We start from the raw sequence: 54,449 nt of genomic DNA on the forward strand, positions 1-54,449 counted from the left end.
CAAGATGGCCACCGGTGGTGGACACGGTATCGATCGTCTCCGACCGCAGTTCCTCCGCAAGCTGCTTGAGCTGCTCGACCGAGAGGTTGCGCATGTCGTGCGGCCACTGCACCCGGTCAAGCTGGGCATAGCGCCCAAGGGTGGGGATGGTGGAGGACGTGTTGCTCTCGCTCATGTCGATCAGTTCCTGCGCTCGACCACGTAATGCACCAGGTCACGCAGGCGATCCGCCTCTGGCCCGAAGATGTCGATATGGGATTCGGCCTGCTCGGCTACGCGCCGCGCCTCGCGCGCGGCGCCTTCCACGCCCAGCAGGGCGACATAGGTGGACTTGCCCGCCGCCTCGTCCTTGCCTGCGGTCTTGCCGAGTTCCTCGGCGCTGGCGGTGGCGTCGAGCACGTCATCGGCAATCTGGAAGGCGGCGCCAAGGTCACGGCCATAGGCCGAGATGCGCTTGCGCACGTCATCGCTGGCCTGGCCAAGGATGGCCCCGGCCTCGGCGGAATAGCGGATCAGGCAGCCGGTCTTGAGCGCATGCAGGCGGGCGACTTCCTCAAGCGACAGCGCGCGGCCTTCGCCTTCCATGTCGATCATCTGGCCACCCACCATGCCAGCCGCGCCCGAGGCATCGGCCAGCGCGCGCACGAGGTTGATGCGTACTTCGGCTGAGGCATGCGTGAGCGGATTGGCCAGGATGTCGAACGACATGGTCTGCAGCGCGTCACCGGCGAGGATGGCGGTGGCCTCGTCAAACTTGCGGTGAGTGGAGGGCTGGCCCCGGCGCAGGTCGTCATCATCCATGGCGGGCAGGTCGTCATGCACGAGCGAGTAGGCATGCAGCATCTCGACCGAGGCTGCGACACGGTCGGCCGCCTCAGGGCTGGCCTTGAACAGGCTGGCCACTTCGGCCACCAGGTAGCCACGCAGGCGCTTGCCGCCGCCAAGGGTGGCATAGCGCATGGCATCGATCAGGCGGGCCTCGCCGCCTTCCACGCGCGGGAGCAGGCGGTCGATCATCGCCTCGATGGCAGTGGCGCGCGCGGACATGGATGCACGCAGACGGACCATGCGATCCGTTCCGTCTGTTTGGGACGAGGGTGCTGTTGTTTGGCTCATCTGGTGCATCAATCCATTGGTTTCGCTTCCAGCGCGCCATCGGCACGCTGGACAATCGCCTGAACGCGGGCCTCGGCCTCGTCCAGTTTCTTCTGACAGTACTGTCGCAGGGCGGCGCCACGCTCATAGGCGGTAATCGCGTCTTCCAGCCGCAGCTGGCCGACCTCAAGCTGGCGCACGATGGCTTCAAGTTCGGCCAGAGCCTCCTCGAAGGAAAGGTTGGTCAGGTCATCGGTCATGTGGGCGCGGCACTTCCTGAAATAACGGGGCTGGCGGAGGCATTACATCCTTGTAGGCCCTCCTGCCAAGGGGACAACGTGTTTTACGGCATTTTGGAGTCTAGGCCGGGGCCGGTGACGCGGGGGTAGTGGGTGTTGTGTCGGGCCTGCGGCGGATGACGAAGGAGAGCGTGCCGCCTTCCTCGCCAAAAGCGATGAGGGCATGGCCCGTTTCGCGGCAGAAAGCCTGGAAATCCGCAACCGAGGCCCGGTCAGTCGCGATCACGCGCAGCCGCGCGCCCGGGGGCAGCCCGCGCAGCATGCGGTTGGCCTTGAGCACGGGCAGCGGGCAGGTCAGGCCGCGCGCGTCTAGCAGGATTTCACTCATGGGTGGCCATGCCTCCTTGGTGGTTGGCAGCTATGCCCTTGCATCAGGGTTTGATGTTGCGTGCAGGTACGATCATAAAAGCAAATGCGCCACTGATAAAACATGATGAAAGAAAGACTCCGGATGGCCGACTATCGTATTGGAATTGATTTTGGTGGTACCAAGATCGAAATAACCGCCCTCGGCATGGATGGCGCAGAGCTGCTGCGTCGCCGCATTGCCAATCCTGGCAACTATCCTGCGGCCATCGAGGCCATGTGCGACCTTATCCGGGGTGTTGATCATGAACTCGGGGGCACCGGCACGGTTGGAATCGGCATTCCCGGTTCCATCAGCCCCGATACGGGCGTGATCAAGAATGCCAACGCCACGTGGCTCAACAACCAGCCCCTGATCGTTGACATGACGGCAGCGCTCGGGCGCGAGGTGCGCATCGAGAATGATGCGAACTGCTTTGCGCTGTCAGAGGCGATCGATGGCGCGGGGGCAGGGTATCGCAACGTGTTTGGCGTGATCATCGGCACCGGCATGGGGGCGGGCATCGTGGTCGACCAGAAGCTGCTGATCGGCCATAACCACATTGCGGGCGAATGGGGGCATGTGCCGCTGCCGTGGCCGCGCATCGAGGAATTTCCCATGCCCAAATGCTTCTGCGGCAATGAAGGCTGCATGGAGCGCTTTCTCAGCGGCTCGGCGCTTGCACAGGACTGGAAAGGCCCCGGCCATCGCAGCGCCGCCCATATCGAGCAGGAGGCCGAGGCAGGCGACCTGACCGCCATCGGCGCGCTCGACCGCTACATGGACCGCATGGCCCGCGCCTGCGCCATGGCCATCAACTTCATGGACCCCGACATCATCGTGCTTGGTGGGGGCGTGTCGAACCTTGATTCGATCTATGACCGTGTGCCCCGCCTCATGCGGCGCTATGTCATCACTCCCAACTGCACCACGCCGATCGTGCGCAACAAGCATGGCGACAGTTCGGGCGTGCGCGGTGCCGCATGGCTGTGGGATGATCACCACACGGCATGAAGCCCCGGCGGGGGCAGGCTGTTTTAGCCTTCCCCCTCGGCCTCCACATCCGGGGCACGGAAGCCCGTGGCCACCACGTAAAGTTCGCTGGATTCCTTGCGGCTTGCGGGCGGCTTGGCGTGGCGGACCTGGGTAAACAGGCGCTTGAGTTCAGCCAGCATCTGCTTTTCCGACCCGCCCTGGAACACTTTGGCCACGAACGCGCCGCCGGGGGCAAGGATGCGCGTTGCAAAATCCAGTGCCAGTTCGGCAAGGCCGATGATGCGCAGGTGATCGGTCGGCGCATGGCCCGTGGTGTTGGGCGCCATGTCGGACATGACCACGTTGGCCCGCCCGCCGAGCAGTTCCGTCAGGCGGCCGGGCATGTCGGGGTCGTTGAAATCCCCTTCGATGATGGTCGCACCTGGCACCGGGTCAACCGGCAGCAGGTCCACGCCCACCACCTCGGCAGCCCCCCGCTTGACCGCGACCTGTGTCCAGCCGCCCGGTGCCGCGCCAAGATCGACAATGCGCGTGCCGGGCGTGATCAGGTGAAAACGGTCATCGAGTTCGATCAGCTTGAAGGCCGCACGCGAGCGCCAGCCCTGCTTCTGGGCGGCCTGCACGTAGGGGTCGTTGAGCTGGCGCTGCAGCCAGCGGTGCTGCGCGGTGGTGCGCCCGCGGGCCTTCTTTACGGTTACGGTCTTGGTGCGGTTGGACTGGGCAGCCTGCCCGTCGCTGGCGCTGTCACCGCCGGGAGTGAGACTGCTGGTACGGGCCTTGCCCGGAATGCGGGTGGTGGAACGCTGCTTCATGACGGGACGCGGTCAGGGGCTGACCTGGTGCTCCAAACGATTGTACAGGGAAAAGGAAGGCGGCGCGGTGGCTGGGGCCGCCTGTCGCCTGCGGTCGCCAATCATGCGTAAAAGCAGGCCGTCGCGCAATCCCCGGTCGGCCACGGTCACGTCCGGCATGGGCCATGTGGTGACGATGGCCTCGAATATGGCGCAGCCCGGCAGGATGTAGCGCGCGCGCTCCGCCCCGATGATGGGGTTGCGCACCAGCCCCTCGAGCCCGCCCGCGCGCAGGGTGTCGATCATGCTCAGGGCACGGGGCACGGACAGGGCGGAGCCATCAATGCTGGCCCGGTCGTAACGGTCCTGGCCCAGGGCAAGGCTGGCCAGCGTGGTCACGGTGCCGCTGGTGCCCAGCAGCATGACATTCTGGCGCGCGATTTCACGCGCGATGCAGTGCACGTCGTCAAAGCCGCGCAGCACGTCGCTGATTTCGGATACGACGCCGTGATAGCCCCGATCGGTAAAGATATCGGCGCCGTGGCGCTCGGCCAGGGTCATAATGCCCACCGGCAGGCTGACATAGCCCGAAAGGTCATGCCGCCCGGCCTCGCGGTCGATGCGCGCCCAGGCGATCTCGGTCGAGCCACCACCAATATCGAACAGTAGCCCGCGGCTGGTGCCCGCCCGCCCGCCCTGCAGCAGCGAGGTGCAGGCCGCAAGGGCAAGCTCGGCCTCCTCCCGCGCGGAAATGACGGATATGTCGAGCCCGGTCTCGCGCAGCACGCGGCCGATGAACTCCATGCCATTGGCCGCCCGCCTGCATGCCTCGGTGGCAATGGCGCGGTGGCCATGCAGGTCGTACAATCCCATGCGCGCCACGCAGGCTTGCAGGGCGGCGAGCGTGCGCTCCATGGCGGCATCGGCCAGCTGGCCGGAATGGTGCAGCCCTTCGCCAAGGCGCACGGCACGGCTGAAACTGTCGATCACGCGCAGGCCGTGTTCGCCCGCGCGCGCAATGAGCAGGCGGCAGTTATGGGTGCCAAGGTCGATGGCGGCATAAAGCGGCGCGCGCATGAAGCGGCGGTGCGGGGCGGCCGGGTGGGGCGCAATCCCTGCCAGCGGGCGTATCTGTGCACTGTGCGGCTGCTGGACCATGTTCATCCCAAACCCGTTTGACGGCCAAGGTATTACCTATTGTGTTGAGTGTTCTGCGCAAAACGCAAGACAAAAGAGAAAAGTTTATAAAAATGCGCAGCAGGGGGTTGCACGCCCTGAAGCAGGCCGGTATATGCCTGATCACCGCAGCGCATCGCGCCGCTCTCTCCTTGCTGGGGGATAGTTTAGCGGTAGAACTACCGGCTCTGACCCGGTCAGCCCTGGTTCGAATCCAGGTCCCCCAGCCAAATTTTCCCTTAAAAATTGATTGTGGTTTGCAGCCTGTCGTTCGACAAGGCTGTTTTTTTTGTGCTTCCGGCTACCGTTCCACCCACCGGCTGAGTGTGCGGGCGAATAGCGGGCCGGTAAACAGCACGAGCACGAAGCGCACGGTCTGCATGGCCATGACGAAAGGCATGTCAACGCCTGGCGTGGTGGCCGCGATAATGGCCACGGTATCCTCGCCCCCCGGGCTGGTGGCCAGATAGGCGGTGAGCAGCGAGACATGCTTGAAATGGGCCAGGACGAGCGCCATTGCCCCGCAGCCTGCAATCATCAATGTAATGGCGATCAGTATGTAAGGAAACGCGCGGGCGGCATAATGCAGCGTGGCGCGTGTAAACCGCAGGCCGATGCCCCAGCCCAGCACCGCGTAACCGGTAGCGAGAAACCATGGTGGCAGCTCGATCGAGAGCAGGCCCGTATCCTGTAGCCCCGTTGCAAAAATAAGCGGCACCATGAGCGCACCGGCTGAAAGCCGTAACATATGGGCCAGGTACACGCCGGCCACGATGATGCCGATCGTCGCGCCAAAGGCGGGCCAGGATGCGGGCATTGCCCAGAACACGCTTGCCGCCCCGTCAGCCATGACCGGGGTTGTGCTGCGTGCCATGGTGGTTGCTGCTATGGCCACGGCGGCGGCGCGGAAATACTGCATGAAGGCAACAAGCCGCATATCCGCGCCATAGCCCTGCGACATCAGCGTCATGACCGTGGCGGCACCCGGCGAGGCGCCCCACAGGGCCGTGCTGCCGGGCAGGATCTTCCACCGTGCCAGGCAGAAGCCGATCAGGGTGCACAGAACGATCACGCACAGGACCCCACCCAGGAAAAACGGTCCCTCGCCCATGACCTTGTAAAAAATACTGACCTTCAGGCTGCGTGCGATCATGCACCCCACAATGCCCTGCGCCAGCAAAAAGGCGGGGCCGGGAATGGGGAGGTGGGCCTCATTGACCGCCAGCACGACGGCGGCGAACATCGGCCCGATCAGGATGGCGGCAGGCAGGTGCAGCGCATGCAGCGGCACGGTAAGGGCAACTGACAGGGCAAGCAGGCAGCACCACTTCATGCCCATGTTGCCATTCCGGAATGAAAGGCGCGTGGCGGAAGTCTGCCGGGCAGGGGTGGGCGTTATGTCTGGCATGGAATTTCTCGATCGGACGCAGGCGGCATCAATGCCACGTTTCATCCTGCCCGGATACGGTTTCGCGGTGCTGCTGCCGCGAATGGCTGGTCATTCCCCAAGGAATGGCTTTGTGGGTTGACGGGAGTTTCGGGGCGTCGTCACGCGTGATCCGTGTCGGGGCCGGGCGGCATGGTCGTGCCGCCCGGGCCTTCAGGGGTTGTTCAGGCCGTGATGCCCCCATCTGTCGTCAGTGCCGAGCCGGTGATGAAGCTGGCCTGCGGGCTGGCAAGGAACGAGACCACGGTGGCGATATCGCTCACCTGCCCGTATTCCTTGTGGCACATGAAGCTGCGCAGCAGGTCGGCCGCGGGCCCGGTGGCTGGGTTCATGTCGGTATCGATCGGGCCGGGCTGTACCACGTTGATGGTGATGCCGCGCGGGCCGAGGTCACGCGCAGCCCCCCGGGCAAACCCGTTCAGCGCTGCCTTGGAGGCCGAATAGAGCGAAATGCCGGGGAAGGGGGAGCGATCGGCAAAGGCCGAGCCGATCAGGATGATGCGGCCACCCTTGCTCATGTGGCGCGAGGCCTCGATGGCCTCGATCATCACGGCGCGCACGTTCAGGCCCAGCACGGCATCGACCTGCGCGTCGGTCATCTCGCTCACGTCGCCATGGGGGTAGACGCCCGCATTGCACACCAGCGCATCGATGCGGCCCAGGTCGCGCACCACCTGCTGGATCGCGGCACGGTTGCCATTGCCTTCGCCATCACAGCAGATGGCCATGGCGCGGCGGCCCAGGGCGCGGATTTCGGCCACGGTTTCCTCGGCGGCCTTCTCGTTGCGGGCGTAGGAGATGGCAATGTCATACCCGTCTTTTGCCAGCGCCTTGGCAATGCCCGCGCCAATGCCGCGGCTGCCGCCGGTTACGTAGGCTACGCGTTGGGTCATTTTGTTTTCCTCCCGGTTATTAATGGTGCTTTTTCCTCCTACAGCATGGGGCGGGCAGGGGAAAGCACGGCGCGGGCCATCAAGGGGGTTGATCGGGAATGCCAGGTTGTCTATAGCCTGCGTGTTCGCGCGTCCGGGCCTGTAGGGCATGCCCGGCCGCAATGGCGTTGCTGCCTGTAACAGGGCAGGGCGCAGCCTTTAACCTTAAGGAGAAGCAAATGCCCAAGATGAAGACCAAGTCTTCGGTCAAGAAGCGGTTCAAGATCACCGCCACCGGCAAGGTGCTGGCTGGGCCCGGCAACAAGCGCCACGGCCTGATCAACCGCTCGCAGAAGATGAAGCGCACGAACCGTGGTTCGCAGGTGCTGACTGAAATGGATGGCCGCACTGTAAAGCAGTGGGCTCCCTACGGCCTGGCATAAGGAGCACCTGAGATATGGCACGTGTGAAACGCGGCGTAACGACGCTCGCCCGTCACAAGAAGGTTCTGGCAGCTTCCAAGGGCTTCCGGGGTCGTTCCTCCACTAATTACCGCATCGCGCTGGAACGTCTGGAAAAGTCGCTCCAGTACGCCTACCGCGATCGCCGCAACAAGAAGCGTGAGTTCCGCGCCCTGTGGATCCAGCGTATCAACGCTGCGGTGCGCGAGCATGGCCTGACCTACAGCCGCTTCATCAACGGCCTGGACAAGGCTGGCATCGAGATCGACCGCAAGGTCCTCGCCGCCATCGCCTATGACGACGCGGCAACCTTTGCCGAGATCGTGAAGAAGGCGCAGGCCGCTCTGGCCTGATCCCTGTTCCCGCCCGCGTGGCGACAGGTCCACGAAACGGGTCGTCCGCAGGGGCGGCCCGTTTTGTTTTATACGATGCCCGCGCCCTGCCGCCATGGCGGGTGCGGGCGCAAACACGCGCCGGGTCTGGTGGCCAGACTGCTGCCCTTGCCAGCCCGCCCGATTGAGAGCCTGTGCGAGGTGCTATGAGTGACGATCTCGAAACCCTGAGGGAACAGACAGTTCAGGCACTCGCTGCCGCGACCGACCAGCGCGCGTGGGATGCCGTGCGCGTGGGCACGTTGGGCAAGTCGGGCAGGCTGACCGCGCTGCTCAAGGAACTCGGGCGCATGACGCCGGATGAGCGCCGCGCACGTGGCGCGGCACTCAACCGCCTGCGTGATGACCTGACCCGCCTGATCGAGGCGCGTGGCCAGGAACTCGAGGCAGCAGCCCTCAACGCCCGCCTCGCCGCCGAGCGCGTGGACGTAACGCTGCCCGGCGCGCCAGAAGCCTGCGGCCTGCTGCACCCCATCACCCGCACCATCGAGGAAATGGCCGCCATTTTCGGCGCCATGGGTTTCCAGGTTGCCGAAGGCCCGGATATCGAGAGCGACTGGCACAATTTCTCGGCGCTGAACACGCCCGCCCATCACCCCGCCCGGACCGATCAGGACACGTTCTACCTGCCGCCCGAGGCCGAGGGCCAGCCCGAGCGCGTGCTGCGCACCCAGACATCGGGCGTGCAGATCCGCACCATGCTGGGCCAGGAGCCGCCCATCCGCATCATCGCCCCCGGCCGCACCTACCGCGCCGACCATGATGCCACGCATTCGCCCATGTTCCACCAGTGCGAGGGGCTGGTGATCGAGAAGGGAATTACGCTCGGCCACCTCAAGGGCTGCCTGTCGGACTTCCTGCGTGCGTTCTTCCAGATGCCGGACCTGCCGGTGCGCTTTCGTGCCTCCTACTTTCCGTTCACCGAGCCGTCGATGGAAATCGACATCGGCTGGTCGCGCAGGACCGGCCAGATCGGCGCGGGTGATGACTGGCTGGAAGTGCTGGGTGCCGGCATGGTCCACCCCCGCGTGCTGGCCAATTGCGGGCTGGATGCGCGTGAGTGGCAGGGCTTTGCCTTTGGCATGGGCATCGAGCGGCTGACCATGCTGCGCCATGGCATTCCCGATCTGCGCTCGTTCTATGAAAGCGATGTCCGCTGGCTGCGCCACTACGGCAGCAGCCCCCTGTCTCCCGCCCTGCTGCACGAAGGTCTGTGATCGATGAAGTTCTCCCTGTCCTGGCTGCGCGAACACCTTGAGACCACCGCGACGCTGGAAGAGATCACCGCCACCCTGAACACCATCGGCCTTGAGGTGGAAGGTGTGGAAGACCCGGGTGCCGCGCTGGCGTCCTTCCGCACCGCCCGCATCATCGAGGCCGTGCAGCACCCCAATGCCGATCGCCTGCGCGTGTGCCAGGTCGATGCGGGCGAAGGCTTCGAGCGCGTGCAGGTCGTGTGCGGCGCGCCCAATGCGCGGGCGGGGCTGCATGTGATCTTTGCGCCGCCGGGCACGCATATTCCTGCTTCCGGCATCACCATCAAGGCAGGCAAGCTGCGTGGCGAGGCCAGTGGCGGCATGCTGTGCTCGCTGCGTGAACTGGGCCTTGGCGAGGACCATGACGGCATTGCCGAACTGCCCGATGGCACGGCGCCGGGCCAGTCCTACCCGCTCTTTGCCAAACTTGATGATCCCGTGATCGATATCGCCATCACCCCCAACCGGGGCGATGCGCTGGCCGTGCGTGGCGTGGCGCGCGATCTGGCGGCAGCGGGCCTTGGCAAGCTGAAGCCCTGGCTGGTCGAGACCGTGGAGGGGCAGGGCGAGAGCACCATCAACTGGCGCATCACCTACCCCGAGGCCTGCCCGTGGGTGCTCGGGCGCACCATCCGAGGCGTGAAAAACGGCCCCAGCCCGGCATGGCTGCGCCGCAGGCTGGAATCGATCGGCCTGCGCCCGATCTCGGCGCTGGTCGATATCACCAATTTCTTCACCCATGACCTCGGCCGCCCGCTGCATGTGTTCGATGCGGACAGGATCCGTGGCGGTGAACTGACCATCTGCCGGGGCGCGGGCGAGACCTTTACGGCGCTTGATGGCAGCGAACATGTCATGACGCCTGATGACTGCGTGATTGCCGACAGCAGCGGCGTGCTGTCGCTGGCCGGCATCATGGGCGGGGCGGAGAGTGGCGTGAGCGCGGAGACGACCACCGTGTTCGTGGAATGCGCGCTGTTCGACCCCGTGGCCATTGCGCTGTCCGGGCGGCGGCACAACCTGCACTCCGATGCCCGCCAGCGCTTTGAGCGTGGCGTGGACCAGGCCCTGCCGCCCGCAGCCCTTGAGGCCGCGACGCGCATGATCATCGATCTGTGCGGCGGCGTGGCCGATAATGTGGTCTCCGCCGGGGCGGAGCCCACATGGCAGCGGCAGGCGCATCTGGAATTCGCCCGTCTTGAAACCCTTGGCGGCCTGGTGGAAAAGCCGGATCACGCCGTGCACCTGCTTGAGGGGCTGGGTTTCGAAGTGCGCGAATGCGATGCGCGGCACGTGGTGGTGGACGTGCCCTCGTGGCGTAATGACATTGCAACGCCCATGCTGCTCGACCAGCAGCCCGGCCTGCCCGAGGCCCGCGCCAGGGCCGCGGCGGAAGGGGCTGTGGCGATCAACCCCGAAGTGGACCTGATCGAGGAGGTGCTGCGCCTGCGCGGGCTCGATAGCGTGCCCGCCGTGTCGCTGCCGGTGCATAGCGCCGTGCCGCTGCCAGCCCTGACCCCGCGGCAGGCCCGTATTGCCAGCCTGCGCCGCACGCTTGCCGCGCGCGGATTGCTCGAGACGGTCGGCTTCTCCTTCGTGGCGCAGGAACAGGCCGCCCAGTTTGGTGAAACGCCCGCTGATCTGCACCTGCTCAACCCCATTGCCGCTGACCTCGACCAGATGCGCCCGACCCCGCTGGTCAACCTGCTGGCCGCGATCAAGGCCAACGCGGCACGGGGTTATCCTGATATCGGCCTGTTCGAGGTTGGCCCCGGCTTTGATGCCGATGGCCAGAAGCAGGTCGCAGCCGGTATCCGCAGTGGCCATTCGGCCCGCCAGCCCGGCCAGCCAGCCCGGCCGGTCGACCTGTGGCAGGTCAAGGCCGATACACTGGCAGCCCTCGCGGTGATGGGTGCCGCGATGGAAGGGCTGAGCCTGAGCGCCGATGCCCCCGCTTACTACCATCCGGGCCGCTCGGGCGTGATCCGGCAGGGGCCGAAGCTGGTGCTGGGTCATTTCGGGCAGTTGCATCCCGCCCTGCTGGCCGCGCGCGGCATTGACGTGCCGGTATGCGCGTTCACGCTGTACCCCGATGCGGTGCCCGAGCCCAAGCGCAGGCGCAAGGGGCCGCCCGCGCTCTCGGCCTTCCAGCCGCTCAAGCGTGATTTTGCGTTTGTGGTGGATGCGGATGTGCCGGCGGAAAAACTGCTCAGGGCCGTAAAGGGCGCGGAACGCAACCTGATCGTGGCCGTAAGCCTGTTTGATGTGTATGAGGGCGACAAGGTGCCTGCGGGCCACAAGTCGCTTGGCATCGAGATAACCCTGCAGCCGATGGACGGAACCCTGACCGATGCGGAGATCGAGGCTGTGTGTGACCGGGTGGTGGCCGCCGCGCATAAAAGCTGCAATGCTGTCCTGCGGGGCTGAGAGGCGCGGCTGGGGGCTGGGGCTGGCAGCAATGCTGGCCGTGGCCAGCACGCCCGCCCTTGCCACCGACATAACGGGCGCAGGCTCCAGCTTTGGCGCGCCGATCTATGGCGCGTGGGGGGCCGGGGCGGCAAAGGCCACCGATATCCGCCTCAATTACCAGACCATCGGCTCGGGGGCAGGGCAGAACCAGGTCAAGGCCCGCACGGTGGATTTCGGGGCCTCTGACGCGCCCATGACCGCAGCCCAGCTTCAGCAGAACGGGCTGGTCCAGTTCCCCACCGTGCTGGGTGCCATCGTGCCGGTGGTGAACCTGCCCGGCGTGGATGTCAGCCAGCTGCGCCTGACCGGCCCCCTGCTGGCCGATATCTATGGGGGCGAAATCAGCATGTGGAACGACCCGCGCATCGCGGCGGAAAACCCCGGCCTGACCCTGCCCGCCATGCCCGTGGCCCCGGTGCGCCGGGCGGACGGGTCGGGCACGACCTTCGTGTTCACGTCCTACCTTGCCCGCGTCTCGGAGCACTGGGCGCATGAGCAGGGCAGTGGCACCTCGATCGAATGGCCGGTGGGCGAGGGCGCGCGTGGCAATGACGGCATCGCCGCCGCCGTGCGCAATACCGAAGGCAGCATCGGCTACCTTGAATACGCCTATGCGGCAGGCAATCACATGCCCATGGCCCGGCTGCGCAATCATCATGGTGATGTGGTGGCGGCGGATGATGCAAGTTTCCGCCAGGCCGTGACCACCGCCCACTGGTCAACCGATGCCAGTCATTCTGCCGATGTGCTTGATGGCGATGGCACTGGGGCATGGCCCATCATGGCCGCGACCTATGTGCTGGTCCCGACCGACCGCGCTGATACGCCACAGGGCCGGGCAGTGCGGGAATTCTTTACCTGGAGCATGGCGCATGGCAGCGAGGCAGCGGTGACGCTGAATTACGTGCCTCTGCCCGATGATATCCGCGCCAGCATAACGAGCCTGCTTAAGACCCGGTAAGCGGCCAGAAAATTGTAAAGAAGTTTTTGGTGAAGCTTTTTTCAAAAAGCTTCAGACCTGAAACAGGGCAGGGATCACGCATGGGGCGGCAGATATTTTCGCCACTGCCATTTGCGCCTTTTGTCCCGACACGATAAGCCGGTCTGGCATGACCAAGCCTTCCATTCCCCCTGCGCCTGTGGGCGTTTCCCCCTCCGGCCCGACCATATGGATCATGGCGGGGGAAGCCAGTGGCGACGTGCTGGGCAGCCGCCTCATGATCGCGCTGCGCCAGTTGCGGCCTGACCTGCATTTTGCGGGCATCGGGGGGGAGCGCATGCACGCACAGGGGCTGCAATCGCTTTTCCCGCTGCGTGACCTTGCGGTGATGGGCCTGCTCGAGGTGCTGCCGCGCATCCGCCACCTCTCGCGCAGGCTCGATCAGGCCGTGGCGGATATTACCGCGCGCAGACCCGCACTGGTCATTACCATCGACAGCCCCGGCTTTACCCTGCGCCTGCTGCGCCGGATCGCGCCGCTCTCCATTCCCCGCCTGCATTACGTGGCCCCGCAGGTCTGGGCGTGGCGCGAGCACAGGGTGCGCGAATTTCCCGGCCTGTGGGAGCGCATGCTGTGCCTGCTGCCCTTCGAGCCGGAATTCTTCGCACGCCACGGCATCGAGGCGCGTTTTGTTGGTCATCCGGTGGTGCAGTCGGGGGCGGATGAGGGGTCGGCTGCGGCCTTCAGGGCGCGTTACAAAATTGCGCCAGAGGCGCCCATTCTCGTGCTCATGCCCGGCAGCCGCCGCTCGGAGGCGCCGCGCCTGCTGCCGGTCTTTGGTCGCATGCTGGCCCTCGTGCAGCGTAACAGGCCAGATATCGTGGCCGTGGTGCCGGTCTCGCCCGTTATTGCCGATATCGTGCGCGCGGGTGTGGCCCGGTGGCCAGTGCGGCCCCTGATCGTGACCGATGTGTATGACAAGCATGATGCGTTTGCCGCGGCCTCCGCGGCGCTGACCAAATCAGGCACCTCCACGCTGGAGCTGGCCATGGCCAACGTGCCCATGGCCGTGACCTACCGCGTCAATCCGCTGACGGCAGCCATTGCGCGGCGGCTGATCCGCGTGCCGTACGTGGCCATGGTCAACCTGCTGGCGGGCCACCGGCTGGTGCCCGAACTGCTGCAGGAGCGCTGCACGCCCGAACTGCTGGCCGCCACCGTCGAGCGCCTGCTGGCAGACGCCGCCAGCCGCGACCTGCAACGCACCGGGTTTGCCCATATCCGCGCGGCCCTGCATGGCCCGGGCGAAAACCCGGCCCATGCGGCGGCCCGCGAGATTATTGACCTGCTGGGGGCGGGGCAGGCGGCGCGGCCTGGCCCGGTGTTGCAGGGGCAGTAGCAGCAGGCGGGGCGGCGGGTTCGTTTTCCGAGATCAGGGCATGCATTTCGTTGCGCAGCATGAAAAAGCCCATGAGGACCGTGCCCACCACGGTAATGCCGATCCAGACCAGCTTGGTGATCTGTTCGCGTTTTTCTTCGTCGTTTTCCTGCATGATCCGTTCAGCCCTTGCCATAAAGTGTTTCAGCCGCGACCTCCGGCTGCGTGATCTCCACGATCCCTTCGGGGCGCAGCGCGTTATAGAAGCAGCTGCGCCGCCCGGTGTGGCAGGCAACGCCTTTCTGGTCGACCAGCAGCAGCACCGCATCGCGGTCGCAATCCAGCCGGGCATCCACCAGGGTCTGCACCTGGCCCGATGTCTCGCCCTTGCGCCATAAACCGTTGCGGCTGCGCGAGAAGTAGCACACGCGGCCCGTGCGCAGGGTCTCGTCCAGCGCCTCGGCATTCATCCACGCCAGCATCAGTACCTCGCCGCTGTCATGTTGCTGGGCGATGGCGGTTATCAGGCCATCGGCATTGAATTTGACGCGCTCGAGCATGGCGGCGCGCGTGGCCGGCGCAGGCGGTGTGTAAGACATGGATCTTGACCTTGGAACGTGAAAAACGGGGGCGGGCGGGCCGCCTTATTGCGGTTTGGCGGGCAGGCTGAACCACTGCGGCAGATGCACCTGCACTGCATGGCCTGCCGCCACAAGATCGGTGTCGTGCAGATGCTCGCTGCGGATCATGGCCAGTCCCGTGCCATCGCGTGAGGAGCGCATCTCGCCCACCGTCTTTTCCCCAGCCATGACGGGCGTGCCCGGCACGGGCAGGTCGTGGCGGGACGATACGGGCACGAGATGGCGGCGCACCAGCCCCCGGTAGCGCGTGCGCGCGGTCAGTTCCTGGCCCATGTAGCAGCCCTTGGTCCATGAAATGCCATTGAGCTGGTCGAAATTGGCTTCGAGCAGCAGGGTTTTATCGCTTTCACAGTCACGCGGCCCATCGGGCAGGCCTAGCGCCAGGCGATGACGGTCGTACTCCACTTCATCCGTCGTAGGGTGGGGCGTGGGGTGACCCAGCAGGAAGCGCCAGCCCGCCCCGGCCACACGCGGGTCGGGGGCTGCGGGATAGCCTTCGGGCGCGGTGAAGCCTTCGCCCCAGGCCGCATGCACGGCGTAGCCGGTCTCGCCGAGTTCGACCTGCGCGCGCAGGCGGTAGCGCGACAGGCGCTGGCGCAGCATGTCGGCCTGGCTGGCATCGCAGTCAAGCAGCAGGCGCTCGCCCTCGAGATCGGCAAAAACAAAGAAATCCGCCAGCCATTTACCCTGTGCCGACAGGAACGCGGTCCAGGCCGCCCGGCCGGGGACAACCGTGGTCATGTCGTTGGAGACAAGCCCCTGCAGGAAGGAGACGCGGTCAGCACCTGATACGCTGAGCACGCTGCGGGCGGGAAGGTGAGCAATTCTGGCCATGGGTGCAATCTGACCACGCCCGTGCCCGCAGGCAAGGGCAAAGAGAGGTTGGCACGCACGCAAAACCTGACTAGCACCGAAAAAATGCACATCCTGTTCATCACATCCACCCGGCTGGGTGATGCCATTCTCTCCACCGGGCTGCTCGATACGCTGCTAAGGCGTTACCCCGAGGCCGATTTCACCATCGCATGCGGGCCGGTGGCGGCCGGGCTGTTCGCGCACATGCCGCGCCGCGTGCGCACGATCGAGATGGTCAAGCGCCCGCGCAACATGCACTGGGTCGATCTGTGGCGGCAGTGTCGGGGGCGCAAATGGGATCTGTGCGTGGACCTGCGCAGCTCGGTCGTGAGCTATTTCCTGCGCGTGGGCGAGCGGCACGTGATGCAGGGCGGCCGCCGCAGGGGGCCGCGGATCACGCATATCGGCAACCTGCTGGAACTTGATCCCGCACCCCTGCCAGTTACGTGGACCAGTGCCGCCGAGCGCACGGAGGCCGCGCGCATGCTGCCCGATGATGGCACGCGCTGGCTCGCCCTTGGCCCCACCGCCAATTGGGATGGCAAGATCTGGCCGCCCGAGCGGTTTGTTGCAGTATTCAAGGCCCTGCAGGCTGATGATCCGCGCCTGCGGCCGGTCATCCTGTATGGCCCCGGTGAGGCGGAGCGCGCCCGTGCCCTGCCGGTGATCGAACATCTGCCCGATGCGCTGGACACGGGGGGCAGCTTGACGGTGACGCAGGTCGCGGCCCTGCTCGCGCGCTGCACGCTGTTCATTGGCAATGATTCGGGGCTCATGCATCTGGCTGCGGCCAGCCGGATTCCCACGCTGGGCCTGTTTGGCCGCAGCAAGGCAATGGAATACGCGCCCGCAGGCCCGTGGGGGCGGGTGGCCATGGCACCCGGCCCGGTGGGCAATGCACCGATGGAGGGGCTGAGCGTGAAGCAGGTGGTCCTGACCGCGCAGGGGCTCCTGCGCGACTGGAGCCATGCGAAACGGTGAAAAAACCCGATTTTTTGCATTTTCCGCCCGCTTATCGCTGGCGGTGCAAAACAGGCCGGTCTATGTGATCGAACAGGCAGAAATGGGCCGTGGCACTGGCTGGGTGGTTTGCCGTGCCGCGCCGGGCCGGATATGCTGGCCCGGAAATCACCACGCGTAAGGTGCGATGCGCCACGCAAGCGAGCAGGGAACGACACGAACGTGGCTGACGACATCTTCATGGAAGTCGATGAGGAAATCCGTGCCGAACGCATCCGGGCACTGGCGCGGCGCTATCTTGTCGTTGCCGGTGTCGTGGTGGCGGCCGTGTGCATTGGCGCGGGCGGGTGGCAGTATTCCGTCTCTCGCGCACACAAGGCGGATGCCTCCGTCTCGGCCGCCTATTTCACCGCCATGCAGGATGCCGCCCGTGCGCCCGATGCCGCGGGCACCGATGCCGGCCTGACCGCACGGCAGAAAAAGGGCCTGCAGGAACTCGAAGCGCTTGATGCGCAGGCCCGCCCGCCGCTGCGCGTGCTCGAGCGCATGGAGCGCGCGGCCCTGCTGGCCACGGATGGCAAACTGCCTGCCGCCCTGGCCCTGTGGGATGGCGTGAGCCAGGAACACGCGGTTGACCCCACCATTGCCTCCCTGGCCAGCCTGCTGTGGGTACAGCACCAGATTGACGGCGGCGACCCCGCCACCCTGCGGTCGCGCCTTGCGGTCATTGATGGCGCGGGCCAGCCCTGGCGTGGCCAGGCCATCGAGGCCGAGGCCCTGCTTGACCTGAGGGTGGGCAAGCCTGCCGAGGCACGCGCCAAATTCGAGCGCCTTGCCATGGACATGACCATTGCCGATGGCGTGCGCAGCCGCGCCGAGGCCATGCTCCAGACGCTGGGGGGCGACGCTGGTGGCTAGTCCTGACCCTGCATCCCCCACGCCGACCGACAGGAAGACCATGAAATCAGCCCTGAGCCGCCGCCATGTGTTGCTGGGCACGGGGGCGGCACTGCTGGCCGCCTGTTCCGGCGAGCAGAAAAAAGCCCCGTTGCTGATCGGTCACCGTTCTGACGTGCTGCACACCGCCGCAGGCCTGACGGTTGACCCCGAGGAAACGCAGGCCGTGACCATTCCCGCCCCCACGGCGCTGAACGCATGGCCGCAATCGGGCATCACCCCCGACCACGGGGGCCGCGATATCGCCTGGGCGGGGCAGATGCGCCATGAATGGACGCATGATATCGGCGCGGGCAATTCCGAGCCGGAATGGCTGTTCTACGTGGCGCTTGGCGATAGCGGGCGCGGCATCATCCAGGCCACGCCGGTCGTGCAGGATGGCCGGATCTTCGTTGCTGACGCACAGGGCGTGATCCGTGCCTATCGCTGGCCCGGCATGCACAAGCTGTGGGAATACAATCCCAAGCCGCGCAAGATGAAGTCAAACAATCTCGGCGGCGGCATCAGCGTGGACAAGGGCACGCTGTACATCGTCGATGGCATCGGGCAGGCGCTTGCGGTCGATGCGACCAATGGCAAGCTGAAATGGCGCGTCAACATCCAGGCGCCGGGCCGCTCCGCGCCCACCATCGCCGATGGGCGGCTGTTCTTTGGCACGATTGACGAACACCTGTACTGCCTCGATGCGGAAAACGGCAACGTGCTGTGGACCTATGCCGCCACAGCCGCCGATACCGTCATTTACGGCCAGCCCGCGCCCGCCGTGGCCGATGGCGTGGTGCTGGCGGGCTTTGGTTCGGGCGATCTCGTGGCGCTGCGTGCCGAAGGCGGCGAGGTGGTCTGGGCCGATACCCTGGGCAGCACCAATGGCCAGCAGGCGCTGATCGATTTCTCGTGCGTGCATGGCATGCCGGTCATTGCCGATGGCACGGCCTATGCCATCAGCACCGGCGCCGTTCTTGTCGCCATCGACATGCGCTCGGGCCGCAGGCTGTGGGAGCGCGGTATTTCGGGGCAGAACACGCCGCTGGTGATCGGGGACTGGATCTTCCTCATCTCCATGGACCAGCAGGTGGCCTGCCTTGACCGGCTTTCAGGCCATGTGCGCTGGATCACGCAGTTGCGGCAGTATGAGAATTCCGACAAGCAGAAGCGTGGCATCGTGTGGAACGGCCCGATTCTGGCAGGCGGCAAGCTGGTGTTCATATCGAACTTCAAGCAGAACGGCGTTGTCATCATCGACCCCGCGCAGGGGCATATCGACTCCCTGCACGAACTGCCAGCCGAGGTGACGACAGCACCGATCGTGGTCGATAATACGCTGTTGCTCATGGATAATAACGGCTACCTTATAGCCTATACCTAAAAAGAAAGTTGCCGCAGTGAGTTCATCTTTTCCATCCGCGCCAGTGGATGCGCTGCCGGTTGTCGTGATCGCGGGCAGGCCGAATGTCGGCAAGTCGACCATTTTCAACCGGCTGGTTGGCCGCAGGCAGGCGCTCGTGGCCGATACCCCCGGCGTCACCCGCGACCGCAAGGAAGGCCAGGCCACCGTGCGCGGCCGGGCCATTCGCATCATCGACACGGCCGGGCTGGAGGAGGCTGCGCCCGATACGCTGTACGGCCGCATGCGGGCTTCATCTGAATCCGCCGTGGCCGAGGCCGATCTCGTGCTGTTCTGCATTGACGCGCGCAGCGGCATTACGCCTGCCGATGAGCATTTTGCCAACTGGCTGCGCCGCCAGGGCCGCCCGGTGCTGCTGGTTGCCAACAAGGCGGAGGGGCGGCAGGGCGCCGCCGCCGCCATGGAGGCGTTCTCGCTGGGGCTTGGCACGCCGCTGGCCATGTCGGCCGAACATGGGGAGGGCGTGGCCGATCTCATGAGCGAGATCGTGGACCGCCTGCCACCTACCGACCTGCCGCCGGTGAAAAAAGTTACCCGCCGCTCCCGGCGCGAGGATGCGCAGGCCGAGGGCGAGGAAGAGGATGTGCGCCCGCCCGGCCCGCTGCGCCTTGCCATTGTGGGCCGCCCCAATGCGGGCAAGTCCACGCTGCTCAACCGCCTGCTGGGCGAGGAGCGGATGATCACCGGCCCCGAACCGGGGCTGACGCGCGATTCCATTGCCGTCATGCTGCATGACGACGAAGGCCCGATCCAGCTCGTTGACACGGCCGGCCTGCGCCGCAAGGCCCGGATTGACGAGACGCTGGAGAAGATGTCCGTCTCCGCCTCCATCGAGGCGCTGAAGATGGCGGAGGTCGTGATCCTGGTGCTTGATGCAACGCTGGGCGTGCATGAGCAGGACCTGCAGATCGCCCGCCTGATCGAGCGTGAGGGCCGGTGCTGCGTGCTGGCGCTGAACAAGTGGGATGCGGTGGAGGACCGGGCGGCTACCCGGCAGGCCATCAAGGACCGGATCGAGACCTCGCTTGCGCAGATGCGTGGCATTCCCGTCGTGTCGTTCTCGGCCATGACCGGGGCGGGAATCAACCGCCTGCTGCCCACCGTGCGCCGCGCCTATGATGTATGGAACCGCCGCGTGCCCACCGGCGCGCTCAACCGCTGGTTCGAGATGATGGTCGAGCGCCATCCGCCGCCGCTCGTCGATGGCCGCAGGCTCAAGCTGCGCTACATCACGCAAGCCAAGGCGCGCCCGCCCACCTTCATCCTGTTCGGCACCCGCACCGACCAGTTGCCCGAGGATTACCAGCGCTATCTGGTCAACGGCATGCGCGAGACCTTTGACCTGCCCGGCACGCCCATAAGGCTGCTGCTGCGCGCCTCGAGCAATCCGTACGCCAAGGGCTAGAGCCAATCCAGTTTGAATGGACACATTCGAACTGGTGAAGAGGCTCGATAAACAATGAGCTAGAGCAATTCCACTGAGCCAGAGTTCAGTGGAATTGCTCTCGGTTGCCAGATAAAAGTTTTTGGTGAAGCTCGTTTCCAAAAAGCTTCTTATTTAAAAAACATCTCTCGGCAGGGGGTAGCATGGCGGCGGACGGGCATTCAGGGACCCTGTTCATCACCCCTTCCGATGCGCTGCTGGTTATCGACATGCAGGTCGATTTCATGCCCGGCGGCCCGCTGGGCGTGGCGGGGGCGGATGGCATCGTGCCGCTCATCAACCGGCTGTGCGAACTGCCCTTTGGCCTGATTGCCGCAACGCAGGACTGGCACCCGCCAGGTCATGTCTCCTTCGCCATGCAGGGCGGCCCGTGGCCGGTGCATTGCGTGGCGGGCACGAAAGGGGCGGAACTCGTGCCCGATCTGGCGCAGGCCCATATCGGCGTGGTGCTGCGCAAGGGCATGCGCCCCGATATCGACAGCTATTCCGCCTTTGAGGACAATGCCCGCGCCAGCCGCACCGGGCTTGACGGACTGCTGCGGGGCAGGGAAATCACCCGGGTGTTCGTGGCAGGCGTGGCGCTGGATTACTGCGTGGCGGCCACGGCACGTGATGCGGCCATGGCAGGGTTCCCCACGGTGGTCCTGACCGATGCATGTCGCAGCGTGGCGGAGTCTGTCGCTGCGATGGAGGCGGCGTTCGTCAGTGAGGGTATCGGGACTGCCCACGCGGTGGATGTACTGGCCCTGATGAACAGGGGCCTGACGCCCCGGCAGATAGCCAGCGTGCTGGAATCCCTTCTCGACCGGAAATCATTTGTGCAGGCCATCGCTGATAAGCCGCTGGAGATGGACAACAGCCATGACCGCCTCCGCTTCAGGGCATTATCGGAGGCCCTGATGGAACTGGCGGTGATGGATGCCGGGCCGGAATTCGAACTGGACCGCGATGCCATCCGCGCCATCATCAACCGGATCAGATACGTCTGATGACTCCTACCCCACCACCAGCGACAGCAGCAGCGCAAAGACCAGCCCCAGCACGGCAATCAGGGTCTCGATCACCGACCATGTCTTTATGGTCTGGCCCACCGACAGGCCAAGATATTCCTTGATCTGCCAGAAGCCCGCATCATTCAGCGGCCCCAGCGCCACCGAGCCCGCGCCGGTCACGATCACCATCAGTTCGGGCGAGGCGCCATGCGTGTGCACCAGAATCGGCCCCACGATGCCCGCCGCCGTGCTCATGGCCACGGTGGCCGAACCCGTGGCTACCCGCACCACCACCGCCAGCAGCCAGGCCAACACCAGCAGCGGCACATGGGCACCCACCGCAAGGTCGGTAATGGCGGTTGAAACGCCGCTATCGACCAGTTCCTGCCCGAATCCGCCGCCTGCACCCACCAGCAGCATGATCAGCGCCGTGGGAGCCAGGCAGTCATTGGTGAATTTGAGAATCGTCTCGCGGCTGAAGCCACGCGCGGTGCCAAAGACCTGAAAGGACAGCAGGGTCGCCAGCGCCAGCGCAATATCCGTATTGCCGATGAAGTGCAGCGCGTTGTTCAGCGGTGTGTGCGGGCTGGCCACTGCATCCGCCACCGAGCCCACCAGCATCAGCACGACGGGCGAGAGAATGGTCAGGACCGTAATGCCAAAGCCGGGCATGCTGGCCGGCACTTCGTGGTTGACGAACTGCGCCTCCAGCGCGGAAGGCAGCACGGGGCCGATGCGCCCGGCAATGAAGCGGGCATAGACCGGCCCGGCCAAAGCCGCGGCAGGGGTGCCGATCACGATGCCCCACAGGATCGTGCGCCCGATATCGGCATGATAGGCCGTAAGGGCGAGCAGTGTTGCCGGATGCGGCGGGATCATGGCGTGCGTGACGGAAAGGGCTGCCCCCATGGGCAGGGCCACGCGCAGAAGCGGCGTATTGGTGCGCCGCGCCAGCGTAAACGCCAGCGGGATCAGCAGCACGAATCCGACTTCAAAGAAAACCGGCAGCCCCACCAGCAGCCCGATCACCATCATCGCCCAGCTGACACGCTTCTCGCCCGCAAGGCGGGTAATGGTCAGGGCGATGCGGTCGGCCCCCCCTGACTCCGCCAGCATCTTGCCCAGCATGGTGCCCAGCGCGATAACGGTGGCCACATGCCCCAGTACCCGCCCCGCACCGGCCTCGAACGAGGCGATGGCCTTTTGCGGCGGCATGCCCGCGCACAGCGCCAGCGCCAGCGAGACCGCGAACAGCACGATGAACGGATTGATCCGGAAGCGTGCGATCAGCACCACGACGGACACGATGGCGCAGATGGCGAGCGAGAGGGCAAACAGGGATGACATCATGATTTCTGTAACGGATTCATGCCCCATACAGGCCGGGGCGGGGACGGAAAGTCAATGTTTGAAGTGCTTTTTGCGCAATATATGAACAAATAACAATCAATTTACGACTTGATATTACAGGCATGATCGACCCGCCCCCTCTCGGTTGGCCGCCCGCATGCTGCTATCGTGGCCTTTTGCACCACTGGCAGGAGCGTCATCATGATTATCCATTCCGACGAGACGGCAGACATCCCAACGCCTTCAGGCATGATGCGGATGCATGTTTTCCGCCCTGCCATTGCAGGGCGCTTTCCCGGAATCGTGCTGTTTTCCGAAATCTATCAGGTTACGGCCCCCATTCGCAGGCTGGCCGCCATGATGGCGGGGCAGGGTTACGTCGTGGCCGTGCCCGAGGTCTATCATGAATATGAACCGGCGGGCACCGTGCTGGCCTATGACAAACCGGGCACGGATCGCGGCAATTTCCTCAAATTCGAAAAGCCGGTCGCGGGTTACGACCATGATGCCTGCGCGGCACTGGACTGGCTGGCCGCCAACCCGCACTGCACCGAAAGCCTTGCCACCATGGGCGTGTGCCTTGGCGGGCACCTGGCGTTTCGCGCAGCCCTTGACCCGCGGGTGCGCGCGGCGGTGTGTTTCTATGCCACCGATATCCATTCCGCCACGCTGGGGCAGGGCAGGTGCGATGATACGCTGGCCCGCGTGGGCGAGATGCGTGGCGAGGCGCTGATGGTATGGGGGCGGCAGGACCCGCATGTGCCCTTTGAAGGGCGGCAGATGATCCGTGCCGCGATGGAAAAGGCGGGCACATGCTACGAGTGGCATGAGTTCAACGCCCAGCATGCCTTTTTGCGCGATGAGGGGCATCGCTTTGATGCCGCCCTGTTCCTTCAGTGCATGGGCATGGCGCATGACTTCCTGGCCCGCACGCTGCACGTCAGCGCGTAAGCGTTCCCGCCAGAACGGCCAGGGCGATGGCAAGCCCGGTTTCGCGGTTGAAGCGGAACAGCCGCAGGCAGGTGGCGGGGCTGCGCTCGTCCAGCCGCCACACCTGCCAGGCCAGCAGGGCCGCGGGCAGCGCCAGCGCCGGCCAGAATCCCGGCCCCACATGGGCCAGGTAGCCTGCTCCGGCCAGCCCCGCCAGGGTCAGCCCATAGCACGCGCCCACGAACAGCCGCGCATGCCCCGCCATGAGGCGGGAGGTGGAGCGCACGCCAATGCGGGCATCGTCCTCCATGTCCTGAAAGCCGTAGATCGTATCGAAGCCGAGCTGCCACATGATGGTGGCGGCATAGAGCGTGCCCAGAGCCGCATCGATATGGTTGGCCGCCGCCGCATAGCCCAGCGGCGCGCCAAAGCCGAAGGTAAAGCCCATGACAAGCTGCGGCCACCACGTAACCCGCTTGGCCAGCGGGTACAGCCCCACCAGAATGAGCGAGGACGCACCCAGGATCTGTGAAAGCCCGTTGAGGTTCATGAGGATGTTGAAGCCGATGAGCAGCAGGGCTGCGAGGAACAGCGCCGCCTCGCGCATGGACAGGGCGCCCGAGGCCAGCGGCCTGCCTGCCGTGCGCGCCACCTGGCGGTCGATGTCGCGGTCCCACATGTCATTGACCACGCAGCCCGCGCCGCGCATGACCACGCTGCCAATGCCGAACAGCACGACCAGGAAAAGTCGCTGTCTGGCAGGTACATGGTCCGGCAGCATGATGCCCCATACGCCGGGCAGGAACAGGAGCCACGTGCCAATTGGCCGGTCGAGCCGCATCAGCAGGGCATAAGGGCGCAGGCGGGGCGGCAGGCGGCCGATCCAGCCATCCACCCTGATGTCCGTATGGGGTACGGGCTGGTCCACGCTATAACTCCTTGCCGCTTGTGCCTGCCGCCGGTGGGGCCGCGTTTGCCGATGACGGCGCGCCCCATGGCTGCTAATGGCCACACAGATGGGCCGGAAGGCCCCGTGGGGTCAAGACCGGCCCCGGTATCGTGTATCCTGTCCTGCGCTGAAAGGTTATCATCCGGCATGAGGGATTGTCCGCGCCTGTTCATATCACCCGCCCATATCGCCCCCATGGCGGTCGACGTCGTGTTCGATCTGGAACCGGGGCAGGCCCATTACCTGGGCACGGTCATGCGCCAGCAGGCCGGGGCAGTGGTCGAGGTCTTCAATGCGCGTGATGGCGCGTGGCAGGGCGTGATCGACCACCTGCGCCGTGACCGCTGCCGCATCCGCCTGGTGGACCAGACCCGCGCGCCCGCCGCCACGCAGGGGCTGTGCCTCGTCTTCGCGCCCCTCAAGCGTGATGCGACCGAGACGGTCATCCGCATGGGCACGGAACTCGGGGTCACGCGGTTTCGCCCCGTGGTGACCGAGCGCACCAATACCCACCGCATCAATGCCGATCGCCTGAACAGTATCGCCATCGAGGCCGCCGAGCAGTGCGAGCGCCTTGACGTGCCCGCCATCGACCCGCTGGCGCCGCTGACCACGGTGCTGTCGCAATGGCCTGATGATACGTCCCTGTTCGCAGCCCTTGAGCGCAGGCCGCAGGGGGCGCCCGCGTCCGCGCCGCATGCGGGCGATGGCGTGCTGATTGGCCCGGAGGGCGGATTTTCGCCCCGTGAGCACGAGATGCTGTGCAGGCAGGCTTTCGTGCGGCCGCTCTCGCTTGGCGCGCTGGTGCTGCGGGCGGATACGGCGGCGGCGGCGGCGCTGGCTCTTGTCGGGTCGGGCCTCAAGGCCTTATGTGATAAGACTTCGTAACGACAATCCCGCTTCCCTTCGGCCTGTCTCCGGCCCAGCCTTGCCCTGACTGTCATGAGGATATTGCCCCCGCCATGTCGAATCCCGGCGCGCATAATACAAACGTAATCGAATCCCTTGACCAGATGGTCGCCCTGCTTGCGGCGGGCGCGCGCCCGCGGGCGCAGTGGCGGATTGGCACGGAACATGAGAAATTCGGTTTTGTAAAACCCGCCGCCGCAGGCCCCGGCCGGCCGGCATGGTCCGCTCCCCCCTACGCCCCGCGCGGAATCGAGGCCCTGCTGCGCGCGCTTTCAGCCGAAGACGGTGGCACGCAGTGGCAGGACATTATTGACCAGGGCGCGCTGATCGGCCTCAAGGGGCAGGCGGAGGCCAGGGGCAGTTCCATCTCGCTCGAGCCGGGTGGCCAGTTTGAACTCTCCGGCGCCCCGCTCGTCTCGCTGCATGATACGGCAGCCGAGATGGCGCACCATTTTGAATCCATCCGTCCGACCTGCACCGAGTTGGGGCTGGGCTTCGCCCCGCTGGGCTTTCACCCCATGGCCAGGCGCGCCGACATTCCGTGGATGCCCAAGAGCCGCTACGCCATCATGCGTGACTACATGCCGCGCGTGGGCACGCTGGGGCTGGACATGATGCTGCGCACCTGCACCGTGCAGGTGAATCTCGATTTCGGCTCGGAGGCCGACATGGCGCGCAAGATGCGGGTCTCGCTGGCGTTGCAGCCGGTAGCGACCGCGCTGTTCGCCAGCTCGCCGTTCTATGAAGGTCGCCCCAATGGCTTCCTGTCCAACCGTGCCCGTGTCTGGACCGATACCGACAATGCGCGCGCGGGCATGCCGCGCCAGTTCCTTGAAGATGGCTTCAGCTTTGCGGTCTATGTGCAGTGGCTGCTTGATGTGCCGATGTATTTCGTCACACGGGGCGAGCGCATGATCAATGTGGCGGGCCATTCCTTCCGTGACTGGCTTGACGGGCGCTGCCCGCCGGGGCTGGAGGGCGAGCGCCCCACCATTGGCGATTTCGAGGACCACCTGACCACGGCCTTCCCCGATGTGCGGCTCAAGCAGTTCCTTGAAATGCGCGGCGCCGATGCAGGCTCACCCGCCATGATGCTGGCCCAGTCCGCACTGTGGACCGGGCTGCTCTATGATGACGCCACCCTGCATGCCGCCGAAAAGCTGGTGTGCGAACATGGGTGGGACGATTACCTCGCCCTGCGCGCCGCCGTGCCGCGCCTGGGGCTGGATGCGCCGTGGGGGCAGGGCACGCTGCGCCCGCTTGCCGCCCGCATGATCGCCCTTGCCACTGACGGCCTGCGCGCCCGCGCCCTGCGTGATGGCAATGGGCAGGACGAGACCCGTTACCTCGCCCCCCTGCATGAAATTGCCGCGGGCGCCCCCACGCAGGCCGAGGCCTTTCTTGCCGCCTATCATGGCCGCTGGCAGGGCGACGTGACCCATGTCTTTACCGAAGCCGCCGTGGTGTGAGCGGCGGGCAGGGGATATGTTCACCAAGAAACGTAACCGAGAAGCATAATCATTTTCGATCGTTTTACTTGGATATTTCAATTGAGAATTATTTGTAACTTTACAATATTCTTGAGCCATTAAGAGAATTTATGCATAGACTGGGCGATGCGTAAATTCTCTTCCCTGTCCGATCAGGAAATCCTCGCGCTTGCCATCTCCAACGAGGAGGAAGACGGGCGCATCTACTCCGATTTTGCCTATACCCTGCGCGAGAAATACCCCGACACGTCCAAGATCTTTACCGACATGTCGATGGAGGAGGACGAGCACCGCCGCGACCTGATCGACCTGTATGTCAGCCGTTTCGGCCCGCATATCCCGCTGATCCGCAGGACCGATATTGCCGATTTCATGGTGCGCAAGCCCGCCTGGCAGGTGCAGACGCAGGGCATCGAGGCCGTGCGCGCCCATGCACGGCAGATGGAAATGGATGCGGCGCGATTCTACCGCCAGGCCGCCCTGCGCACCACCGATGCGGCAACCCGCAGGCTGCTCGGTGACCTTGCCCATGCCGAGGACCAGCACGAGCAGGCCGCCAACGCCATTACCCTCGACCGCCTGCCCACCAGCAAGCGCGAAAGCGAGGATGAGGATGCCCGCCGCCGCTTTGTGCTCCAGATCATCCAGCCCGGCCTTGTGGGGTTGATGGATGGCTCGGTCTCGACACTTGCGCCGGTCTTTGCCGCGGCCTTCGCCACGCACCAGTCCTGGAATGCCTTCCTCGTCGGCATGGCGGCCTCGGTGGGGGCGGGGATTTCCATGGGATTTGCCGAGGCCCTGTCCGATGATGGCAAGCTTTCAGGCCGGGGCGCGCCATTGCTGCGCGGGCTGGTGTGCGGGCTCATGACCACGGCGGGTGGCATCGGGCATACCCTGCCGTTCCTGATCGATGATTTCTCGGCGGCCATGATTGCCGCGATCATCGTGGTGGTGATCGAACTGTTCGCCATTTCATGGATACGCTGGCGCTATCAGGACACGCCGTTTGGCTCGGCCATCGTGCAGATTGTCATCGGCGGGCTGCTGGTGTTCGTGGCGGGCGTGCTGATTGGCAGCTCGTAGGCTCACGTGCCGGAGGGCTGGCTTGATATTGCGGGGCTGATGGGGCACGACTGTGCACAGAGTGTCTGCACGGATTGCGCCGCATCATGAAATTTCTTCCTGTCATTGCCGCCTGTGGCGTTGCCTGCCTGCTGGGCGGTCCCGTTGCGCCTGTTGCCCATGCGCAGGAGCAGATGGCCGTGGGGGCATCGGACCAGGACCATGCGCTGCTGGAACGGGTCGAGCATCATCTTGATGCGATCAGCCTGCTCAAGGCGCGGTTCCGCCAGACCGCGCCTGATGGCAAGGTCAGCACCGGCACGGCGTGGATCGACCGCACGAATCGCCGCATGCGCTTTCAGTACGACCCGCCCAGCCCGCTGCTGCTCGTGGCCAACCATGACCAGGTGGTGTTCAACGACAGCCAGCTTGACCAGACCACCACCATGCCGATGGAAAAGACCCCGCTTGGCCTGCTGCTGCGCCCGCATCTGCAACTGTCGGGTGATGTGACGGTGACCGGCCTGTCGCATGATGGCAATGAGCTCGACATAACCGTGGTGCGCACCGACACGCCGGGCGATGGCAGCATGACCCTGTTGTTCCATGACAACCCGCTGCGGCTGCGCGGCTGGATCATTCAGGATGCCCAGCAGGAAACCACCCGCGTCGACCTGCTCGATGCCAGCACCGGCGGCCCCATGCCAGCGGATTCGCTGTTCAATACCGATATCGGGGGGCAGTAACGGCCTGCGGGCTTATTTTTTCTCCCGCGCCAGTTCCAGCGCGCGGGCATAGACCGTGCGGCGGGGCAGGCTGGTAATGCCGGCCACAAGTGCTGCCGCATCCTTGACCGAGAGCGTGCGCAGGGCCTCGTGCAGCTGGGTGTCGAGGTCGGTTGCCGTGCTGTCTTCCTGCAGCGGCGGCCCAAGCACCACGGTAATCTCGCCCCGTGCGGGGTGTTCGCCGTAATGGGCGGCGAGTTCGGCGACCGTGCCACGGCGCACTTCCTCAAAGCGCTTGGTCAGTTCGCGGGCAACTGCGGCAGGGCGGTTGCCGCCCATGACATCGGCCAGCGTTGCCAGCATTTCCGCCAGCCGGTGCGGGGCTTCATGCCAGATCAGGGTGGCGGACAGGCCCGCGCATTCGGCGGCGTGGAGTTGCGCCAGCACCTCGCGCCGCGCCGCCTCGCGTGGCGGCAGGAAGCCCGAGAACATGAACGGGTGCGGCGGCAGGCCCGACAGTGTCAGCGCCATCACCGCGGCATTCGGCCCCGGCACGGCCGTCACGTGCCCACCCGCCGCAACCACCGCGCGCACCAGCCTGTAGCCGGGGTCTGACATCAGCGGCGTGCCCGCATCCGAAATCACGGCAATGCGCTGCCCCGCGTCCAGGGCCTCAAGGAGTGCGGGTATCTGCCTGTCCTCGTTGTGGTCATGCAGGGGGCGGGTTCGGGTGCGGATGCCGTATTCACGCAGCAGCCGCGCGCTGGTGCGCGTGTCCTCGCACAGGATCAGGTCGCAGGCCTCCAACGTCTCGACCGCGCGGCGGCTCATGTCGCCAAGGTTGCCTATTGGCGTGGAAACCAGCACAACTTCTCCACCCTGATGCACAACCGGAACGGTTTCATCGGCGTTCCCGGCATGACGGGTGGCGGATTCTCCGCTATGAATATGGCCACGGTTTATATCCGCCGGATGTTCCGGGGCATGTTGAGATTTTGAAGGCGAGGAAGATGAGGCGTCAGACATTCGGAACCCAGATGCAAGGACAGGATGCTGATACTGCCTCTGCGCGCCCTGCATGCAAGCGCTTATTGCTGGCAGGGCTGGCGCTGTCGGTGCTGACCGCGTGTGCGGGCGGGGAGGGCGGTGGCCACCATGCGCCCCATGCCGGGCGCAACGTGGGCGTGCTGCTGCCGCTCAGCGGGGCCAATGCCCGCCTCGGGCAGGAAATGCTGACCGCCACGCGCATGGCCATGAATACGCCCACCGCTCCGCCGCTGGATGTGCATGATACCGCCGCCCCGGGTGGTAACGCCGCTACTGCTGCACAGGCGGCAATCAAGGCAGGCGACGGGCTGATCCTCGGCCCGCTCACCGCCGACGAGACAGCGCAGACGGCACCAGTCGCCACCGCTGCCGGGGTGCCTGTGCTGGCCTTTACCAGCGACATGTCCGTCGCCCAGCCTGGTGTCTGGACCCTTGGCATTGCGCCCGAGCAGCAGGTGCGCCGCATGGTACTCGCCGCCCGCCAGCAGGGGCGGCAGCATTTCGCGGCGTTCCTGCCCGATAACCGGCTGGGCCATGCGCTTGGGCAGGCGCTGCAGCAGGTGTGCGAGGAAAATGGCCTGCAATCGCCACAGATCATGTTCCATGACAGCACGCAGGAGGCGATTACCGCCAACCTGAAAACCCTGTCGGCCTATGACAGTCGCGCCGCCGCCGTGCCACAACCCGACCCCGTGGCCCAGGCGCCTGCGGCCCCCACGCCCGAGGCCGCGCCCGATTCAGCCACTATCGACCCCGCCAACCCCGATGGCGCGCCGCAGGCCCCGGTAACTGAAGCCGCCACGGCGCCCGCTGTCCCGCCAGATTTTCCCGCCCCGCCGTTTGACGCGCTGCTTCTGGGCGATACCGGGCTGCAACTGGGCATGATCATCAACGCGCTGGCCCAGGCACGTGTGGACAATACGCATGTGCAGATCATGGGGCCGGGGCTGTGGTCGGCATTCGCCACCAAGCTGGGCGCGTTGCAGGGTGCGTGGTACGCAGCGCCCGATCCGGCCACGCGGCAGGCGTTCGTGCAGCAGTTCATGGCGGCTTACCACCACATGCCAACCCCGCTGGCCGACCTGACCTATGATGCGGCAGCCCTGGTGAAGGCGCTGGACCAGAACCGCCCCGCCGGAAGTGCCAATGGCTATTCCGTGCAGGCGCTGACTCGCCCCGACGGGTTTGGCGGGGTGGATGGCGCATTCGGTTTTCTGGATAATGGCAAGACGCGGCGCGACCTAGCCGTGTTCCAGATCCTGCCCACCGGTGGCGGCAGGATCGTCATTCCCCCAGCGGGCAGGCTGCGGCGCAGCGCCAACTAGGGAGCAATGCAGGCGGGTGCCTTACCCGCCGCTGGCCTTTCAGGCGGCGGCGGTGGCCCCATGCGCCAGCACCGGGCGGATGGCGTGAAGGGCGGCTTCAAAGCTGCTGTAGGTAGCAAGCTGGCAGTCGCGGATCTGGTCAACAAGCACCCAGCCCATGCCTTCGGGGCGGACCATGTAGGCCGGGCGGGCATTTTCACGCACCCAGACCAGAACATGTTCGATATCAGGCTCGTTATCATCGTTGTGATCGGAGATATCCGCATCACACAGGCCCATGCACGCACCGGCTTCAAGCCAGCGCATCAGGTATTCGCGGTGGCGGGGCAGGAAGCCCTGCCGCAGGGAAATAACATTGGTGGCGGAAGCCTGCTTGCTCATCATGTGCATTCCGTTGGCCCTCTGACTGTCTTGGCGTGACAAGATAGGAACAACGCTATTCCTGCATGGCAGCTTTGCCAAACTGAATTTCAGGCAGAAAGCCGCACAAACAGGCAGAAACAACACCCTGTGGCAAAAAAGCAATATTTTGTAGCATACGCGCCTATTTTTTAGGCTCAATAATAGGCAAATGCTTATTCCATCGGCGGTGAATCCAGAGCCAGCTGCCTGGCTGCTGCCGTATTGTGCCTTCAATCCAGTCATTCACCTGCTGCGTCAGCGCCATCTGGTCTGCCGTGCGGTTGCCGCTATCGGGCAGGTCGATGGGGGGGAGGACATGCATGCGCAGCCGCGCCGGGCCCAGGCGCTCGATATAGCCGGGTATGACGGTGCAGCGCAGCTTGAGCGCCATGGCCGCCATGGCGCCCGCCGTCATGGCGGGCAGACCGAAAAAGCGGGCGGCGACTCCATCATTCATCTTCTGGTCCACCAGCATGCCCAGGTGGCCGCCCTTGAGTATGTGCGCCAGCGCATTGCGCGCGCCGCGTGCTCCCTTGGCAAACAGCGGCACGGGTTCCCCCATCGCCTCCTCACGCAGGTCGCACAGGATGCGGTCGACCAGCGGATTGTTGGGCGCGCGATAAAACGAGGAGAATGGCAGTCCGTACCGCGCCACGGCGGGGGGCAGCATCTCCCAGTTGCCGATATGGCCGGATACGAAAATGGTCGGCCCGCCCTTCGCCGCCTGCGCGATGAGGTGTTCCTCGCCCACCACGTCCCAGCCGGGGGCACCGTCAGCCGGGTTGCGGGGCAGGGTGGCAAGATGCGGGAACTCGCCTGCGTTGCGGCCGATATTGTCCCACATGGCGCGGATGATGGTGCGGCGCATGCTGGAATCGAGTTCGGGCATGGCCATGCGCAGGTTGGAATCGGCTATTTTCGATATAGGCAGAACCGGTCCGATCGTGCGGCACAGCCATCCGCCAAGGTTGGAGGCCCGTACCGGACCAAGGCGGCGGAATAGGGCCACAAGCCCGCGCACCAGTGCTGCTTCAAGGCGCATCTGCCGCGTGGCGTGCCGTGCTTTTACTGCTGTGTCGTGCCCAGCCATAGGTCCAGTATCCGTTCGGGCATGGCGGGGGTGGCCCATGCCAGTTCCAGGCCGACCGTGCGCACCTCTGTTTGGAGGGGGGCATTGAGGCGCACGGCATCCTTTTGTGTTGTAACAAGGCAGGCCCCGGCTTGTGCCGCAAGTCTGTGCAGTCGGGCCTGCTCGGCTGCGGTATAGGCGTGATGATCGGGAAAGGCGAGACAGCGGACAGGGTGAATGCCGCACTGGGCCAGCCCATCGAAAAATTTGGCGGGCCGCCCGATTCCCGCAAAGGCGATGATGGGCCGGTCACGGGGGATGGTCTGCGTGTCGGGTTGCAGGGTTGCTGCAAAACAGGGCAGCCCCTCGGGCAGGCTGGCCGCAACGCCCTGCCGGTCACGGCCCATGATGACCACGCCACCGGCGCGGGCGAGTGCCGGGGCCACCGGCTCACGCAGTGGGCCAGCAGGCAGCACGCGGCCATTGCCAAACCCGACCGCGCCATCAACCACCACCAGCGCCAGGTCCTGATGCAGGGTGGGGTTCTGGAATCCGTCATCCATCAGCAGGCAATCCGCTCCGTCCGCCACGGCGCGGCGCGCCGATACAGCCCGGTCAGCGCCCGCATAACATGGTGCGATATGGGCCAGCAGCAGGGGTTCGTCGCCCACGTCGCGCGCGGTGTGATGGCTGGGGTCAACCCGTATTCCCGCACGCGCCCGGCCGCCATATCCGCGTGAGAGGAAAGCGGGCCTGCGCCCCCGGCTTATGGCGCGCTGTGCCAGATCCATCACCAGCGGCGTCTTGCCCGCGCCACCCACGCCAATATTGCCACAGCACAGTACCGGCACTGGCGCATGCCATGATGCACGGCGCAGGCGGCGTGCCGTGGCGGCCGCATAAATATGGGCGAGGGGGGCGAGCAGGCCCGCCATCAGTCCGGCATCGGCGGGCGGTCGCCACCAGAAGGCGGGCGGCCGCATCAGCGCGGACCCAGTGCAAGCAGGGCTTGGGCTATGTTCCGGGCCAGTGAGGAATCCGGCAGGGCATGCCGCCGGGCGCGCGCGCCTGCCCTGTGGCAGGCTTCGGGGCTCTGGAGCAGGGGGATGAGCCACTGGGCGATATCGGGCGCGGTTTCGACAAACTGCACGCCGTCCTCCATCCGAGCGTAAGCCTGCCGGAAATTGCCGATCCGTGGCCCACTGGCCACGGGGCAGGCGGCACGCGCGGGTTCCAGCGGGTTATGGCCGCCGCCCGCGCAGCCAGGCAGGCTGTTGCCCATCAGCACCGGTGCGCCAAGGGCAAGGAACAGGCCCATCTCGCCCAGCGTGTCACAGATCCATAGTCCGTCCTGCGCGGCAGGGGTCTGCCCCAATGCGCGGCGCGGGGCGCTGGCGCGGGCGGCGATATCCGCGCCGCGTTCAGGGTGGCGGGGGATGAGGATGGTCAGGGCATCGGGCACCACCTGGCGCACAAGGGTGCTGGCGGCGATGATGGTGGCGTCTTCTCCCGCATGGGTGGAGGCCGCGACCCAGACCGGCCGCCCGGCCAGCAGGGATCGCAGTTCCGCCAGTGCCGCCGGGTCATGTGGCAGGGGGGGCGCTGCATCCTTGAGGTCGGCAATCAGGTCGATCCGGGTTGCGCCGCCGTGTTGCAGGCGGGCTGCATCCTCCGCGCTGCGGGCCATGACCCATGCAAAGGTCGAGAGCATGCGGGCCAGAAGGCAGGCGGCCCTGCGCCAGCTGGCCAGGGAGCGGTCGGACATGCGGCCGTTGAGCAGGGCCAGTGGCATATGCCGCGCGTGGCAGGCGGCAATCAGGTTGGGCCAGAGCTCGCTTTCCACCAGCGCGCCCACGTCCGGGCGCCAGTGATCAAGAAACCGCGCCCCCCACCGTGGCACGTCCAGCGGCGCGAATTGCGTAATGACCCGCTCCTGCCCGGCCATGGCAGGCAGGCGGTCATGCAAAATGTCATTTCCCGTGACCGTGCCGGTCGTGACCAGAACGTGCAGCGCCGGACTGGCGCCAAGAAGCTGCTCCACCACCGGGAGGAGGGCAACCGTCTCGCCCACGCTGGCCGCATGCAGCCATACAAGCAACCCCGGAGGGCGCGATCGGCTGGTCAGGCCGCGCCGCTGGGGCAGGCTGGTCAGGCTTTCCCTGCCACGCGCCAGCCTGCGGCGCAGGTTGAGGCGCAGGGCAGGGGCCAGCAGGGTGGACAGGCCATGCCACCCCGCCCCCAGCATGGCGCCGCACAGGCGGCTGCTCATGGCAGGGCGGTGGCTCATGCCTGTACCGGTCGGGAAAAAGGGGTGTGCATGCCCTTGCGGTAACATGCCTTGTGATGGCGGAAAAGGCGGTGCTGGGGCCATGGGCGGGCTGTTTTTTTGTTGAATACCCGCCAATGGGGTTTAATAAGACCCGCACCGGTCCGATATGCCGGTCATGACCCCCATGCAGGAACCGCGCAGCATCATGGCCCCTCCACCTTTCCGGTCCTTTCTTGTTCCGGGGCAACTGGTCCGCCACCCCGACCACCCGGAATGGGGCGATGGCGCCGTGCAGTCGGCCATTGGCGCGCGGGTTACGGTCATGTTTCCCCATGCTGGCAAGGTAATGGTCAATGCCATGGTCGTGCAGCTGACCGTGCTGTCCTAGGGTTTGTGACTGCATGAACCATGCCCCGCTACCCGATTCCTACGGCCGCCTGCTGACCTACCTGCGCGTGTCAGTCACCGACCGGTGCGACATGCGCTGCATCTACTGCATGGCCGAGGACATGACCTTCCTGCCCAAGGCGGAAATCCTGTCGCTGCCCGAACTCGAGCGCCTGTGCACGGCCTTCATCGGCCACGGTGTGCGCAGGCTGCGGGTGACCGGGGGCGAGCCGCTGGTGCGGCGCGATGTCATGTCTTTTTTTAACGAGATGGGCAAATGGCTGCACCGCGATACCGGCCAGCCGGGGCTGGATGAACTCACGCTCACCACCAATGCCAGCAGGCTGGCCGAATTTGCCGATGGCCTGTGGGCAGCGGGCGTGCGCCGCGTCAATGTCAGCCTTGATTCGCTTGATCCCGCCCGCTTTGCCCGCATCACCCGGCGCGGCAACCTCGCCCGCACGCTTGATGGCATCCGTGCTGCAAGGGAGGCGGGGCTTGCGGTGCGCATCAACACCGTGGCCATGGCGGGCGTGAATGAGGATGAATTCGATACCCTGATCGCCTGGTGCGGCGAGATCGGCGCCGATCTGTGCCTGATCGAGACCATGCCCATGGGCGAGACGGGCGAGGACCGCACCGATCATTACCTGCCGCTCTCAACCGTGCGCCGCAGGCTTGAGCGGCGCTGGGCGCTGGAACCACTGGCCTACCGCACCGGCGGCCCGGCGCGTTACGCCCGCATTGGCCAGACCGGCCAGCGCATCGGCTTCATCACGCCCATGACCCATAATTTCTGTGAAAGCTGCAATCGCGTGCGGCTGTCATGCACCGGCAGGCTTTACACCTGCCTGGGCCATGAAGGTTCGACCGACCTGCGCGCGCCCCTGCGCGCGGGCGAGGATGACGTGGCGATGATGGACCATGTCCGCGCCGCCATCCTGCGCAAGCCGAAGGGGCATGATTTCCTGATCGGGCGCGATGCCGATGATCCCGCCCGCGTGCGCCGTCACATGAGTGTCACGGGGGGATGAATGTCAGGGTGGGTCGCGCAGCGCCTCCTCAAGGCTTACGCTGAACTGGCCTGGCCGGAGGGGTCGGGGTTGCGTGGGGGCAGGGGCCCAGCCGGTCATGACCGCGATGTGCAGCGACTGCGCCACACAGCCATCGGCATTACGCGGCAGGCGGCCAAGGGCATCGGCCAGCAGGGCGGGGGATGTCAGGCCCCGCGCGCGCTGGTGCAGGGCATTGGTCTCGCCTGCGTGGCGCAGATCGGCCAGCAGGCCCATGGGGGTTGCGTAACTCAGTTCGATCACATCCGCATCGGCCACCGGCAGGGCAAACCCTGCGCGTTGCAGCAGGGCGGCGCAGTCGCGCAGGCCGGGAAAGGGCGAGACGCGCGGCGAGACGCCACCGCGCTGCGCCATCTCGGCTTCCATCAGGGCGGTACGCAGCCCGCCCAGCGTGGGCAGCACGGGCATGCAGGCCAGGAACAGCCCGTCAGGCGCCAGCACATGACGCACCTGCGCCAGCAGCCCCGGCAGGTCATTGACCCAGTGCAGCGAAAGGCACGCCACCACCAGGTCGAAACTGTGCGGCAAGAAGGGCAGCCATTCCCCATCCATGGCCACGGCGGGGCCGGCATCAAGGGCGGCCATGCGGGGCGAGAGATCGGCCGCAACGGTCTGGATGCCGCGCGCGCGCAGGCGTGGGGTCACGACGCCACGCCCACCGATATCCAGCGCCATGGCGAAGGGGCGCGTGACGTCATCCAGCCGGTCGAGCAGGCGGGTGGCGGCTTCCTCCACAATGGGGCGCACGGCCGCCACGTCACGCGCGGCGCGGTCACGGTGCAGCCTGACGGCATGGCGGTCGAAGATCTGCGGCACATCCGGGCTCATGCCCCTTGGTGTGAACGCATGCCCGCGCCCTGCCAAGCCCACGATCGTGTGAGCTCATGAACCGCGCCCCGTGGTGGCGTCCATGGTGGCGCAGGGTCGCAACGCCGGTGCTTGACCTGCTGTTTCCGCCGCGCTGCCTTGCCTGCGGGGCGGAGGTGGCCCAGGCGGGGCATCTGTGTGGCGCGTGCGTGGGCCGGCTGCACCTGATTACGCCGCCGTTCTGCCGCCGCTGCGCCCTGCCATTCGCTTCACGCGCGGCAGCGGGGCCGGACATGACCTGCACCGCCTGCGAGCACAACCCACCGCCGTGGCGTGAAGCGCGGGCTGCCATGATGTATGATGAGACCGCACGCAGCCTGATCCTGCCGCTGAAATATGCCGACCGCACGGAAAACGTAGCGCTGCTGGCACGTTACATGGCCATGGCGGCCAGCGACATCATGACGGGGGAGAGCCTTTTTATGCCGGTCCCGCTGCATCGCCTGCGGCTGTTTGGCCGCCGCTACAACCAGGCTGCCCTTCTGGCCCGCGCGCTGGCAGGTCTCGCGGGCGCTGCGGCCCTGTGCGACGGGCTTGAGCGCACCCGTGCCACCCGCCCGCTTGAAGGTCTGGGTCGCAGCCAGCGCCAGCACCTCATGCATGGGGCAATTACGGTGCGCCCCGGGGTTGTTCCCGCGCTGGCGGGGCAGCATGTGATCGTGGTGGATGATGTGATGACCACCGGCGCCACGCTTGCCGCCTGCGCGGTGCCCCTGCTTGCGGCAGGTGCCGCGCGGGTTGATGTGCTTGCCGCCGCGCGAGCCAGTGGCCAGCATGCGCCGCAATAGGATAGGATGGTCCAGAACAGATGCATTCGCCCCGGACCATGGGGCGGATCCAACCCGCAAGCCAAGTGAAGGTTCAATGCCCGCAATCGATATCTACACCCAACCCGGCTGCCCCTACTGCATCCGCGCCGTGCGGCTGCTCCAGCACAAGGGTGTCTCCTTCAACGAAATCGATGCCCCCTACGGCACGCCCGAGCGCGCGCAATCCATCAGCCGCTCGGGCGGGCGCACCACGGTGCCGCAGATCTTCATTGACAATACGCCCATTGGCGGCTGCGATGACCTGATGGCGCTCGAGCGCGCGGGCCGGCTCGATGGCCTGCTGGGCAAGGGCTGATATAACGGCATGATCCGGTATCAGTTGCGCTGTGGTGCGGGGCATGAATTTGAAGGGTGGTTTCCCGGCAGCGCCGCGTTCGAGCGGCAGGCCGCGGCCGGGCTGCTGTCCTGCCCGCATTGCGCCTCGCCCGACGTGACGCGCGCCCTCATGGCGCCCGCCGTCCATACGGGCATGCCTGCACGCCAGGCGGAGGCGGCAGCCGTAACGCCTGCCATGCCTGCGCCCACGCCACCCGGCCATGCGCCACAGGCCATGCCTGATACCATGCTCGCCCTGTTACAGAAAATACGCGACACGGTTGAGGCGGAATGTGAAGACGTGGGCGACCGCTTTGCCGAGGAAGCCCTGGGCATGCACCATGGCGAGCGTGAAGCCCGGGGCATTTATGGTAGCATGACGCAAGAGGAGCATGCCGAACTCGATGAGGCGGGCGTGGAAGTTCACGCCATTCCATGGGTCCGGCGCGCTGACAGCTAGAGGGTAGACGCAAGCGCGCCCCGGGGCACAGACCGGGACGCGCGCCATGTCGGGGGAACGATTCAAGATGCACGACACAAAACGGAACATGACGCCGGGCGAGGCGGGCGGCCGCATCCTCCGGGCGTTCACCCTGCCGGCCATGGCCGCGTTATGTGCCATGGCGGTCGGGCTGGCTTCCCCTGTTACCGCCCATGCCGGGGAGCCGGACATTATTGGCCGGTGGATGACCAAGGACCATGACGGCGTGTTCGAGATCAGCCAGTGCGGGCAGGAAGTGTGCGGCAGGCTGGCCGGGCTGCGCTACACCACCGACATGCCGCGCGACAAGCGGGGCGAGCCCGAATGCAACCTTCCCATGCTCAACGGGTTTACCCCCGACCCCGAAACGAAGGGGCACTGGAATGGCCATGTCACCGATCCGGATACCGGGCATGTGTACCATGCCAAGCTGTGGGTCTCGCAATCGGGTGACCTGAAGCTGCGCGGTTTCGTGGCAGTGCCTTTATTTGGTGAAACCGAAACCTGGACCCGCTATACCGGGGATATCGGCCCCGCCTGCAAACTGCCGTAGCAAGCAATAAAAACAGTTCCAACTGACCAGGATCGTCCTTTCTGTCATGAGCACCCCCCTCTCACGCCGCACCTTCGCCACCGCCCTGGCCGCTACCGTGCCCGTACTCTCCCGTCGCGCCGTGGCGCAGACCGCGCCGGGCAACAAGCCCCGCACCATCTGCTACATTGGCGGCTACACCCAGCATGCCCCGCCGGGCGGGGCTGGCAACGGGCAGGGCATATCGGTGTTCGAGATGAACCCCGATACCAGCAGCCTTTCCCCGCTCATGACCTATGTGGATATCGCCAGCCCGTCCTTCATGGCCATGTCCAGTGATTTCAAGCATCTCTACGCCCTGAGCGAGATCGATGATTTCAATGCCAACAAGGAAGGCTGCGTCACCGCGTTCTCGGTCAACCGCTCGAGCGGGGAACTGACCAAGCTCAACGTCATGCGTTCAGGCGGCGCCGTGCCCGCGCATCTGAGCATCCATGCCTCGGGCAAATACGTGCTGGTGGCCAACTACATGGGCGGCACGGTGGGCGTGCTGCCCATCCACCCCGATGGCAGCCTCGGCGACCCGACCGATGTCGTGCACAATACCGGCCCGCGCATGCCCGACCGCGCGGCGGATAATCCGCCGGGCAACTTTGCCATCAGCGACCATTCCATGGCGCATGTGCACATGGTGGCCTCCGACCCCTCGGGCCGCTACGTCCTGGCATGTGATGCCGGGCTGGACCGGGTCTATGTCTGGACGCTCGACCTGCATACCGGCCGCCTCGTGCCTGCCAAGACACCCTTCATCGCCATGACGCCGGGTTCCGCCCCGCGCCATTTCTCCTTCAATGAAAAGGGGACGATGATCTACATCCTGGGCGAGCAGGATTCGAAAGTGGTCGCCGCCACCTTCAACCCGCAGACCGGCGAGATCGTGCCGCAGCAGACCGTCAGCACCGTCACCCCGCATTTCCGCGGCAGTACGCTGGCTGCAGGCATCCTGCTCTCGCCCAATGGCAAATACCTGTATGTATCAAACCGGCTGGGCGATTCGCTGGCCAGCTTCCACGTGAACGATGACGGCACGCTCAACCTGGTGGAAGAAATCTGGATGCATGCCGATTATGGTCGCGCCATGATGTTCGACCCCAGCGGCACCTTCCTGTTCTGCGCCAACCAGCGCAGTGATTCGGTCACGTCCTTCAAGGCCAATGCCCAGACCGGCGTGCTCGACTTTACATGGAACTTCACCCCCGTGGGCAGCCCGACCACGTTCGCGTTCATGAACACGATCTGAGTGGCCTGACCGCAACGGGTGCGCGGCCCTTATCAGTCGCGCACGAGGGCCGCGATGTAGTTCACCGCCATGTCTCGGCTCTCGCGCCAGCCACCCAGCCCGGGCACCATGCCCGCCGCATCGGTCACGCGCAGGCCTGAGCGGGCGGCGTACTGGCCCAGCTCGGCGGGCGTGATGAACTTTTTCCAGTCATGCGTGCCCACGGGCAGCAGGCGCAGCACGTATTCCGCCCCGATCTTGGCCATGGCCATCGAGCGCCACGTGCGGTTCATGGTCGAGACCACCATCGCCCCGCCCGGTTTGAGCAGGCGGCCCAGCATGCCCAGGAAGGCGGCAGGGTCGGTGACGTGCTCGATCACCTCAAGGGCGGAAATTGCATCGAAGCGCGCATGATGGGCCACCAGTTCTTCCGCGCTGCCACAGCGATAGGCCAGCGGGCCTGCGGACTGGGGCAGCGGGTGGTGGCGCAGGTGCAGCCGCCCTGCCGTGATCGCCGCCTGCGAGGCATCAAGCCCGGTCACGTCAAATCCCGCGCGGGCAAAGGCCTCGCTGGCCAGTCCCGCGCCACAGCCGATATCGAGTAGCGTGCGCCGCGTGCCATCTTGTGCCACGGGGGCGGGCAGGTGGCGCATGGCCCAGCCCGTGCGCAGGTCGTTCATGGCATGGAGCGGGCGCATGGGGCCTGCGGGATCCCACCACCGGGCAGCGAGATCGCTGAAATGGGCGATTTCATCCGGGGCGACGGAATCCGCCGACACAACGGTCGAATCGTGATGCTGCATGGGTGCACCGCCTTTCATTTGGCTTTCTCCCGCTGGACGCGGAAGCTGCGGAGATGTATGTGACGCGGCTTGCGCATAACGCAATGCCCCGGATTGGCCAACTGGCCCCCACTCCGGATATGCTGAAGCCCGAGCCATAATGGAGCCATTATTCCGATGTCCCCTACCGTACCGCGGATCGTGATGAAATTCGGCGGCACTTCCGTCGCCGATCTTGACCGGATTCGGGCCGTGGCGGAAAAAGTCCGGAAACAGGTCGAGGCCGGGTGCGAGGTTGCCGTTGTGGTCTCCGCCATGTCTGGCGTGACCAACCGCCTTGTCGGTTACTGCCGCGATCTTTCCGCAACGCACGATGAACGCGAATACGATGCCGTCGTTTCCACCGGCGAGCAGGTGACCAGCGGCCTGCTGGCCATAGCGTTGCAGAAGCTGGGCATCAACGCCCGCTCCTGGCTGGGCTGGCAGATCCCGCTGCGCACCGATAACGCCCACGGCAAGGCCCGCATCGAATCAATCGATGGCGCGGCCCTGATTTCCAGCATGCGCGCGGGCCAGGTACCGGTCGTGGCGGGTTTCCAGGGCATCGGGGAAGACGGGCGCATCACCACGCTGGGCCGTGGTGGTTCCGACACCTCGGCCGTGGCGCTGGCTGCGGCGCTGAAGGCGGATCGCTGCGACATCTACACGGATGTGGACGGAATCTATACAACCGATCCCCGTATTGTTACCAAGGCACGCAAGCTGGACCGCATCACCTACGAGGAGATGCTGGAACTGGCATCGGTCGGCGCCAAGGTGCTCCAGACCCGGAGCGTGGAACTGGCCATGAAGGAGCGCGTGCGCGTGCAGGTGCTCTCCAGCTTCAATGACGGGCCAGCACCATCGGAAGGGCATCTGCCCGGTTCATTAGTCGTGGATGAGGACGAAATCGTGGAACAGGAACAGGTCGCCGGAATTGCCTACTCCCGGGACGAGGCGAAGGTTTCCGTCCGCCAGCTTCCCGACCGGCCGGGCATCGCCGCCGCCGTGTTCGGCCCGCTGGCCGACGCCAACGTGAACGTGGACATGATCGTGCAGAGCACCGGCGATGATGGCATGACCAACATGACCTTCACCGTGGGCAAGACCGATCTCGCCCGCGCCATTTCGGTGCTGGAAAGCACCCACGCCACCACCCAGTACGCCGAACTGCAGACCGATGACAGCGTGGTCAAGATCAGCGTCGTGGGTGTTGGCATGCGCTCGCATGCCGGTGTGGCCAGCACCATGTTCCGCACCCTGGCCGAGCGCAACATCAACGTGCAGGTCATCTCGACCAGCGAGATCAAGGTCTCGGTGCTGATCGCCTCCGAATATACCGAGCTGGCCGTGCGCGCGCTCCACACCGCCTATGGGCTGGATGCAGCGTGAGCACCACCATGGCCGCCACCCCTGATGCCCCGTCCGCCCTGACCGACCCCGCGCGCCGCAGGGAGGCCCGTGCCCGCCTCGACCACCTGTGGGGTCGTGGCACGCGCTTCCTGGGCAGCGAATACGCGTTGCTGGCAGGTGCCATGTCGTGGGTGAGCGAGCGCAACCTTGTCTCGGCCATTTCCAACGCGGGCGGCTTTGGCGTGCTGGCCTGCGGCGCGATGGAACCCGAGCGCCTGGCCGAGGAAATCGCGGCGACACAGGCGCTGACCAAGCAGCCCTTTGGCGTGAACCTGATCACCATGCACCCCCGGCTTGATGACCTGGTGCAGGTGTGCATCCGCGCGGGCATTACGCATGTGGTGCTGGCGGGCGGCATCCCGTCCGGGCCGGTCATCCGTGCCATCAAGGACGGGGGTGCGAAGGTCATTGCGTTCGCGCCCGCCTTTGTGCTGGCCAAGCGGCTGGTGCGGCTGGGCGTCGATGCGCTGGTGATCGAGGGATCGGAAGCAGGCGGGCATGTCGGCCCCGTGTCGCTGACGGTGCTGGCGCAGGAAATCCTGCCCCATATCCATGACGTGCCGGTGTTCGTGGCAGGTGGGCTGGGGCGGGGGGATGCGATCCTGTCCTACCTTGAGCAGGGCGCATCGGGCGCACAGCTTGGCACGCGCTTTGCTGCCTCACGCGAGAGCATCGCGCATGAAAACTTCAAGAAGGCCTTCATCCGCGCCAACGCGCGTGATGCCGTGACATCCGTGCAGCTTGACGAGCGCTTTCCGGTCATTCCGGTGCGTGGGCTGAACAATGCAGGCACAAGGCGCTTCATGCAGCACCAGGCGGAAACGCTGCGCCGCTTTCAGGGTGGTGAACTGACCAAGGAAGCCGCCCAGCTTGATATCGAGCATTTCTGGGCGGGCGCCCTGCGCCGTGCCGTGATCGATGGCGATGTGGAGAATGGATCGGTCATGGCCGGGCAGTCCGTGGGCATGATCACCGCCGAGCAGCCGGTCAGCGAAATTATCAATCAGCTGGTCGATCAGGCCATCGATGCCCTGATCCGTCAGGAAGAGAGGGCCCGCTACGGATGACCGACGGCAAGCGCATTTTCCGTGGCAAGGCAACGCCGGGCGCGCCTGCGCCAGCACCGGGCACCACTCCCATCGCCTCGGTCGGTGACATGCTGCGCGCGCGCCGCGAGGAGCTGGGCTGGAACCTGCCCGATGTCGCGGCATGGCTGCGCATCCGCCTGCCTTACCTGCAGGCCCTGGAGGAGGGGCGCCCCGGCGAACTTCCCGGCTCGGCCTATGCCATCGGCTTCCTGCGCAGCTACGCCAATGCGCTGGGGCTGGAAGGCGAACAGCTTGCCGAACGCTTCAAGATCGAGAGCCGGGGGGCCTTTACCCGCAAGGCCGAACTGTCCTTTCCCGTGCCGCTGCCTGACCGGGGGCTGCCAACCGGCGTGCTCCTGCTGTGCGGCCTCGTCATTCTGGTGGGGGCCTATGCGGGGTGGTACAAGCTTACCGGCTCGCAGGGCATTCATGACCTTCCGGCCAAGCTGACCCTGCCGGGCGTGTCATCGGGCACGACCGCGTCGCCGCAGGTGGCCTCGGTGCTACCACCCACGGATGAGCGGCCCGCGCCCCAGCCCCTGCCACCGCAGGAGCGCGAGGCGCTGACCGGAACGCCTGCCACGCTGCCGCCCGCGGCAGTGCTTCCGCCCATGCCGGCACCTGCCGCACCTGCGCAGCCGCTCGAGAAAATGGGCGAGGACCGCAACGTGCTGGCCCAGCAGGCCCCGGCCACGCCAGCCCCCGTTTCGGCTGGCGACAGCGTGACCCTGAACGCATCGGCCACGACCTGGGTGCAGGTGCGCAGGCATGGTGGCCCCGTGCTGTATGACCACGTGCTCCAGCCCGGCGAGACATGGCAGACACCGCAGGGCCAGACCAGCCTGGAACTGACCGTGGGCAATGCGGGCGGCCTGACGCTTGCCGCAGGCGGGGTCACGACCCAGCCGCTGGGCCGCAACGGGGAAGTGCGGCACAATATCCCGCTCACCCCGGCGGCCGTGGCTGATGGCTCGGTGCTGCATGCCGCGCCTGCGGCAAATATTCACCCGCCAATGCCTTCATCCATGCAGCCAGGCGGCACAACCGCCACAGGGAGCGGCAATAATCTCTCTCCGCCCCTCCCGCAGCACATCAATCCGGAGTAAAAGGGTCTCCTACGGCATGGTCCACAATGTGGCCGCCATGCCGGGAACCGGCATGTAACAGACCATCGGGCCGTGCCACGCCCCGCCACGGCGGGCCGGAGCACATACCGCCGCCTTAATGTGGAGGGCACAGAAATGAGCAGCTATCGTCCCTATCAGCACATCGAACGCCGCAAGTCGCGGCAGATCCATGTCGGCAGCGTGCCGGTCGGTGGTGATGCCCCGGTTTCGGTGCAGACCATGACCAACACCCTGACCACCGATGCCGAGGCCACGATCGCGCAGATCCGCCGCGCCGAGCTTGCGGGCGTGGATATCGTGCGCGTGTCCTGCCCCGATGAGGAGAGCACGAAGGCACTGGCCGAGATCGTGCGCGAAGTGAACGTGCCGATCGTGGCCGACATCCACTTCCACTACAAGCGCGCCATCGAGGCCGCCCAGGCCGGCGCCGCGTGCCTGCGCATCAACCCCGGCAACATCGGCAGCGCCGAGCGCGTGCGCGAGGTGGTGAAGGCGGCGAAGGACCACAACTGTTCCATCCGCATCGGCGTCAATGCTGGTTCGCTTGAGAAGCACTTGCTGGAAAAATACGGCGAGCCAAACCCCGAGGCCCTGGTGGAAAGCGCGCTCGAACACGCCAAGATCCTTGAGGATCATGACTTCCACGAGTTCAAGATCAGCGTGAAGGCGTCGGACGTGTTCATGGCGGTCGCGGCTTACCAGCAGCTTGCCGATGTATGCGACCATCCGCTGCATATCGGCATTACCGAGGCGGGCAGCAAGCGCGCGGGCACGGTCAAGTCCTCCATCGGGCTGGGCAACCTTCTGTGGGCGGGCGTGGGTGACACGATGCGCGTCTCGCTCTCGGCGGAGCCGGAAGAGGAAGTGCTGGTCGGCTGGGATATCCTGAAGTCGCTGGGCCTGCGCCATCGTGGCGTGAAGATCATTTCCTGCCCGTCCTGCGCGCGGCAGGGCTTCAACGTGATCGAGACCGTGCAGACGCTGGAAGACCGCCTGGCCCATATCAAGACCCCCATGACGCTGTCGATCATCGGCTGCGTGGTCAATGGCCCCGGCGAGGCGCTGATGACCGATATCGGCGTGACCGGCGGCGGTTCGGGCCGCCACATGGTCTATTCCGCCGGCAAGCAGGACCACACCATGCCTGCGGGCGACATGATCGAGCATATCGTGGAGCTGGTGGAGAAGAAGGTGGCCGTGCTGGAAAAGGCGGATGCCAACAACACCCCCGCCGAGGAAATGGCCCGCGAGGCCAGCATGTCCACCACGGACTGAGTCAAACGCCGCATGCCCGGCCAAGGGGCACGCGGCCTGACCGGTGGCCTGCGTGCGGGCCATCGGACTGAATACAGGAATATCGCGTAGTGAGCAGCTTACAGCCCGTTCGTGGCACCCATGACCTGATTGGTGAGGAACGCAGGCGGTTCAACCATGTAGTGGAAACCGCGCGCCGCATTGTCGGCCTGTACGGGTTTGACGAGTGGTCGACCCCCGTGTTCGAGGATACGCGGGTCTTTTCGCGCTCGCTGGGCGATACGTCCGATGTTGTCTCGAAAGAGATGTACACATTCGAGGACCGTGGCGGTGAATCCCTGACCCTGCGGCCCGAGGGCACGGCAGCCATCTGCCGCGCCCTGGTCACCAACGGGCTGACCCAGTCGCTGCCGCAGAAGGTGTTTTACGCCGGGCCGATGTTCCGCTACGAGCGCCCGCAGAAGGGACGCTACCGCCAGTTCCACCAGATCGGTGCCGAACTGCTGGGTTCCGCCGAGCCGCTGGCCGATGCCGAGGTCATTGCCATGGGCCGCGACGTGCTGCACGCGCTTGGCATTGGCGATGAAGTGGTGCTGGAGCTCAACACGCTGGGCGACAGCGACAGCCGTGATGCCTGGCGGACGGCGCTGATCGCCTATTTCAGCGAACGGCGCGCCGAACTCTCCGCCGACAGCCAGGCCCGGCTGGAGCGTAACCCGCTGCGCATTCTCGATAGCAAGGCTCCGCAGGACCGTGCGCTGGTGGCGGATTCCCCTACCATTGCCCAGTTCCTTACGCCCGAGGCCCAGGCTTTCTGGGATGGCCTGCGCAGCACGCTGGATACGATGGGCGTGCGCTTTAGGGAAAATCCGCGCATTGTGCGGGGTCTGGATTATTACGGGCATACCGCCTTCGAGTTCGTGACCGAGCGCCTTGGCGCGCAGGGCACCGTGCTGGCGGGGGGGCGCTACGATGGCCTCGTGGCCGAAATGGGTGGCCCCGCCACGCCAGCCATTGGCTGGGCGGGCGGGATCGAGCGCCTGTCCATGCTGCTTGAGGATGTTCCGTCCGAGCCGCGCCCGGTGGCTGTCGTGCCGATGGGGGCGGATGCGCAGGCCGTATCCCTGACCGTGCTGCAGGGCCTGCGGGCTGCTGGCATCCGGGCCGAAACGTCCTATCGTGGCAACATGAAGCGCCGCATGGAACGCGCCAACCGCATGAAGGCGTCGCATGTCGTGGTGATCGGCAGCGACGAGATTGCACGCGGCGTAGCCCAGCTCAAGAACCTCGATAGCGGGCAGCAGACCGAGGTACCCCTCGATGGCGTGGCCGCCGCCCTGCAGGCCGGAACCGCCGCAGGGGGCTGAGCGTGTCAAAATTCGACGAACGCCTGGACCGGATCGTTGGCCGGTGCGAGGAATTGCAGGCTCTTCTGGCCCAGGGCCTGTCGGGCAGCGACTTCACGCAGGCCTCACGCGAGTATGCCGAGCTTGAGCCGATTGTCTCGCGCGTAAACGCGCTGCGCGGGGCGGAAGAAGCCGAGCGCGATGCCAGCCAGATGCTCGCTGACCCCGAGATGCGCGAACTCGCCCAGGCCGAACTTGACGAACTGCGCACGCAGATCCCGGGCCTGCGCCATGATATCCGCCTGGCCATGCTGCCGCGTGACGAGGCGGATGAACGCAGCGCCATCCTTGAAATCCGCCCCGCCGCGGGCGGCGACGAGGCCGGGCTGTTCGCTGCCGAACTGTTTGGCGCCTACCAGCGCTATGCCGACCAGCGCGGCTGGCGCTTCGAGATTCTGGAATATGACCAGTCCGAACTCGGTGGCCTGCGCGAGGGCATTGCCAGCATTACCGGGCGTGGCGTATTCGCCCGGCTGAAATATGAATCCGGCGTGCACCGCGTGCAGCGCGTGCCGGCGACCGAGAGCCAGGGTCGCATCCATACCTCCACCGTCACCGTGGCCGTGCTGCCCGAGGCGGAAGAAGTGGATGTCGAGGTCAATGAAGGTGACCTGCGCATTGATGTCTACCGGGCATCCGGGGCAGGGGGGCAGCACGTCAACAAGACCGAGAGCGCCGTGCGCATCACCCATCTGCCCACCAATATCGTGGTGGCGATGCAGGAAGAGAAGAGCCAGCACAAGAATCGCGCCAAGGCCATGAAGATCCTGCGCGCGCGCCTGTATGAGCGCAATCGCGCCGCCGCCCACGAAACCCGCGCCGCCGACCGCCGCGCCCAGGTGGGCACGGGCGACCGCTCCGAGCGCATCCGTACCTACAATTTTCCGCAAGGTCGCGTGACCGACCACCGCATCGGCCTCACGCTTTACAAGATCGACCGCGTGATGGCGGGTGAACTCGATGAATTCGTCGATGCCCTGACGCAGGAAGAACAGGCCGCCCTGCTTGCAGCGGATGAGGGCTGAGGGAAGCCCCGTTCAGGACGTAGGTGCGGCGCACAGGCTGCTATGGCCGGGATGGCGTTCGACGCTTTCGGGCTCATCTTCATCGACAAGATAGAATTCGGTGAAATTGCGCGAGGCAATGGCCTCAAAATGGTGGCCATCGGGATGATACAGCACGCCTTCGCCGCTGACCTGATGGATCTCGATCTTGCCACCGGGGCGGCGGATGTAAATTTCCCCGCACAGGGCGTAGCTGTGGTTGAGGCGCCCCATCGCGGTATCGACATGGACCGTCTGGCTGGTATGGTTCGCGTCAAGCTGAAAGGTGGCGACGAGCTGCTCATCGACATAAAACCGCTCGGCCTCCGAAATCTCCCCCATGCCGTAGTCGTCCCTGACATCGAACGACCCGGCAAGGGCAGGGGAAGCGCCAGCGCACAGCATGGCGGCCAGGAGCATGCGCGCAAGGCGCGATGAAAGGGCAGGCAGGTACATGATGCCCCAGTATGACGGAAAGCAGCTGTGATGAAAGATGCCATGACACCAGCGCCCACAAATTTGCGCCAGCTGTTGCGTGATGCGACGCAGCAATTGCAGGCCGCAGGCATCGAGGCCCCCCAGCGCGAGGCCCGCCTGCTTGCGTCCCACGCGGCCGGGACCGACCTTGCCGGCCTGCTCCGCATCGACAGGCTGACAGATGCTGCCCAGGCACAATTCGCCCAGGTGCTGGCCCGCCGCCTGCGTTACGAGCCCATGGCCTATATTACCGGGCAGGCCGGGTTCTGGTCGCTCGACCTTGCAGTGTCACCCGCAACCCTTATCCCCCGTGCCGACACCGAAACCCTTGTCGAGGCCGTGCTCGACCACCTGCCTGACCGCAACGCCCCGCTGCGCGTGCTTGATATCGGCACCGGTACGGGCTGCCTGCTTCTGGCCACCCTCGCGCAATACCCGCACGCCCATGGTATTGGCACGGACCTCAACCCGCAGGCTGTGGCGCTCGCCGCCCTCAACGCCACGCGCAACGGACTGGCCGCGCGCAGTCATATGCTGTGCTGCAACTGGGCCGATGGGGTTGAGGGGCCGTTCGACCTCGTTCTGAGCAACCCGCCCTATATTCCGCATGCCGATCTGGCCACCCTCATGCCCGATGTGGTGGCCCATGAACCCGCGCGCGCGCTTGATGGCGGGCCTGACGGGCTTGTCGCCTACCGTGCCCTGGCCACGATCCTGCCATGCCTGCTGGCTCCGGGGGGGCTGGGCGTGCTGGAGCTTGGCATTGGCCAGGATGAGAGCGTGCCCGCACTCATGCGTGCGGCGGGACTGGATATTGTGGAAATACGCCCCGATCTTGGCGGAATAGGGCGCGCACTGGTGGTGAAAAAATAATTTGGCAGAAAGAAACGTGCAGGTTATATTGCCAAAATGCAGGGAAAACGAAAAGCGGGTTGATTGCTGTTCCATTCCCCGCGGGCGATCCCGATTGCAAAACAGAAATACAGGCGACCCGAACCCTTGACAGGTTCCGCCATGCGCAGGGATCCGCGTCCGGTGTCGTGCCGGACAATCAACATGGCAACAGACGGGACGGGCAGAGACCGCCCCACGGTCCAGGGCAGCGCCAGCGACCGGCAACAGGAAAGTGCTGCGACAGCTTATGAACATGAAACGCATGCGGAGCCGTCACCATCGTTCGGGCGGCAGCAGTGGCGGAACCGTACGCCATAATAATGGCCAGATCCCGTTGAACCGCAACCATGTATTTGACAGCAATGGTCCGGACCTGCGCGTGCGGGGCACGGCACAGCAGCTGTTTGAGAAATACCTCCAGCTTGGCCGCGACGCCAGCGGTAGCGGCGACCGCGTCATGGCGGAAGCCTATTTCCAGCATGCCGAACATTATTTCCGCATTCTCAACGCCATGACGCAGGCAGCCCAGCAGAGCCAGCAGGAACGCCAGGAGCGTATGTCCAACCGGCAGCCGCGCCCCGTCGAGAACCGCCAGCCCAGCGAGAACGCCGCTGAGGAACCCGCCGAGCCCGCAGCCGAGCAGCCGGCCGTGATCGAGCCTGCGGAAACAGCCCCCCAGCCCACGATTGACGCAGCCCCTGAAGCCGCACCGGCTCCCGCGCCGCGCGCACCCCGCGCGCCGCGCCGCAGCAGCCGCGCCAAGCCTGCCGCAGGCAAGAAGGAAGAACTGGAATCCACCCCGTCCTGACAAACGGGCCGACCCCCGCCAGCGCTGCTGCGGGGGTCATTTCATTCAGGCGGTTGGCTTGACCAGCCGCCAGACCTTGCGCTTGCGGCCATCGCTCGCCCCCGGCGCATCTTCCACCGTGACCAGCCCCTGATTGCGCAGGGCCTGCAGCGCCAGGCGGGCATGATAGGTGCCAAGTTCGGGAAACAGGTCGCCAATTTCCTTGACGGAACGCGCCTGACCATCCGACAGGATCTTCAGTACGATCTGCCGCTTGCTGTCATGATTTGTCATGCGCCAGGATCTATGCTGAAAAAAAGTCATATGCTTCCATACCAGATCAGTCCCTGATGGCCTAGCGCTGATCCGGCGGCATATCCCCCAGAACCGTATGGATTGCAGCACAAAGATGGCTGAGTTCGGCGGGCGTGATGGTGAAAGCAGGCGTCAGGTAAACGATATTACGGAAGGGACGTACCCATACGCCCTGCGCGATCAGGGCGGTCTTGAGCGCATTCATGTCACGTATGCGGTCAAGTTCCACCACGCCGATGGCCCCCATGACACGCACGTCAACCACATGGGGCAGGGCACGGCAGGGTTCGAGCCCGGCACGCAGCTGCGCTTCAATACGGGCCACCTGCTGCAGGCGGGGTTCGGTTGCAAACAGGTCGAGCGAGGCATTGGCACAGGCGCAGGCCAGGGCATTGGCCATGAAGGTCGGCCCATGCATGAGTGCATGCAAGGGATCATCGGACAGGAAGGCCTCGAATACATGCCTGCGCGCAACAGTGGCGGCCAGCGCCATCGTGCCTCCGGTCAATGCCTTTGAAAGCGTGATGATATCAGGCACGATTCCGGCCTGCTCGCAGGCGAACATCGTGCCGGTGCGGCCAAAGCCGGTAAAGATCTCATCAAGGATCAGCAGCACGCCATGGCGGTCGGCCAGGGTGCGCAGGGTGCGCAGCACTTCGGGGGCATGGAACAGCATGCCGCCTGCGCCCTGCGCCAGGGGTTCGGTAATGATGGCGGCAATGCTGCCTGCGTTTTGTGCCAGCAGGGCATCAAGGGCTGCGGTGCTTGCGGCATCGACCGGCAGGTCGGCGATAAAATGCGTGGGCAGCGCACTGTTATAAAGGCTGTGCATGCCTTCCTCCGGGTCGCACACGGCCATGGTGGCGATGGTATCGCCATGGTAGCCGCCGCGAAAGGCCAGCAGCTTCGTGCGCCCGGTCTGGCCCCGGTTGAGCCAGTACTGGATGGCCATCTTCATGGCCACCTCGACCGCGACCGAGCCGGAATCCGTAAAGAATACCCGCTCCAGGTCGCCGGGCAGCAGGGCGGCAAGGCGGCCTGCCAGCGTCAGGGCCGGTTCATTGACCAGGCCGCCAAACATGACATGGGGCATGCGCTCAAGCTGGGCCGCCACCGCGTGGCGGATATGGGGGTGGTTGTAGCCGTGGCAGGCGGTCCACCACGAGGCGATGCCATCCAGCAGTTCCGTGCCATCGGCCAGCGTGATGGTGCAGCCCTGCGTGCGCGTGGCGGGCAGCGGGGGCAGGGCGGTCTGCATCTGCGCGTAGGGTAGCCAGACATGCTGCATGCCTCGCTCCAGCCATTCAGGTCCACACATGCGCTGTCTCCGTGATATTGCATTGGCGGGATTGACCGGGGCGGCAGGCTCCGGCAGGAGAATGCGCTTCATGGCCTGTTTTGACACCCTTTTCCAGACCGCGCTCGACCAGATGGCGCAGCGCCATATCCGTCGCGTGCTGCGCCCCGTGCGCCATAGCGGGCCGGTCACCGTTATCCGTGACGGGCGTGCACTGGTCAATTTCTCATCCAATGATTACCTCGGCCTGTCACATCACCCGGCCCTCGCCGCCCGTGCGGCGCAGTGGCTGCATGAGGATGGAACAGGTGCAGGCGCCTCGCGGCTGGTGACCGGCACCACTGCGCGGCACATGGCGGTGGAAACGCGCCTCGCCGCCTTCAAGGGCGCCGAGGCGGCACTGCTGCTGGCCAGCGGGTGGCAGGCCAATGCATCGGTGCTGGCGGCCATATTGCGGCTGGCAGGCGAGCAGGGCGCCCCCCCGCTGGTATTTGCCGACCGGCTGAACCATGCCAGCCTGCACCACGGCTGCATGGCGGCGGGCGTGCGGCAGATCCGCTTTCGGCACAACGACCTTGACCATCTGGAAAGCCTGCTGCTGCGCCACGCCAATGATCCGGGCCTGCGGGTCATCGTGACGGAAAGCGTGTTCAGCATGGATGGCGACCGCACCGACATCGCCCGCCTTGGCGCACTGGCGCGGGAACACGGCGCTTTCACCTACGTGGATGAAGCCCATGCCACCGGCGTGCTCGGCCCGCAGGGGCGTGGCCTGTGCGCGGGGCATGAGATCGATCTGGTCATGGGCACGTTCAGCAAGGCGCTGGGCGGGTTTGGCGCGTTCGTAACCGGCTCGCGCGCGTTGTGTGATTGGCTGGTCAATGCCTGCTCGGGCTTCGTGTTCACCACCGCCCCGCCACCTGCCATGCTTGGCGCGATGGATGCAGCCCTTGAATGCGTGCCCCATCTGGATGCAGAGCGTGCCCGCCTGGCCCGCAATGCCGCCCATATCCGCGATGTGGTGCGCCGTTGCGGCCTGTCGCCCGAACCCTCGACCACGCAGATCGTGCCGATCATGCTCGGTGATGCCGCCCGTGCGCTGCGCTTTGCCGCAAGCCTTGAGGCGCAGGGCCTGCTTGCCGCCGCCATACGCCCGCCCACGGTGCCGCCCAATGGCAGCCGCATCCGGCTTGCGCTGAGTGCGGCCCATACCGATGCCATGATCGACCAGCTTGCCACCGCCATTCCGCTGGCCCTGCAACAGAGTGCGGCATGAGCGCCACCTCGCCTGTAGCCTTCGTGCATGGCTGGGCGTTCGACCCGACCTTCTGGGCCGCGACCCGCGCGGCCCTTGGCATGGCACGGACGCGTGGCCTCGACTTCGGCTTCTTTGCTCCCCACGCCCATATGGAACTGCCACAGGAGCCCTATATCGGAGTCGGGCACTCACTGGGCACGTTATGGCTTCTGCGCCACCATGGACCGCTGTGCCGGGGGCTGATCCTTATAAACGGCTTCAGCCGGTTCGGGGCCGGACCGGACTTTCCAGCCGGGATCGGCCGGCGCGTGATTGAACGCATGCGCCAGGGGCTGCTGCGTGCGCCGCAGGGATTGCTGCACAGCTTCCGCCTGCGCGCGGGCATTGATGAGCCAGTGCCTGAACCGATCCAGCGCGACCGGCTTGAAACCGGGCTCGAGGCCCTGATGGACATGGATTGCCGGGCTGACCTCAACCGCACGATATGCCCGGTTCATGTCATGGCGGGCACGCAGGATGCCATTGCGCCCCCCGCGCTGACCGAGGCCTGTTTTCCTGCCCGCTCCCTGCAATGGCTGGAAGGCGGCCATCTGCTTCCGCTCACGCATGCCACGGCCTGCGCGGATGCCATCACCACCATGGCCAGACGGATGATGCCATCATGACGCGCAAGGACAGCATTGCCGCCCGTTTCGATATGGCGCGGCACTACGAGCAGGCGGCCCGCATCCAGCGCATAGCCGCTACCGAACTGGCCCGGCGCATTGCAACTGGCATGCACCCTCATGCCCCGCGCCGTATTCTGG

General features: G+C 65.6%; 59 protein-coding genes and 1 tRNA gene (1 of these 60 running past the window's edge). 37 read left to right on the forward strand and 23 right to left on the reverse strand.

Annotated features, from left to right (window positions below; all coding sequences use genetic code 11):
- From OQZ28_RS06780 to OQZ28_RS06795, 4 genes are all read right to left on the reverse strand, one after another.
- The coding region (locus tag OQZ28_RS06780) for a 1-deoxy-D-xylulose-5-phosphate synthase N-terminal domain-containing protein (protein ID WP_458135751.1) at positions 1–175 on the reverse strand (175 nt) is incomplete at its 3' end.
- Between the two features lie 5 nt (positions 176–180).
- The gene (locus OQZ28_RS06785) at positions 181–1,068 is read right to left on the reverse strand and encodes a polyprenyl synthetase family protein (protein ID WP_458135584.1); all 888 of its coding nucleotides are present in this window, start codon (positions 1,066–1,068) and stop codon (positions 181–183) included.
- A 56-nt stretch (positions 1,069–1,124) separates the two neighbouring features.
- Positions 1,125–1,355, reverse strand: coding sequence for an exodeoxyribonuclease VII small subunit (locus OQZ28_RS06790; RefSeq protein WP_061271667.1), 231 nt, complete (start codon positions 1,353–1,355; stop codon positions 1,125–1,127).
- 100 nt (positions 1,356–1,455) lie between these two features.
- Entirely contained in the window at positions 1,456–1,722 is a 267-nt protein-coding gene (locus OQZ28_RS06795) for a sulfurtransferase TusA family protein (protein WP_130731023.1), read from the reverse strand.
- A gap of 123 nt (positions 1,723–1,845) precedes the next feature.
- On the opposite strand from OQZ28_RS06795, the gene OQZ28_RS06800 reads away from it, so the two are divergent.
- Positions 1,846–2,754: an ROK family protein gene (locus tag OQZ28_RS06800; RefSeq protein ID WP_130731022.1), complete on the forward strand. Its 909-nt coding sequence runs from the start codon at positions 1,846–1,848 to the stop codon at positions 2,752–2,754.
- 23 nt (positions 2,755–2,777) lie between these two features.
- Here OQZ28_RS06800 and OQZ28_RS06805 read toward each other — a convergent pair whose 3' ends face one another.
- Complete coding sequence (locus OQZ28_RS06805) at positions 2,778–3,548, reverse strand: RlmE family RNA methyltransferase (RefSeq protein ID WP_458135585.1); 771 nt, start codon at positions 3,546–3,548, stop codon at positions 2,778–2,780.
- A gap of 12 nt (positions 3,549–3,560) precedes the next feature.
- On the reverse strand, positions 3,561–4,691 hold the full coding sequence (locus tag OQZ28_RS06810) for a Ppx/GppA phosphatase family protein (protein ID WP_458135586.1): 1,131 nt from the start codon (positions 4,689–4,691) through the stop codon (positions 3,561–3,563).
- A 168-nt stretch (positions 4,692–4,859) separates the two neighbouring features.
- Between OQZ28_RS06810 and OQZ28_RS06815 the strand changes: the two genes are divergently transcribed.
- Positions 4,860–4,933 (forward strand) — tRNA-Gln (locus OQZ28_RS06815).
- Positions 4,934–5,004: 71 nt separating this feature from the next.
- On the opposite strand, the gene OQZ28_RS06820 is transcribed toward OQZ28_RS06815, so the two are convergent.
- Both OQZ28_RS06820 and OQZ28_RS06825 read right to left on the reverse strand, forming a co-directional pair.
- Positions 5,005–6,111 (reverse strand): AbrB family transcriptional regulator, encoded by a 1,107-nt coding sequence (locus OQZ28_RS06820; RefSeq protein ID WP_458135587.1) that lies wholly within the window; start codon positions 6,109–6,111, stop codon positions 5,005–5,007.
- Between the two features lie 203 nt (positions 6,112–6,314).
- Positions 6,315–7,043, reverse strand: a complete 729-nt coding sequence (locus OQZ28_RS06825) for an SDR family NAD(P)-dependent oxidoreductase (protein WP_458135588.1) — start codon at positions 7,041–7,043, stop codon at positions 6,315–6,317.
- A 218-nt stretch (positions 7,044–7,261) separates the two neighbouring features.
- On the opposite strand from OQZ28_RS06825, the gene rpmI reads away from it, so the two are divergent.
- From rpmI to lpxB, 6 genes are all read left to right on the forward strand, one after another.
- Positions 7,262–7,465, forward strand: a complete 204-nt coding sequence (rpmI, locus tag OQZ28_RS06830; RefSeq protein WP_007400447.1) for a 50S ribosomal protein L35 — start codon at positions 7,262–7,264, stop codon at positions 7,463–7,465.
- Between the two features lie 14 nt (positions 7,466–7,479).
- Positions 7,480–7,836 carry a 50S ribosomal protein L20 gene (gene rplT, locus OQZ28_RS06835; RefSeq protein WP_014104634.1) on the forward strand — a complete coding sequence of 119 codons (357 nt, stop codon included), beginning with the start codon at positions 7,480–7,482 and terminating at the stop codon, positions 7,834–7,836.
- 185 nt (positions 7,837–8,021) lie between these two features.
- Positions 8,022–9,092: a phenylalanine--tRNA ligase subunit alpha gene (gene pheS / locus OQZ28_RS06840; protein ID WP_458135589.1), complete on the forward strand. Its 1,071-nt coding sequence runs from the start codon at positions 8,022–8,024 to the stop codon at positions 9,090–9,092.
- Between the two features lie 3 nt (positions 9,093–9,095).
- Positions 9,096–11,558 (forward strand): phenylalanine--tRNA ligase subunit beta, encoded by a 2,463-nt coding sequence (gene pheT, locus OQZ28_RS06845; protein ID WP_458135590.1) that lies wholly within the window; start codon positions 9,096–9,098, stop codon positions 11,556–11,558.
- The gene (pstS, locus tag OQZ28_RS06850; protein WP_458135591.1) at positions 11,539–12,561 is read left to right on the forward strand and encodes a phosphate ABC transporter substrate-binding protein PstS; all 1,023 of its coding nucleotides are present in this window, start codon (positions 11,539–11,541) and stop codon (positions 12,559–12,561) included. Before pheT ends, pstS begins: the two co-directional genes overlap by 20 nt.
- A gap of 148 nt (positions 12,562–12,709) precedes the next feature.
- Positions 12,710–13,939: a lipid-A-disaccharide synthase gene (lpxB, locus tag OQZ28_RS06855; RefSeq protein WP_458135592.1), complete on the forward strand. Its 1,230-nt coding sequence runs from the start codon at positions 12,710–12,712 to the stop codon at positions 13,937–13,939.
- Here lpxB and OQZ28_RS06860 read toward each other — a convergent pair.
- From OQZ28_RS06860 to ygfZ, 3 genes are read right to left on the reverse strand one after another with little or no spacing between them, the layout of a single operon-like run.
- Positions 13,878–14,093, reverse strand: coding sequence for a hypothetical protein (locus OQZ28_RS06860; protein WP_458135593.1), 216 nt, complete (start codon positions 14,091–14,093; stop codon positions 13,878–13,880). The two genes, lpxB and OQZ28_RS06860, sit on opposite strands and share 62 nt — an antisense overlap.
- Positions 14,094–14,100: 7 nt before the next feature.
- Positions 14,101–14,517 carry a phosphoribosyl-AMP cyclohydrolase gene (gene hisI / locus OQZ28_RS06865; protein ID WP_458135594.1) on the reverse strand — a complete coding sequence of 139 codons (417 nt, stop codon included), beginning with the start codon at positions 14,515–14,517 and terminating at the stop codon, positions 14,101–14,103.
- A gap of 45 nt (positions 14,518–14,562) precedes the next feature.
- Positions 14,563–15,393, reverse strand: coding sequence for a CAF17-like 4Fe-4S cluster assembly/insertion protein YgfZ (gene ygfZ / locus OQZ28_RS06870; protein WP_458135595.1), 831 nt, complete (start codon positions 15,391–15,393; stop codon positions 14,563–14,565).
- A gap of 84 nt (positions 15,394–15,477) precedes the next feature.
- Here ygfZ and OQZ28_RS06875 point away from each other — a divergent pair, with 84 nt between their 5' ends.
- From OQZ28_RS06875 to OQZ28_RS06895, 5 genes are all read left to right on the forward strand, one after another.
- Positions 15,478–16,395, forward strand: coding sequence for a glycosyltransferase family 9 protein (locus tag OQZ28_RS06875; protein WP_458135752.1), 918 nt, complete (start codon positions 15,478–15,480; stop codon positions 16,393–16,395).
- A gap of 201 nt (positions 16,396–16,596) precedes the next feature.
- Positions 16,597–17,292: a hypothetical protein gene (locus tag OQZ28_RS06880; protein WP_458135596.1), complete on the forward strand. Its 696-nt coding sequence runs from the start codon at positions 16,597–16,599 to the stop codon at positions 17,290–17,292.
- Positions 17,293–17,332: 40 nt separating this feature from the next.
- A complete protein-coding gene (locus tag OQZ28_RS06885) occupies positions 17,333–18,697 on the forward strand; it encodes an outer membrane protein assembly factor BamB family protein (protein WP_130731009.1) in 1,365 nt (454 codons plus the stop codon).
- A 16-nt stretch (positions 18,698–18,713) separates the two neighbouring features.
- Entirely contained in the window at positions 18,714–20,141 is a 1,428-nt protein-coding gene (der, locus tag OQZ28_RS06890; protein ID WP_458135597.1) for a ribosome biogenesis GTPase Der, read from the forward strand.
- A gap of 182 nt (positions 20,142–20,323) precedes the next feature.
- A complete protein-coding gene (locus OQZ28_RS06895; RefSeq protein ID WP_458135598.1) occupies positions 20,324–21,169 on the forward strand; it encodes a nicotinamidase in 846 nt (281 codons plus the stop codon).
- Positions 21,170–21,175: 6 nt separating this feature from the next.
- Here the strand turns inward: OQZ28_RS06895 and OQZ28_RS06900 are convergent, their stop codons facing one another.
- A complete protein-coding gene (locus OQZ28_RS06900; protein WP_458135753.1) occupies positions 21,176–22,519 on the reverse strand; it encodes a GntT/GntP/DsdX family permease in 1,344 nt (447 codons plus the stop codon).
- 204 nt (positions 22,520–22,723) lie between these two features.
- Here OQZ28_RS06900 and OQZ28_RS06905 point away from each other — a divergent pair, with 204 nt between their 5' ends.
- A complete protein-coding gene (locus tag OQZ28_RS06905) occupies positions 22,724–23,473 on the forward strand; it encodes a dienelactone hydrolase family protein (RefSeq protein ID WP_458135599.1) in 750 nt (249 codons plus the stop codon).
- Here the strand turns inward: OQZ28_RS06905 and ubiA are convergent.
- Positions 23,463–24,380, reverse strand: coding sequence for a 4-hydroxybenzoate octaprenyltransferase (gene ubiA, locus OQZ28_RS06910; RefSeq protein ID WP_130731005.1), 918 nt, complete (start codon positions 24,378–24,380; stop codon positions 23,463–23,465). The genes OQZ28_RS06905 and ubiA overlap by 11 nt on opposite strands.
- A gap of 168 nt (positions 24,381–24,548) precedes the next feature.
- On the opposite strand from ubiA, the gene OQZ28_RS06915 reads away from it, so the two are divergent.
- The 4 genes from OQZ28_RS06915 (at position 24,549) to OQZ28_RS06930 (ending at position 28,608) form a co-directional block, all read left to right on the forward strand.
- On the forward strand, positions 24,549–25,289 hold the full coding sequence (locus tag OQZ28_RS06915; protein WP_458135600.1) for a 16S rRNA (uracil(1498)-N(3))-methyltransferase: 741 nt from the start codon (positions 24,549–24,551) through the stop codon (positions 25,287–25,289).
- Between the two features lie 74 nt (positions 25,290–25,363).
- Positions 25,364–26,779 carry a glutamate--cysteine ligase gene (locus tag OQZ28_RS06920; RefSeq protein ID WP_458135601.1) on the forward strand — a complete coding sequence of 472 codons (1,416 nt, stop codon included), beginning with the start codon at positions 25,364–25,366 and terminating at the stop codon, positions 26,777–26,779.
- Positions 26,780–26,926: 147 nt separating this feature from the next.
- On the forward strand, positions 26,927–27,883 hold the full coding sequence (mbfA, locus tag OQZ28_RS06925) for an iron exporter MbfA (RefSeq protein WP_458135602.1): 957 nt from the start codon (positions 26,927–26,929) through the stop codon (positions 27,881–27,883).
- Between the two features lie 86 nt (positions 27,884–27,969).
- A complete protein-coding gene (locus OQZ28_RS06930) occupies positions 27,970–28,608 on the forward strand; it encodes a LolA family protein (RefSeq protein ID WP_130731001.1) in 639 nt (212 codons plus the stop codon).
- A 12-nt stretch (positions 28,609–28,620) separates the two neighbouring features.
- On the opposite strand, the gene rsmI is transcribed toward OQZ28_RS06930, so the two are convergent.
- Positions 28,621–29,613 carry a 16S rRNA (cytidine(1402)-2'-O)-methyltransferase gene (gene rsmI, locus OQZ28_RS06935; RefSeq protein WP_458135603.1) on the reverse strand — a complete coding sequence of 331 codons (993 nt, stop codon included), beginning with the start codon at positions 29,611–29,613 and terminating at the stop codon, positions 28,621–28,623.
- A gap of 11 nt (positions 29,614–29,624) precedes the next feature.
- On the opposite strand from rsmI, the gene OQZ28_RS06940 reads away from it, so the two are divergent.
- The gene (locus OQZ28_RS06940) at positions 29,625–30,959 is read left to right on the forward strand and encodes a penicillin-binding protein activator (RefSeq protein ID WP_458135604.1); all 1,335 of its coding nucleotides are present in this window, start codon (positions 29,625–29,627) and stop codon (positions 30,957–30,959) included.
- Between the two features lie 39 nt (positions 30,960–30,998).
- Here OQZ28_RS06940 and OQZ28_RS06945 read toward each other — a convergent pair whose 3' ends face one another.
- The 4 genes from OQZ28_RS06945 to OQZ28_RS06960 all read right to left on the reverse strand — a co-directional run bounded on the left by OQZ28_RS06945 (position 30,999) and on the right by OQZ28_RS06960 (position 34,717).
- Complete coding sequence (locus tag OQZ28_RS06945) at positions 30,999–31,343, reverse strand: hypothetical protein (RefSeq protein WP_130730998.1); 345 nt, start codon at positions 31,341–31,343, stop codon at positions 30,999–31,001.
- A gap of 160 nt (positions 31,344–31,503) precedes the next feature.
- A complete protein-coding gene (locus tag OQZ28_RS06950; protein ID WP_458135605.1) occupies positions 31,504–32,451 on the reverse strand; it encodes an LpxL/LpxP family acyltransferase in 948 nt (315 codons plus the stop codon).
- On the reverse strand, positions 32,427–33,413 hold the full coding sequence (gene lpxK, locus OQZ28_RS06955; protein ID WP_458135606.1) for a tetraacyldisaccharide 4'-kinase: 987 nt from the start codon (positions 33,411–33,413) through the stop codon (positions 32,427–32,429). The genes OQZ28_RS06950 and lpxK overlap by 25 nt, the downstream gene beginning before the upstream one ends.
- Complete coding sequence (locus OQZ28_RS06960) at positions 33,413–34,717, reverse strand: 3-deoxy-D-manno-octulosonic acid transferase (protein WP_458135607.1); 1,305 nt, start codon at positions 34,715–34,717, stop codon at positions 33,413–33,415. Before OQZ28_RS06960 ends, lpxK begins: the two co-directional genes overlap by 1 nt.
- Before the next feature lie 148 nt (positions 34,718–34,865).
- On the opposite strand from OQZ28_RS06960, the gene OQZ28_RS06965 reads away from it, so the two are divergent.
- Both OQZ28_RS06965 and moaA read left to right on the forward strand, forming a co-directional pair.
- Complete coding sequence (locus OQZ28_RS06965; RefSeq protein WP_458135608.1) at positions 34,866–35,087, forward strand: DUF3553 domain-containing protein; 222 nt, start codon at positions 34,866–34,868, stop codon at positions 35,085–35,087.
- Between the two features lie 13 nt (positions 35,088–35,100).
- Positions 35,101–36,120 (forward strand): GTP 3',8-cyclase MoaA, encoded by a 1,020-nt coding sequence (gene moaA / locus OQZ28_RS06970; RefSeq protein ID WP_458135609.1) that lies wholly within the window; start codon positions 35,101–35,103, stop codon positions 36,118–36,120.
- A gap of 3 nt (positions 36,121–36,123) precedes the next feature.
- On the opposite strand, the gene OQZ28_RS06975 is transcribed toward moaA, so the two are convergent.
- Positions 36,124–36,987 carry a methyltransferase domain-containing protein gene (locus OQZ28_RS06975; protein WP_458135610.1) on the reverse strand — a complete coding sequence of 288 codons (864 nt, stop codon included), beginning with the start codon at positions 36,985–36,987 and terminating at the stop codon, positions 36,124–36,126.
- Between the two features lie 56 nt (positions 36,988–37,043).
- Here OQZ28_RS06975 and OQZ28_RS06980 point away from each other — a divergent pair, with 56 nt between their 5' ends.
- From OQZ28_RS06980 to OQZ28_RS07000, 5 genes are all read left to right on the forward strand, one after another.
- Positions 37,044–37,814, forward strand: coding sequence for a double zinc ribbon domain-containing protein (locus OQZ28_RS06980; protein ID WP_458135611.1), 771 nt, complete (start codon positions 37,044–37,046; stop codon positions 37,812–37,814).
- A 76-nt stretch (positions 37,815–37,890) separates the two neighbouring features.
- A complete protein-coding gene (grxC, locus tag OQZ28_RS06985) occupies positions 37,891–38,151 on the forward strand; it encodes a glutaredoxin 3 (protein WP_130730990.1) in 261 nt (86 codons plus the stop codon).
- 9 nt (positions 38,152–38,160) lie between these two features.
- Positions 38,161–38,631: a DUF1178 family protein gene (locus tag OQZ28_RS06990; protein ID WP_458135612.1), complete on the forward strand. Its 471-nt coding sequence runs from the start codon at positions 38,161–38,163 to the stop codon at positions 38,629–38,631.
- 67 nt (positions 38,632–38,698) lie between these two features.
- Positions 38,699–39,205: a DUF2147 domain-containing protein gene (locus tag OQZ28_RS06995; protein ID WP_130730988.1), complete on the forward strand. Its 507-nt coding sequence runs from the start codon at positions 38,699–38,701 to the stop codon at positions 39,203–39,205.
- Between the two features lie 46 nt (positions 39,206–39,251).
- Positions 39,252–40,484 carry a lactonase family protein gene (locus OQZ28_RS07000; protein WP_130730987.1) on the forward strand — a complete coding sequence of 411 codons (1,233 nt, stop codon included), beginning with the start codon at positions 39,252–39,254 and terminating at the stop codon, positions 40,482–40,484.
- 32 nt (positions 40,485–40,516) lie between these two features.
- Here OQZ28_RS07000 and ubiG read toward each other — a convergent pair whose 3' ends face one another.
- On the reverse strand, positions 40,517–41,266 hold the full coding sequence (gene ubiG / locus OQZ28_RS07005) for a bifunctional 2-polyprenyl-6-hydroxyphenol methylase/3-demethylubiquinol 3-O-methyltransferase UbiG (protein WP_458135613.1): 750 nt from the start codon (positions 41,264–41,266) through the stop codon (positions 40,517–40,519).
- A gap of 156 nt (positions 41,267–41,422) precedes the next feature.
- Here ubiG and OQZ28_RS07010 point away from each other — a divergent pair, with 156 nt between their 5' ends.
- From OQZ28_RS07010 to prfA, 6 genes are all read left to right on the forward strand, one after another.
- Positions 41,423–42,676, forward strand: coding sequence for an aspartate kinase (locus OQZ28_RS07010; RefSeq protein ID WP_130730985.1), 1,254 nt, complete (start codon positions 41,423–41,425; stop codon positions 42,674–42,676).
- Between the two features lie 8 nt (positions 42,677–42,684).
- A complete protein-coding gene (locus OQZ28_RS07015) occupies positions 42,685–43,764 on the forward strand; it encodes an NAD(P)H-dependent flavin oxidoreductase (protein WP_458135754.1) in 1,080 nt (359 codons plus the stop codon).
- Positions 43,761–44,891: a helix-turn-helix domain-containing protein gene (locus tag OQZ28_RS07020; RefSeq protein ID WP_458135614.1), complete on the forward strand. Its 1,131-nt coding sequence runs from the start codon at positions 43,761–43,763 to the stop codon at positions 44,889–44,891. Before OQZ28_RS07015 ends, OQZ28_RS07020 begins: the two co-directional genes overlap by 4 nt.
- A 135-nt stretch (positions 44,892–45,026) precedes the next feature.
- The gene (gene ispG / locus OQZ28_RS07025) at positions 45,027–46,187 is read left to right on the forward strand and encodes a flavodoxin-dependent (E)-4-hydroxy-3-methylbut-2-enyl-diphosphate synthase (protein WP_130730983.1); all 1,161 of its coding nucleotides are present in this window, start codon (positions 45,027–45,029) and stop codon (positions 46,185–46,187) included.
- 89 nt (positions 46,188–46,276) lie between these two features.
- The gene (gene hisS, locus OQZ28_RS07030) at positions 46,277–47,533 is read left to right on the forward strand and encodes a histidine--tRNA ligase (protein WP_458135615.1); all 1,257 of its coding nucleotides are present in this window, start codon (positions 46,277–46,279) and stop codon (positions 47,531–47,533) included.
- 2 nt (positions 47,534–47,535) lie between these two features.
- Positions 47,536–48,597, forward strand: a complete 1,062-nt coding sequence (prfA, locus tag OQZ28_RS07035; protein WP_130730981.1) for a peptide chain release factor 1 — start codon at positions 47,536–47,538, stop codon at positions 48,595–48,597.
- A 12-nt stretch (positions 48,598–48,609) separates the two neighbouring features.
- Here the strand turns inward: prfA and OQZ28_RS07040 are convergent, their stop codons facing one another.
- Entirely contained in the window at positions 48,610–49,071 is a 462-nt protein-coding gene (locus tag OQZ28_RS07040; protein WP_130730980.1) for a hypothetical protein, read from the reverse strand.
- 30 nt (positions 49,072–49,101) lie between these two features.
- On the opposite strand from OQZ28_RS07040, the gene prmC reads away from it, so the two are divergent.
- Entirely contained in the window at positions 49,102–49,965 is an 864-nt protein-coding gene (prmC, locus tag OQZ28_RS07045; protein ID WP_458135616.1) for a peptide chain release factor N(5)-glutamine methyltransferase, read from the forward strand.
- Between the two features lie 268 nt (positions 49,966–50,233).
- Positions 50,234–50,794 carry a DUF4167 domain-containing protein gene (locus OQZ28_RS07050; protein WP_458135755.1) on the forward strand — a complete coding sequence of 187 codons (561 nt, stop codon included), beginning with the start codon at positions 50,234–50,236 and terminating at the stop codon, positions 50,792–50,794.
- Positions 50,795–50,839: 45 nt separating this feature from the next.
- On the opposite strand, the gene OQZ28_RS07055 is transcribed toward OQZ28_RS07050, so the two are convergent.
- On the reverse strand, positions 50,840–51,097 hold the full coding sequence (locus OQZ28_RS07055) for a hypothetical protein (RefSeq protein WP_130730978.1): 258 nt from the start codon (positions 51,095–51,097) through the stop codon (positions 50,840–50,842).
- Positions 51,098–51,128: 31 nt separating this feature from the next.
- Positions 51,129–52,406, reverse strand: a complete 1,278-nt coding sequence (locus OQZ28_RS07060; protein WP_458135756.1) for an adenosylmethionine--8-amino-7-oxononanoate transaminase — start codon at positions 52,404–52,406, stop codon at positions 51,129–51,131.
- 61 nt (positions 52,407–52,467) lie between these two features.
- Between OQZ28_RS07060 and OQZ28_RS07065 the strand changes: the two genes are divergently transcribed.
- The 3 genes in view from OQZ28_RS07065 to bioD are tightly spaced (each overlapping or abutting the next) and all read left to right on the forward strand, a layout consistent with a single transcriptional unit that may run on beyond the window.
- Positions 52,468–53,661 (forward strand): aminotransferase class I/II-fold pyridoxal phosphate-dependent enzyme, encoded by a 1,194-nt coding sequence (locus OQZ28_RS07065; RefSeq protein ID WP_458135617.1) that lies wholly within the window; start codon positions 52,468–52,470, stop codon positions 53,659–53,661.
- On the forward strand, positions 53,658–54,308 hold the full coding sequence (locus OQZ28_RS07070; RefSeq protein ID WP_458135618.1) for an alpha/beta fold hydrolase: 651 nt from the start codon (positions 53,658–53,660) through the stop codon (positions 54,306–54,308). The genes OQZ28_RS07065 and OQZ28_RS07070 overlap by 4 nt, the downstream gene beginning before the upstream one ends.
- On the forward strand, positions 54,305–54,449 hold the 5' portion of the coding sequence (gene bioD / locus OQZ28_RS07075; RefSeq protein WP_458135619.1) for a dethiobiotin synthase. Its footprint extends 1,253 nt past the window's final position; only the first 145 of its 1,398 coding nucleotides appear in the window; it begins with the start codon at positions 54,305–54,307; its stop codon lies off the right edge, out of view. Before OQZ28_RS07070 ends, bioD begins: the two co-directional genes overlap by 4 nt.

It is taken from the genome of Komagataeibacter sp. NFXK3, from assembly GCF_054182245.1.

Coding starts and splice junctions, on each gene's coding strand:
- OQZ28_RS06785 (WP_458135584.1), bottom strand. CDS start 1,068: ATGGTCCGTCTGCGTGCATCCATGTCCGCGCGCGCCACTGCCATCGAG.
- OQZ28_RS06790 (WP_061271667.1), bottom strand. CDS start 1,355: ATGACCGATGACCTGACCAACCTTTCCTTCGAGGAGGCTCTGGCCGAA.
- OQZ28_RS06795 (WP_130731023.1), bottom strand. CDS start 1,722: ATGAGTGAAATCCTGCTAGACGCGCGCGGCCTGACCTGCCCGCTGCCC.
- OQZ28_RS06800 (WP_130731022.1), top strand. CDS start 1,846: ATGGCCGACTATCGTATTGGAATTGATTTTGGTGGTACCAAGATCGAA.
- OQZ28_RS06805 (WP_458135585.1), bottom strand. CDS start 3,548: ATGAAGCAGCGTTCCACCACCCGCATTCCGGGCAAGGCCCGTACCAGC.
- OQZ28_RS06810 (WP_458135586.1), bottom strand. CDS start 4,691: ATGAACATGGTCCAGCAGCCGCACAGTGCACAGATACGCCCGCTGGCA.
- OQZ28_RS06820 (WP_458135587.1), bottom strand. CDS start 6,111: ATGCCAGACATAACGCCCACCCCTGCCCGGCAGACTTCCGCCACGCGC.
- OQZ28_RS06825 (WP_458135588.1), bottom strand. CDS start 7,043: ATGACCCAACGCGTAGCCTACGTAACCGGCGGCAGCCGCGGCATTGGC.
- rpmI (WP_007400447.1), top strand. CDS start 7,262: ATGCCCAAGATGAAGACCAAGTCTTCGGTCAAGAAGCGGTTCAAGATC.
- rplT (WP_014104634.1), top strand. CDS start 7,480: ATGGCACGTGTGAAACGCGGCGTAACGACGCTCGCCCGTCACAAGAAG.
- pheS (WP_458135589.1), top strand. CDS start 8,022: ATGAGTGACGATCTCGAAACCCTGAGGGAACAGACAGTTCAGGCACTC.
- pheT (WP_458135590.1), top strand. CDS start 9,096: ATGAAGTTCTCCCTGTCCTGGCTGCGCGAACACCTTGAGACCACCGCG.
- pstS (WP_458135591.1), top strand. CDS start 11,539: ATGCTGTCCTGCGGGGCTGAGAGGCGCGGCTGGGGGCTGGGGCTGGCA.
- lpxB (WP_458135592.1), top strand. CDS start 12,710: ATGACCAAGCCTTCCATTCCCCCTGCGCCTGTGGGCGTTTCCCCCTCC.
- OQZ28_RS06860 (WP_458135593.1), bottom strand. CDS start 14,093: ATGCAGGAAAACGACGAAGAAAAACGCGAACAGATCACCAAGCTGGTC.
- hisI (WP_458135594.1), bottom strand. CDS start 14,517: ATGTCTTACACACCGCCTGCGCCGGCCACGCGCGCCGCCATGCTCGAG.
- ygfZ (WP_458135595.1), bottom strand. CDS start 15,393: ATGGCCAGAATTGCTCACCTTCCCGCCCGCAGCGTGCTCAGCGTATCA.
- OQZ28_RS06875 (WP_458135752.1), top strand. CDS start 15,478: ATGCACATCCTGTTCATCACATCCACCCGGCTGGGTGATGCCATTCTC.
- OQZ28_RS06885 (WP_130731009.1), top strand. CDS start 17,333: ATGAAATCAGCCCTGAGCCGCCGCCATGTGTTGCTGGGCACGGGGGCG.
- OQZ28_RS06895 (WP_458135598.1), top strand. CDS start 20,324: ATGGCGGCGGACGGGCATTCAGGGACCCTGTTCATCACCCCTTCCGAT.
- OQZ28_RS06900 (WP_458135753.1), bottom strand. CDS start 22,519: ATGTCATCCCTGTTTGCCCTCTCGCTCGCCATCTGCGCCATCGTGTCC.
- OQZ28_RS06905 (WP_458135599.1), top strand. CDS start 22,724: ATGATTATCCATTCCGACGAGACGGCAGACATCCCAACGCCTTCAGGC.
- OQZ28_RS06915 (WP_458135600.1), top strand. CDS start 24,549: ATGAGGGATTGTCCGCGCCTGTTCATATCACCCGCCCATATCGCCCCC.
- OQZ28_RS06920 (WP_458135601.1), top strand. CDS start 25,364: ATGTCGAATCCCGGCGCGCATAATACAAACGTAATCGAATCCCTTGAC.
- mbfA (WP_458135602.1), top strand. CDS start 26,927: ATGCGTAAATTCTCTTCCCTGTCCGATCAGGAAATCCTCGCGCTTGCC.
- OQZ28_RS06930 (WP_130731001.1), top strand. CDS start 27,970: ATGAAATTTCTTCCTGTCATTGCCGCCTGTGGCGTTGCCTGCCTGCTG.
- rsmI (WP_458135603.1), bottom strand. CDS start 29,613: ATGTCTGACGCCTCATCTTCCTCGCCTTCAAAATCTCAACATGCCCCG.
- OQZ28_RS06940 (WP_458135604.1), top strand. CDS start 29,625: ATGCAAGGACAGGATGCTGATACTGCCTCTGCGCGCCCTGCATGCAAG.
- OQZ28_RS06945 (WP_130730998.1), bottom strand. CDS start 31,343: ATGATGAGCAAGCAGGCTTCCGCCACCAATGTTATTTCCCTGCGGCAG.
- OQZ28_RS06950 (WP_458135605.1), bottom strand. CDS start 32,451: ATGGCTGGGCACGACACAGCAGTAAAAGCACGGCACGCCACGCGGCAG.
- lpxK (WP_458135606.1), bottom strand. CDS start 33,413: ATGCGGCCGCCCGCCTTCTGGTGGCGACCGCCCGCCGATGCCGGACTG.
- OQZ28_RS06960 (WP_458135607.1), bottom strand. CDS start 34,717: ATGAGCCACCGCCCTGCCATGAGCAGCCGCCTGTGCGGCGCCATGCTG.
- OQZ28_RS06965 (WP_458135608.1), top strand. CDS start 34,866: ATGCCGGTCATGACCCCCATGCAGGAACCGCGCAGCATCATGGCCCCT.
- moaA (WP_458135609.1), top strand. CDS start 35,101: ATGAACCATGCCCCGCTACCCGATTCCTACGGCCGCCTGCTGACCTAC.
- OQZ28_RS06975 (WP_458135610.1), bottom strand. CDS start 36,987: ATGAGCCCGGATGTGCCGCAGATCTTCGACCGCCATGCCGTCAGGCTG.
- OQZ28_RS06980 (WP_458135611.1), top strand. CDS start 37,044: ATGAACCGCGCCCCGTGGTGGCGTCCATGGTGGCGCAGGGTCGCAACG.
- grxC (WP_130730990.1), top strand. CDS start 37,891: ATGCCCGCAATCGATATCTACACCCAACCCGGCTGCCCCTACTGCATC.
- OQZ28_RS06990 (WP_458135612.1), top strand. CDS start 38,161: ATGATCCGGTATCAGTTGCGCTGTGGTGCGGGGCATGAATTTGAAGGG.
- OQZ28_RS06995 (WP_130730988.1), top strand. CDS start 38,699: ATGCACGACACAAAACGGAACATGACGCCGGGCGAGGCGGGCGGCCGC.
- OQZ28_RS07000 (WP_130730987.1), top strand. CDS start 39,252: ATGAGCACCCCCCTCTCACGCCGCACCTTCGCCACCGCCCTGGCCGCT.
- ubiG (WP_458135613.1), bottom strand. CDS start 41,266: ATGCAGCATCACGATTCGACCGTTGTGTCGGCGGATTCCGTCGCCCCG.
- OQZ28_RS07010 (WP_130730985.1), top strand. CDS start 41,423: ATGTCCCCTACCGTACCGCGGATCGTGATGAAATTCGGCGGCACTTCC.
- OQZ28_RS07015 (WP_458135754.1), top strand. CDS start 42,685: ATGGCCGCCACCCCTGATGCCCCGTCCGCCCTGACCGACCCCGCGCGC.
- OQZ28_RS07020 (WP_458135614.1), top strand. CDS start 43,761: ATGACCGACGGCAAGCGCATTTTCCGTGGCAAGGCAACGCCGGGCGCG.
- ispG (WP_130730983.1), top strand. CDS start 45,027: ATGAGCAGCTATCGTCCCTATCAGCACATCGAACGCCGCAAGTCGCGG.
- OQZ28_RS07040 (WP_130730980.1), bottom strand. CDS start 49,071: ATGTACCTGCCTGCCCTTTCATCGCGCCTTGCGCGCATGCTCCTGGCC.
- prmC (WP_458135616.1), top strand. CDS start 49,102: ATGAAAGATGCCATGACACCAGCGCCCACAAATTTGCGCCAGCTGTTG.
- OQZ28_RS07050 (WP_458135755.1), top strand. CDS start 50,234: ATGAACATGAAACGCATGCGGAGCCGTCACCATCGTTCGGGCGGCAGC.
- OQZ28_RS07055 (WP_130730978.1), bottom strand. CDS start 51,097: ATGACTTTTTTTCAGCATAGATCCTGGCGCATGACAAATCATGACAGC.
- OQZ28_RS07060 (WP_458135756.1), bottom strand. CDS start 52,406: ATGTGTGGACCTGAATGGCTGGAGCGAGGCATGCAGCATGTCTGGCTA.
- OQZ28_RS07065 (WP_458135617.1), top strand. CDS start 52,468: ATGCGCTTCATGGCCTGTTTTGACACCCTTTTCCAGACCGCGCTCGAC.
- OQZ28_RS07070 (WP_458135618.1), top strand. CDS start 53,658: ATGAGCGCCACCTCGCCTGTAGCCTTCGTGCATGGCTGGGCGTTCGAC.